The 57,671-nt window shown below is 39.0% G+C and carries 50 protein-coding genes and 1 tRNA gene (1 of these 51 cut by a window edge); 14 read left to right on the plus strand and 37 right to left on the minus strand.

All coding sequences use genetic code 11. The annotated features are described in order from the left end of the window. Window position 1 precedes the first annotated feature (1 nt). Window positions 2–706, plus strand: a complete 705-nt coding sequence (locus tag AOR04_RS13115; protein ID WP_096793589.1) for a hypothetical protein — start codon at window positions 2–4, stop codon at window positions 704–706. A 122-nt stretch (window positions 707–828) separates the two neighbouring features. Here the strand turns inward: AOR04_RS13115 and AOR04_RS13120 are convergent, their stop codons facing one another. From AOR04_RS13120 to tkt, 12 genes are all read right to left on the minus strand, one after another. Further along, a complete protein-coding gene (locus AOR04_RS13120) occupies window positions 829–1,143 on the minus strand; it encodes a helix-turn-helix domain-containing protein (protein ID WP_096793590.1) in 315 nt (104 codons plus the stop codon). Window positions 1,144–1,202: 59 nt separating this feature from the next. Next, window positions 1,203–1,619, minus strand: a complete 417-nt coding sequence (locus AOR04_RS13125; protein WP_096793591.1) for a GNAT family N-acetyltransferase — start codon at window positions 1,617–1,619, stop codon at window positions 1,203–1,205. A gap of 18 nt (window positions 1,620–1,637) precedes the next feature. After that, on the minus strand, window positions 1,638–2,093 hold the full coding sequence (locus tag AOR04_RS13130) for a GNAT family N-acetyltransferase (protein WP_096793592.1): 456 nt from the start codon (window positions 2,091–2,093) through the stop codon (window positions 1,638–1,640). 70 nt (window positions 2,094–2,163) lie between these two features. Then, entirely contained in the window at window positions 2,164–3,339 is a 1,176-nt protein-coding gene (locus tag AOR04_RS13135; protein ID WP_096794133.1) for an NRAMP family divalent metal transporter, read from the minus strand. A gap of 202 nt (window positions 3,340–3,541) precedes the next feature. After that, entirely contained in the window at window positions 3,542–3,898 is a 357-nt protein-coding gene (gene hpf, locus AOR04_RS13140) for a ribosome hibernation-promoting factor, HPF/YfiA family (protein WP_007376058.1), read from the minus strand. A 188-nt stretch (window positions 3,899–4,086) separates the two neighbouring features. Continuing rightward, window positions 4,087–4,401 carry a pyrimidine/purine nucleoside phosphorylase gene (gene ppnP / locus AOR04_RS13145; protein ID WP_002958974.1) on the minus strand — a complete coding sequence of 105 codons (315 nt, stop codon included), beginning with the start codon at window positions 4,399–4,401 and terminating at the stop codon, window positions 4,087–4,089. A gap of 378 nt (window positions 4,402–4,779) precedes the next feature. Then, window positions 4,780–5,604 carry a hypothetical protein gene (locus AOR04_RS13150; RefSeq protein WP_157770548.1) on the minus strand — a complete coding sequence of 275 codons (825 nt, stop codon included), beginning with the start codon at window positions 5,602–5,604 and terminating at the stop codon, window positions 4,780–4,782. Further along, entirely contained in the window at window positions 5,579–6,403 is an 825-nt protein-coding gene (locus AOR04_RS13155; protein WP_232525474.1) for a hypothetical protein, read from the minus strand. The genes AOR04_RS13150 and AOR04_RS13155 overlap by 26 nt, the downstream gene beginning before the upstream one ends. Then, window positions 6,378–7,184, minus strand: a complete 807-nt coding sequence (locus AOR04_RS13160; RefSeq protein WP_096793595.1) for a hypothetical protein — start codon at window positions 7,182–7,184, stop codon at window positions 6,378–6,380. Before AOR04_RS13160 ends, AOR04_RS13155 begins: the two co-directional genes overlap by 26 nt. After that, window positions 7,177–7,983 carry a hypothetical protein gene (locus tag AOR04_RS13165; protein WP_096793596.1) on the minus strand — a complete coding sequence of 269 codons (807 nt, stop codon included), beginning with the start codon at window positions 7,981–7,983 and terminating at the stop codon, window positions 7,177–7,179. The genes AOR04_RS13160 and AOR04_RS13165 overlap by 8 nt, the downstream gene beginning before the upstream one ends. Continuing rightward, the gene (locus tag AOR04_RS13170; RefSeq protein ID WP_096793597.1) at window positions 7,980–9,170 is read right to left on the minus strand and encodes a hypothetical protein; all 1,191 of its coding nucleotides are present in this window, start codon (window positions 9,168–9,170) and stop codon (window positions 7,980–7,982) included. The genes AOR04_RS13165 and AOR04_RS13170 overlap by 4 nt, the downstream gene beginning before the upstream one ends. 247 nt (window positions 9,171–9,417) lie before the next feature. After that, window positions 9,418–11,409, minus strand: coding sequence for a transketolase (gene tkt, locus AOR04_RS13175; RefSeq protein ID WP_096793598.1), 1,992 nt, complete (start codon window positions 11,407–11,409; stop codon window positions 9,418–9,420). Window positions 11,410–11,713: 304 nt separating this feature from the next. Here tkt and metK point away from each other — a divergent pair, with 304 nt between their 5' ends. The 5 genes from metK to serA all read left to right on the plus strand — a co-directional run bounded on the left by metK (window position 11,714) and on the right by serA (window position 16,397). Further along, window positions 11,714–12,865, plus strand: coding sequence for a methionine adenosyltransferase (gene metK / locus AOR04_RS13180; protein ID WP_007377800.1), 1,152 nt, complete (start codon window positions 11,714–11,716; stop codon window positions 12,863–12,865). Window positions 12,866–13,282: 417 nt separating this feature from the next. Continuing rightward, window positions 13,283–13,834: a hypothetical protein gene (locus AOR04_RS13185; protein ID WP_096793599.1), complete on the plus strand. Its 552-nt coding sequence runs from the start codon at window positions 13,283–13,285 to the stop codon at window positions 13,832–13,834. 20 nt (window positions 13,835–13,854) lie between these two features. After that, entirely contained in the window at window positions 13,855–14,451 is a 597-nt protein-coding gene (locus tag AOR04_RS13190; protein ID WP_096793600.1) for a 5-formyltetrahydrofolate cyclo-ligase, read from the plus strand. A 53-nt stretch (window positions 14,452–14,504) separates the two neighbouring features. Then, window positions 14,505–15,158, plus strand: a complete 654-nt coding sequence (rpiA, locus tag AOR04_RS13195; RefSeq protein ID WP_002958979.1) for a ribose-5-phosphate isomerase RpiA — start codon at window positions 14,505–14,507, stop codon at window positions 15,156–15,158. A gap of 9 nt (window positions 15,159–15,167) precedes the next feature. Then, a complete protein-coding gene (gene serA / locus AOR04_RS13200) occupies window positions 15,168–16,397 on the plus strand; it encodes a phosphoglycerate dehydrogenase (protein WP_007377804.1) in 1,230 nt (409 codons plus the stop codon). 602 nt (window positions 16,398–16,999) lie between these two features. Here serA and AOR04_RS13205 read toward each other — a convergent pair. Together AOR04_RS13205 and radA are read right to left on the minus strand one after the other, a co-directional pair. Continuing rightward, the gene (locus tag AOR04_RS13205; protein ID WP_096793601.1) at window positions 17,000–17,932 is read right to left on the minus strand and encodes a hypothetical protein; all 933 of its coding nucleotides are present in this window, start codon (window positions 17,930–17,932) and stop codon (window positions 17,000–17,002) included. 87 nt (window positions 17,933–18,019) lie between these two features. Then, window positions 18,020–19,405, minus strand: a complete 1,386-nt coding sequence (gene radA, locus AOR04_RS13210; RefSeq protein WP_008137434.1) for a DNA repair protein RadA — start codon at window positions 19,403–19,405, stop codon at window positions 18,020–18,022. A 355-nt stretch (window positions 19,406–19,760) separates the two neighbouring features. Here radA and AOR04_RS13215 point away from each other — a divergent pair, with 355 nt between their 5' ends. After that, window positions 19,761–22,238, plus strand: coding sequence for a PilZ domain-containing protein (locus AOR04_RS13215; protein ID WP_096793602.1), 2,478 nt, complete (start codon window positions 19,761–19,763; stop codon window positions 22,236–22,238). Window positions 22,239–22,367: 129 nt separating this feature from the next. Here AOR04_RS13215 and AOR04_RS13220 read toward each other — a convergent pair whose 3' ends face one another. Both AOR04_RS13220 and serB read right to left on the minus strand, forming a co-directional pair. Beyond that, window positions 22,368–23,471, minus strand: a complete 1,104-nt coding sequence (locus AOR04_RS13220; RefSeq protein ID WP_096793603.1) for an ISAs1 family transposase — start codon at window positions 23,469–23,471, stop codon at window positions 22,368–22,370. Between the two features lie 115 nt (window positions 23,472–23,586). Beyond that, the gene (serB, locus tag AOR04_RS13225; protein ID WP_096793604.1) at window positions 23,587–24,615 is read right to left on the minus strand and encodes a phosphoserine phosphatase SerB; all 1,029 of its coding nucleotides are present in this window, start codon (window positions 24,613–24,615) and stop codon (window positions 23,587–23,589) included. Window positions 24,616–24,765: 150 nt separating this feature from the next. Between serB and AOR04_RS13230 the strand changes: the two genes are divergently transcribed. Beyond that, window positions 24,766–25,386, plus strand: a complete 621-nt coding sequence (locus AOR04_RS13230) for an AhpA/YtjB family protein (protein ID WP_096793605.1) — start codon at window positions 24,766–24,768, stop codon at window positions 25,384–25,386. Here AOR04_RS13230 and AOR04_RS13235 read toward each other — a convergent pair. From AOR04_RS13235 to prfC, 4 genes are all read right to left on the minus strand, one after another. Next, window positions 25,353–26,120 carry a TatD family hydrolase gene (locus AOR04_RS13235; protein WP_096793606.1) on the minus strand — a complete coding sequence of 256 codons (768 nt, stop codon included), beginning with the start codon at window positions 26,118–26,120 and terminating at the stop codon, window positions 25,353–25,355. The genes AOR04_RS13230 and AOR04_RS13235 overlap by 34 nt on opposite strands. Window positions 26,121–26,141: 21 nt before the next feature. Continuing rightward, window positions 26,142–26,780: a pyridoxamine 5'-phosphate oxidase gene (pdxH, locus tag AOR04_RS13240; RefSeq protein WP_096793607.1), complete on the minus strand. Its 639-nt coding sequence runs from the start codon at window positions 26,778–26,780 to the stop codon at window positions 26,142–26,144. Window positions 26,781–27,114: 334 nt separating this feature from the next. After that, entirely contained in the window at window positions 27,115–28,857 is a 1,743-nt protein-coding gene (gene argS, locus AOR04_RS13245) for an arginine--tRNA ligase (protein WP_096793608.1), read from the minus strand. A 59-nt stretch (window positions 28,858–28,916) separates the two neighbouring features. Beyond that, window positions 28,917–30,506 (minus strand): peptide chain release factor 3, encoded by a 1,590-nt coding sequence (gene prfC / locus AOR04_RS13250; protein WP_096793609.1) that lies wholly within the window; start codon window positions 30,504–30,506, stop codon window positions 28,917–28,919. A 559-nt stretch (window positions 30,507–31,065) separates the two neighbouring features. On the opposite strand from prfC, the gene AOR04_RS13255 reads away from it, so the two are divergent. Further along, a complete protein-coding gene (locus AOR04_RS13255; protein ID WP_007377814.1) occupies window positions 31,066–33,732 on the plus strand; it encodes a hybrid sensor histidine kinase/response regulator in 2,667 nt (888 codons plus the stop codon). A gap of 17 nt (window positions 33,733–33,749) precedes the next feature. Here AOR04_RS13255 and rimI read toward each other — a convergent pair whose 3' ends face one another. From rimI to guaB, 5 genes are all read right to left on the minus strand, one after another. Further along, window positions 33,750–34,217: a ribosomal protein S18-alanine N-acetyltransferase gene (gene rimI / locus AOR04_RS13260; protein WP_007377815.1), complete on the minus strand. Its 468-nt coding sequence runs from the start codon at window positions 34,215–34,217 to the stop codon at window positions 33,750–33,752. After that, entirely contained in the window at window positions 34,204–34,569 is a 366-nt protein-coding gene (locus AOR04_RS13265; protein ID WP_096793610.1) for a hypothetical protein, read from the minus strand. The genes rimI and AOR04_RS13265 overlap by 14 nt, the downstream gene beginning before the upstream one ends. Window positions 34,570–34,634: 65 nt before the next feature. After that, a tRNA-Trp gene (locus AOR04_RS13270) sits at window positions 34,635–34,711 on the minus strand. Window positions 34,712–34,865: 154 nt separating this feature from the next. Continuing rightward, window positions 34,866–36,443, minus strand: coding sequence for a glutamine-hydrolyzing GMP synthase (gene guaA, locus AOR04_RS13275; protein ID WP_033038060.1), 1,578 nt, complete (start codon window positions 36,441–36,443; stop codon window positions 34,866–34,868). Between the two features lie 270 nt (window positions 36,444–36,713). Then, complete coding sequence (gene guaB, locus AOR04_RS13280; RefSeq protein WP_007377818.1) at window positions 36,714–38,183, minus strand: IMP dehydrogenase; 1,470 nt, start codon at window positions 38,181–38,183, stop codon at window positions 36,714–36,716. Window positions 38,184–38,318: 135 nt separating this feature from the next. Between guaB and xseA the strand changes: the two genes are divergently transcribed. Then, window positions 38,319–39,653 carry an exodeoxyribonuclease VII large subunit gene (gene xseA, locus AOR04_RS13285; RefSeq protein ID WP_096793611.1) on the plus strand — a complete coding sequence of 445 codons (1,335 nt, stop codon included), beginning with the start codon at window positions 38,319–38,321 and terminating at the stop codon, window positions 39,651–39,653. Window positions 39,654–39,677: 24 nt separating this feature from the next. On the opposite strand, the gene AOR04_RS13290 is transcribed toward xseA, so the two are convergent. From AOR04_RS13290 to AOR04_RS13300, 3 genes are all read right to left on the minus strand, one after another. Continuing rightward, complete coding sequence (locus AOR04_RS13290) at window positions 39,678–40,322, minus strand: hypothetical protein (RefSeq protein ID WP_096793612.1); 645 nt, start codon at window positions 40,320–40,322, stop codon at window positions 39,678–39,680. Window positions 40,323–40,338: 16 nt separating this feature from the next. Further along, window positions 40,339–41,157: a serine O-acetyltransferase gene (gene cysE / locus AOR04_RS13295; protein WP_096793613.1), complete on the minus strand. Its 819-nt coding sequence runs from the start codon at window positions 41,155–41,157 to the stop codon at window positions 40,339–40,341. A gap of 197 nt (window positions 41,158–41,354) precedes the next feature. Next, a complete protein-coding gene (locus tag AOR04_RS13300; RefSeq protein ID WP_096793614.1) occupies window positions 41,355–44,237 on the minus strand; it encodes a M16 family metallopeptidase in 2,883 nt (960 codons plus the stop codon). 259 nt (window positions 44,238–44,496) lie between these two features. On the opposite strand from AOR04_RS13300, the gene AOR04_RS13305 reads away from it, so the two are divergent. Then, window positions 44,497–45,453 (plus strand): methylenetetrahydrofolate reductase, encoded by a 957-nt coding sequence (locus AOR04_RS13305; RefSeq protein ID WP_021032136.1) that lies wholly within the window; start codon window positions 44,497–44,499, stop codon window positions 45,451–45,453. Between the two features lie 67 nt (window positions 45,454–45,520). Here AOR04_RS13305 and AOR04_RS13310 read toward each other — a convergent pair whose 3' ends face one another. From AOR04_RS13310 to AOR04_RS13325, 4 genes are all read right to left on the minus strand, one after another. Further along, window positions 45,521–46,402 carry an SIR2 family protein gene (locus AOR04_RS13310; RefSeq protein ID WP_096793615.1) on the minus strand — a complete coding sequence of 294 codons (882 nt, stop codon included), beginning with the start codon at window positions 46,400–46,402 and terminating at the stop codon, window positions 45,521–45,523. A gap of 243 nt (window positions 46,403–46,645) precedes the next feature. Further along, a complete protein-coding gene (locus tag AOR04_RS13315; protein WP_096793616.1) occupies window positions 46,646–47,683 on the minus strand; it encodes a sensor domain-containing diguanylate cyclase in 1,038 nt (345 codons plus the stop codon). A gap of 64 nt (window positions 47,684–47,747) precedes the next feature. Next, on the minus strand, window positions 47,748–48,995 hold the full coding sequence (locus AOR04_RS13320) for a DEAD/DEAH box helicase (RefSeq protein WP_096793617.1): 1,248 nt from the start codon (window positions 48,993–48,995) through the stop codon (window positions 47,748–47,750). A gap of 176 nt (window positions 48,996–49,171) precedes the next feature. Beyond that, on the minus strand, window positions 49,172–49,873 hold the full coding sequence (locus tag AOR04_RS13325; RefSeq protein WP_033028918.1) for a DUF3581 domain-containing protein: 702 nt from the start codon (window positions 49,871–49,873) through the stop codon (window positions 49,172–49,174). A gap of 691 nt (window positions 49,874–50,564) precedes the next feature. Here AOR04_RS13325 and AOR04_RS13330 point away from each other — a divergent pair. Next, window positions 50,565–51,491 (plus strand): PQQ-dependent sugar dehydrogenase, encoded by a 927-nt coding sequence (locus tag AOR04_RS13330; RefSeq protein WP_096793618.1) that lies wholly within the window; start codon window positions 50,565–50,567, stop codon window positions 51,489–51,491. Between the two features lie 111 nt (window positions 51,492–51,602). On the opposite strand, the gene AOR04_RS13335 is transcribed toward AOR04_RS13330, so the two are convergent. The 3 genes from AOR04_RS13335 to AOR04_RS13345 form a co-directional block, all read right to left on the minus strand. Next, window positions 51,603–52,025 carry a hypothetical protein gene (locus tag AOR04_RS13335; RefSeq protein ID WP_232525475.1) on the minus strand — a complete coding sequence of 141 codons (423 nt, stop codon included), beginning with the start codon at window positions 52,023–52,025 and terminating at the stop codon, window positions 51,603–51,605. A 126-nt stretch (window positions 52,026–52,151) separates the two neighbouring features. Further along, window positions 52,152–52,601, minus strand: coding sequence for a reverse transcriptase (locus AOR04_RS13340; protein ID WP_232525476.1), 450 nt, complete (start codon window positions 52,599–52,601; stop codon window positions 52,152–52,154). Window positions 52,602–53,223: 622 nt separating this feature from the next. Next, window positions 53,224–53,670, minus strand: a complete 447-nt coding sequence (locus AOR04_RS13345; RefSeq protein WP_096793620.1) for a hypothetical protein — start codon at window positions 53,668–53,670, stop codon at window positions 53,224–53,226. A 128-nt stretch (window positions 53,671–53,798) separates the two neighbouring features. Between AOR04_RS13345 and AOR04_RS13350 the strand changes: the two genes are divergently transcribed. Continuing rightward, window positions 53,799–54,953 carry an IS110 family transposase gene (locus tag AOR04_RS13350; RefSeq protein WP_033040661.1) on the plus strand — a complete coding sequence of 385 codons (1,155 nt, stop codon included), beginning with the start codon at window positions 53,799–53,801 and terminating at the stop codon, window positions 54,951–54,953. Between the two features lie 378 nt (window positions 54,954–55,331). Here the strand turns inward: AOR04_RS13350 and AOR04_RS13355 are convergent, their stop codons facing one another. After that, entirely contained in the window at window positions 55,332–56,264 is a 933-nt protein-coding gene (locus tag AOR04_RS13355) for a hypothetical protein (protein ID WP_096793621.1), read from the minus strand. Window positions 56,265–56,386: 122 nt separating this feature from the next. Next, window positions 56,387–56,686: a hypothetical protein gene (locus tag AOR04_RS13360; RefSeq protein ID WP_054206768.1), complete on the minus strand. Its 300-nt coding sequence runs from the start codon at window positions 56,684–56,686 to the stop codon at window positions 56,387–56,389. A gap of 559 nt (window positions 56,687–57,245) precedes the next feature. On the opposite strand from AOR04_RS13360, the gene AOR04_RS13365 reads away from it, so the two are divergent. Beyond that, on the plus strand, window positions 57,246–57,671 hold the 5' portion of the coding sequence (locus AOR04_RS13365; protein WP_096793622.1) for a CPBP family intramembrane glutamic endopeptidase. 456 nt of this gene lie beyond the right edge of the window; the window shows 426 of its 882 coding nt (coding positions 1–426); it begins with the start codon at window positions 57,246–57,248; its stop codon lies off the right edge, out of view.

A 57,671-nucleotide genomic window follows, 5' to 3' on the forward strand; every position in this document is an offset into this window, starting at 1 on the left:
CATGAAAAAAAGTACTTATTTAAATGAATGGCTTGTTTGTACTCTTCTCATATTAATTGGATTCATCGTAGGTATTTCTACGAATTCAATTATGGATATACTACTAAGTAAATTTAAACAGGACAGCCTTGCTAACTGGATAACTTCCACCAGCACTTTCTTGATCATGATTGGTACAGTTGCTCTAGCTTATCTAGCCTGGAATGCCAGAAATTCTTGGCTTACACAAAAGTCTATTGAAATGAAATTAGAACTTCTAGGTAATATAGTTAATTACTTCGTTAATATAAGTGAGTATGTTAGTCAGAGTAATGAATTTGAAAAGCAGCACAAAAACTTAAAAGAACTAATCTCTAATCTCAAGCTAAGTGGTGGGTCAAATAGCGATGCATTAAAGAGAAAAATTGAGGTACAACAAAGCTTTTTAGATAAAATACATAGTGATATGGAGCAAGTAGTAATAAACATTGAAAGCTCTAAAAAAGGAATTTTCGTTAGTTTAGCTAAGCTGCCTTCAGATAAGTACCAATCAAATTTAATTGTCTCAAAGATGATATACCTTAAAGCAAGTCATGCCTACTTAGATTTCTCAAGTTTTTATTATGAAATTAATAATTACTATGAGCAACTACAAGAGTTACTTTTCCCCGATGAAAAAAGGTTAGCTCTTCCTGCGTGGGAAGAGGCTCTTTCATCTGAAGAATAGTCTTACGATTCTTCAGATACACACCAGAACAAGTTATTAAGTTGCGTCTCTCTTTTGATTTTAAAACAAATAAGCCAAGGTTGTCTAAATGCCTCATTCACTTTGATAAGGTTTATAAAATTCTATAACTCAGCTATATGATTCAATGTTTCAGGATGAAGCTGTAAAAGCTTTAGCAAAGTTATCGCTTGCCCATTCGGTGCGCTGCGACCTTGTTCCCAGTTTTCGAGCGTTCTTGCTGATGTATATAGAATGTTTGCAAATACACCACGCGACATATTAAATGTTTCTCGAATATTTACTATTTCATCCGATGAGATAGCAAGGTCGTTGATATCATTTACCTTATGAGAACGTAACGTAAGCTTTCCTTGTGAATGCGCTTTAGCGTCCACAAGTGCTGTCGTTAATTCTGAAAATAAATCACGTTTGCTCATTGCGCCATACCTTTGAAAGCTATCTAAATAATCTTTATATTATGCAGCAATATTTATTACTACTTGCTAATAAACTTACACATTCCGAGCCCTAAAACATCGCCATCACGTTTTACATAACCATACTGTGTATAAAAACTTTCTTTACCGTGAGCACTTAATAAAGCTATTGTAGCGCCATTAGAGCTGGTGCTGCTTAGATAGTTTTCAATGTGGGTCATAACTAAATGACCAATGCCCTTGCTTTGATAACTTGGCGCAACAATTACATCTTGAATATAAAAATACATTGCGCCATCACCAATCACTCTACCAGTGCCTATCAACTTATCAGTGTCGTACACGGCAACCCAAAACTGTGAGTTTTCGATGCTTGCTTTTAATGTTTTATCGTCAGGATTTTGCCACTTTACTTGTGTACGTAAATTAGCAAATTCATCCAGTGCTGGGGCTTTAAATTCAACTTTATAAACCATAATATCCCCTACTCACTTTTAAAGCACTTTACTCATAAACAAGCTGTACGGATCTAACTCATAATCACCAAATGGTTCGCATTCTTTAAAACCAAATTGAGTGTAAAGCTTTTGTGCGGGCAAAAATGCCTTTGCAGTGCCTGTTTCTAAACTTAACTTTTTATAACCTCGCAAGGTCGCTTGCTCAATAATATGCATGAGCAATTTAGCAGCGATGCCTTGTCGTAAATAGTTGCTTGATGTGCGCATTGATTTAATTTCGCCATACGTTGTATTTAGTGCTTTTAAAGCGCCAACACCCGCTAAATTATTATCAATCCATAAGCTATAAAAAGTTATATCGGGCTGAGTGAGTTTACTCACATCAAGTGCATGTACGCTCTCAACGGGTGAGTGTTTTAACATATCGTTATGATGCGCTTGTAGTAATTTTATAACGTGTGGGTTTGAAAGCTCACCTACTCGAATATCCATTTATACCTCGTTTAATTCTAGAATTTAATGCTTTAGGCTTTATTTAAAACCCTAAAGTAAATAGCTATATTTAGGCCGCTAGTTTCCATACTACAAACGCAACCGCAAAACCTACTAAATACACTAGCCCTAACCACGTTAAGCTGCGTAATAGCACGCTATGCTTTATAGCAGGCTCTGAGCGAACTAAGCTAAAGTTAAGCCATGCAAAAACAGGCGTTGTAACAAATGAAAGTGTCATAGCAAACGTAAGCATGGGGCCAAGGGCTGATTTAAAAAATAAAATAACGGCCATACCGGCAAGTGCTTGCAGTATTAACCAAATATTTAGACTGTGTTTTGATTGCTTAAATCCAAGTAGTTTATGAGATTCGTTAAGCGTACGGGCGTAGCCATCTAGCACGGTGAGTGTAGTGCCAAACATACATAAAAAGGCGATTGCTGATACAAGCGGCCTTGCCCACTCGCCTATTGTTAATGCGTACATATCAATAAGCTGCTTGGCAAACGCGACACCGCCGAGTTCTATACTACTGGTTTGCCCGTACTGCACTAATACACCTAAGCTAAAAAATACCAAGGCTAAGCCAGCTGTAAGCCAGTAACCTACGTTAAAATCGAACAAGCCTTGGCTTTTAGAAACTGTTTGCTGTGCTTGTTTTTCTTTTAGCCATAAAGAACTTAATGCAGATATTTCGATAGGGGCTGGCATCCAGCCCATTAAAGCCACCATAAAGCTAAGCATGGCAAGTTCATACGGTGAAGGCCCTATGTAATCAGCAGGTGCCATTGGGCCGTTACTAAATGCAATGGCAAGGGCAATCAAAGTAGCGAGCGTCAGCAGCCCCATAATGCCTTTGGCAACGTTATCTAGCGCTTTAAAGTGCCCAAGTAGCAATATAACTAAACATACGCCTAGCAGCATCCAACAAAGCAAGGTTACTTCAATAACCACAGGTAGAGCGTAATGTAGCAAACTTGCTGTAAGCAGCAATACACCGGCTGTATTAACTACAGCAGCTACAATGTTTAAACCGATAAAGCTATAAAAGTAAAACGGGCCTTTGCTTTTATAGCCCTCCACTAGGCTATTTTTAGTAGCGAGTGTGTATTCCATCCCAAAGCGAAAAAACGGGTACTTTAAAACATTCACAACGAGGATAAGCCAAAATAATTGCCAGCCAAATATTGCCCCAGCTTGTGTAGAGGCAACTAAGTGAGAACCGCCAATAGCGGCTGTTGCCATGAGTACTCCAGGTCCAAGCGCACCTAGTCGAGACTTCCATACTGCTTTTGTTGTGTGCATTAATTTCTCAAAATATGTGTGTTGTACGCTGCTTTTATTAATTCTTTTGATTAATAAACTGCAAGAACGCATAACTTACCTAAATTACAGGCAATAAAAAAGAGCCATACGGCTCTTTTTTATAATACTTTGGAACTAAATTTTATTTAAGATCCATCTCTTGGATGATCTCGTGTGCGATTTCAGGTGTCGTGCTAACAGGCTTTTCGTGTAGGTTTGCTTTTATCTGCCCTTTTCGATGTTTTAGTGCCGCATCGAGTTTTTTAGCTGCACTTGCAATGGCAGGGTACATAACTTCGTTTTCCCCTTTTACCGATATGCGCGTGCCTTCGTAATTAGTGCTAATTTCAGCTTGGATTTTATGATGCTCTTTAGACAAAATAATATCGAGTGCAATAAGCGATGGAAAGTGGCTCTCGATTTTAGAAAATTTTTCGTTGATGTGCTCTCTAATAGAGTCAGTAACTTCAACATGGTGACCAGAAAGATTAATTTTCATAGGGTATCCTTTTATTTGTTACCTCATAAATAGTATTGGGGGCTATTTAGATTAACACAAGGAAAAAAGAGAGATATTTGAGGTTTATTTGCGGCTTTTGGTGATTTAAATCATGCGTTGTGCAAAGTTTATGCAAAGCCCATTGTACATGGGCTTTCAGACGTCTACTTAACTTAAACTAAGATTGGTTAATCTGTGTACGAACAACAGTAGTCAGCAAAATCAGATACTTTTACTTTAAAGCTTACATTTGCATCAACATTAAACGACTCACCCGCGTTAAATGTTTTCCACTCACTTGCACCTGGTAATAAAATATCCCATTGGCCAGCTAAAAGCTCCATGCATTCTTTTTGGTTTGTATCAAAAACAAACTCACCAGGTTGCATAAAGCCTAAAGTTTTCGCTTCGCCATCACCTAAAATAACGGTACGACTTGACACTTTTCCGTCAAAATATACATTGGCTTTTTTTACTACACTTACGTTATCGAACTTTGGCATTTTTAGCTCCTGCTAATTTTTATATTTAATTGCGGTCACATTGCCTGATACATAATGAGCTTGCAAGGAAGTGGAGCGAAAAACATTAAGTCAAAATATCATAACGGCAAACAACAACTTATTTTTATTGAATATTAGCTTTAGAGGATACGTTAAATAATTAGAAGCTACGCTTCTCACGTGAGCAAGCTCTACGTCTACAAATAACGCTCCTTAACTTTTGGTGCAACTTTTTGTAAAGCTAGCTTTTCTTGTTTTAAAAGTAACTCTTTTACAAAATTTTAAACCAGCGAGATCGCGCAACAGAACTTATAATTTATTACAAGGAGGAATAAGAGACACTGCGCTTTCAAAAAAAGAGATAAGGCTCTGACAAAGTTAAACGCCCTGCGAGTTATCAGTAATTAAATTATCGTGGTCGGGGGGTAACTCAGTAAGCTTTATTGATTCCATAATCCGCTGTTGTGATTCAAGTGCATGCTTAGCCCATTTTTTATGCTTATCAGAGCGATCAATACGATGATTAAATTCAACCTCTAAAAAAGCATGTTCACTTAATGGCAAACAATAAAAATCTTGACGAGAGAGGCTATTATTTCTTTTTACTTGATAAAACACCCATTGGCAGTTATTAATCACAGCCTCTTTAGCGGCAGGCAATGGCGGCTTTCCATAAGATTCAATACGACCTAAAATTTCTTCTTCTAACTCATCAGGCTCAAAGGGGACGGCCATTTTACTAGATTCTAATGTGGTATCATTTTTAACTTCGGTATTTCTGCCATCAGGTCCCCAATGGAAGTTATCGTATGATTCAATCACAAAACGCTTTAATTGCACGGTATCCAGTACATTGATTTCATTAGTTTGTTTAATCCTTAGTTGGCAACTAAGCATGCCATACTCACTACTTGGTAAATAGCTTACTGGTGGCAAGTACATCCAGTTTTTAGTAAGCATATGTACATATACGTGGTGGAAATAATCTTCCTTGTGCTGATTAAACCAACTTGTTGAATTATAGGGAAATGAGACATCAATTGTAGAAGGTACAGCAGCAACATTACTACTAGGCATATCAAGGGTTAATAGCTTACCTTCTAAAATAAAGCGATAGTAGATGCAATTTTCAAAATTGGGCCCGCCAATAAAACCACGGTAAAAAGCCTTAGCTAAATTAAACACTTTTAGAATTATCAGCAATTAAATTATCGTGATCTGGAGGTAAATCACTGAGCTTTATTGATTCCATAATTCGCTGTTGTGATTCAAGCGCATGCTTAGCCCATTTTTTATGCTTATATGGTAGCTCAACATGATGGTTAAATTTCACTTCTAAAAAAGCATGATCACTTAAAGGGAGGCAATAAAAATCATAGCAAGAGCGTCGATTTGATTTTTTAATTTGATAAAATACCCATTGACGATTATTAATAATTGTCTCTTGAGCAGCGGGCAATGGTGGATAACCATAAATTTCTACACGCTCTAAAATCTCCTTTTTTAGTGCTTCGCCCTGCCAAGGGTTTGCTCTTTTACTGGATTCTAATGTGGTATCATTTTTAACTTCGGTATTTCTGCCATCAGGTCCCCAATGAAAGTTGTCATATGATTCAATCACAAAATGTTTTAATTGGTTGATATCAAGCACATTGACTTCATTGGTTTGTTTAATCCTTAGTTGGCAACTAAACATACCAAACTCTCTGCTAAGGAAGGTGTTAATCGGTGGTAAATACATCCAGTTTTCAGTAAGCATATGTACGTATTCATGGTGTAAATAGTTTTTTTTATGTTGGTTAAACCAAGTTTTCGAATTATAGGGAAACGACACATCAATGGTAGATGGTACAGCTGCGACATTGCTATCCGGTATATCAAGAGTAAGTAACTTATCTTCTAAAATGAGCCGGTGATGAATACAGTTGTCGAAGCTGGGCCCGCCAATAAAACCACGGTAAAAAGCCTTGGCTAAATTAAACACTTTTAGAATTATCAGCAATTAAATTATCGTGATCTGGAGGTAAATCACTGAGCTTTATTGATTCCATAATCCGCTGTTGTGATTCAAGTGCATGCTTAGTCCATTTTTTATGCTTGTCAGAGCGATCAACACGATGGTTAAACTTTATCTCTAAAAAAGCATGCTCACTTAATGGCAAACAATAAAAATCGTGACGAGAGCGCCTATTACTTTTTTTTACTTGGTAAAATACCCATTGGCGATTATTAATCATAACCTCTTTAGCGGCAGGTAATGGCGGCTTTCCATAAGATTCAATACGACCTATAATTTCTTCTTTTAAAGCTTCCCCCTGCCAAGGATTTGCTCTTTTACTCGATTCTAAGGTGGTATCATTTTTGATTTTAGTGTTTTTTCCATCTGGGGCCCAATGAAAGTCATCGTACTCATCAATTACAAAATGTTTTAATTGGCTGATATCAAGCACATTGATTTTATTGGTTTGTTTAATCCGTAACTGACAACTGAGCATGCCATACTCACTACTGGGCAAATAACTAACTGGTGGTAAATACATCCAATTTTCAGTGAGCATATGCACGTATTCATGATGTAAATAGTTTTTTTTATGTTGGTTAAACCAGCTTGTTGAATTATAGGGAAACGATATATCAATGGTAGATGATACAGCTGCGACATTGCTATCCGGTACATCGAGAGTGAGTAGTCTGTCTTCTAAAATAAGACGATGGTGAACACAATTTTCAAAATTGGGCCCACCAATAAAACCACGATAAAACGCCTTGGCTAAATTAAACACTTTTAGAATTATCAGTAATTAAATTATCGTGGTCGGGGGGTAACTCAGTAAGCTTTATTGATTCCATAATCCGCTGTTGTGACTCAAGTGCATGCTTAGCCCATTTTTTATGCTTATCAGAGCGATCAACACGATGGTTAAATTTTATCTCTAAAAAAGCATGTTCACTTAATGGTAAACAATAAAAATCGTGGCGAGAAAGAACATTACCTCTGCACTCTTTGTAAAACACCCACTGGCGATTATTAATAATTATCTCTTTAGCCGCCGGTAATGGCGGTTGACCGTAAACCTCAATCCGCCCTGATATTTCTTCTTTCAGAGCTTCACCTACCCATGGGTTTGCTCTTTTACTCGATTCTAACGTAGTATCATTTTTAATTTTAGTGTTGTCACCATCAGGTCCCCAATGGAAGTTATCGTATGATTCAATTACAAAATGCTTGAGTTGCTCAAAGTCCTGTACATTTATTTTTTGGGTTTGTTTAATCCTTAGTTGGCAACTAAGCATGCCATACTCATTACTGGGCAAATAGCTTACTGGCGGTAAGTACATCCAATTTTTAGTAAGCATATGAACGTATTCATGATATAGATAATTTTTTTTATGCTGGTTAAACCAAACCTTTGAATTATATGGAAATGAAATATCCATAGGCTTTTGAACTGCGGCAACATTACTGTTGGGTACATCAATTGTAAGTAGCTTATCTTCTAAAATGAGGCGATGGTGGACGCAATTTTCAAAGTTGGGCCCACCGACAAAGCCACGATAAAAAGCTTTAGCTAATTTGATCATAACCGTGCATCCGTATGAGGTAGAGTTTTAATAAAATTTCTTACTACATCGGCCTTGTCATTATAGCCAAGCATTTGCAGTTGGTCAGCGTAAGTGACTAGACCTAAAAATGGCAAAGTGTGTGGGCTTGCTGCAGCATCATCTCCTGTAACTAAGCCCTTAAATTTCATCGAACGTACAAGACTGCTTGACGATAAGTCATTACGGCCAGCTAGGTTAGGCACTAAGTCATAGGGATTGTTACGAACCGCAACAACTTTTAATCCGGTACTATGGGCAATGCGTTTTAAACGCTCGATATTTGAGCCTGAGCCATGCACCGCGAGTTGCTGGCCTGTAAGTGACTTACCATAATATATACGATAGTGTTCTAGGGCCGCGCAAAAAATGATTGCCCCTTGACTGTGTGCTAACCATTTAACCTGCTTACCTTGCTGGTTATTTTGTGCCAGCACAGCTGCTAAATGTTGAGCGTTATGGGATTTAGTACCTAAGCGTTTATCAAACGCACATTCGACCAAATCTAGCTTTGGTCGATCAGTTGGGTTATGAAACAGCGTATAAGCTTTTATGCCATCGCCCTCATAGGCTCTATCAAGGTGGGTGCCCATTAGCCATGTGGCTTTGGTAAGCTCATTTTGCATACCATTGACCGCCGCATGCTGCGTATTAACTTGCGTAGTCGCTGTTGGAACATTTCCCCATGCACCTTTGACTTCTTCTATCTCTTCTTCACCCATAGCCCTATCATAAGTATGGTTACTTCGTCTTTTTACCTCATAAAGCATGGTGCGCTCTGCAGCAAAGTTACTTTTTGCTCCCTGCAATTGCCTATCGAAAAGTATATCTTCTAAATTTATAAAATTATTTTTAAGCGAGTACTCTATTAAAAAGTGATAATTACGAAATGGATATTTTGTTCGCCATAAACGGCGCAGCGGGTTACGGCTATGCTTAATTGAGTTGTTAGCATTTGGATTAGCGCATATTTGAATAATATCGGCGCATACCATTTTTAAATCATAATCATTGAGCTGCGATAGCATAGCGAGAGCTTGGCAGGTAAATTTAGCTTTACTAAATGGGAAGTTAATAGGGAGTTTAACACCAAAATCTCGACAGCTAAGCGCGTCAAGAGGGATAACAGAATGAGCGTTGATAGTTTTATTGAGTTTAGACCAAGACATATTTCTTCCTTGTAAATGAGTCTGGGTTAAAATGATACCGTAAACGAATTTTTAGAGCAAAAATAATTTAACGCAGTATTATAATGTTGAATTGCACCTTTTTGGCTCCATTGTAGGTCGTCATTTATGGCGTCATATTTTTGATTTACCTTTAACGCGCTAAAGCACGACCTACAAACAAAAAAGCCCGCGCTGTTTTTTCACAGTGCGGGCTTTTCAATTACTTACTTTATTTAATCAAATACTATTAAAAAAGCTCGTTTGCTTTGCTTACAATGTTTGCCACTTTAAAACCAAAGTGCTCAAACAACTCATTAGCTGGTGCTGACTCACCAAAGGTAGTCATACCTACCACTGCGCCGTTTAGGCCTACGTACTTGTACCAGTAATCAGCAATACCCGCTTCTACTGCTACGCGGCGTGAAACAGATGCCGGTAATACGCTTTCTTTGTATGCTGCGCTTTGATCTTCAAAGGCATCAGTACATGGCATAGATACAACACGTACCTTTTTACCTTGGCTGCGTAGCTCAGTTGCTGAATCTTGTGCTAGTTGCACTTCAGAGCCCGTCGCAATAAAGATAATCTCTGGATTGCCGTCACAGCTAAGGATGTAACCACCCTTTTTAACATCTGCTAATTGCTGTGCGTCACGCGCTTGTTGCTCAAGACCTTGGCGAGTAAAGATTAACGATGTAGGACCGTCTTTACGCTCAATAGCTTGTTGCCATGCAATTGCCGACTCAACTTGGTCACATGGACGCCAGTTGTATAAGTTAGGCGTTAAACGCATGCTTGCAATTTGCTCTACTGGTTGGTGAGTTGGACCATCTTCACCTAAACCAATTGAATCGTGCGTGTATACAAAAATGCTTGGTTGCTTCATTAATGCAGCCATACGTACAGCATTTTTTGCATATTCAACAAACATTAAGAACGTAGCACCGTAAGGAATAAAGCCTTTATGAAGGGCAATACCATTCATAATTGCCGACATACCAAACTCACGTACACCGTAGTAAATGTAGTTACCGCTTGCATCATCGTGTGTTAAACCTTTAGAGCCATCCCAAATTGTTAAGTTTGAGCCTGCTAAGTCGGCTGAGCCACCCATAAATTCTGGTAATAACGGACCAAATGCGTTTAATGCATTTTGCGATGCTTTACGAGACGCTGGGTTTGCAGGGTTTGCTTGTAATTGCTCAATGTACGCTTGAGATTTTTCAGCCCAATCGCCAGGCAGTTCGTTATTAATACGACGTTTGTATTCAGCCGCAAGCTCTGGGTATGCTTTTGCGTATGCTGCAAATTTTTCGTCCCAGCTTGATTCAAGCTGCTGACCTTTTTCTTTGCTATCCCACTTTGCGTAAATATCATCAGGAATTTCGAACGCATCGCCGGTCCAACCTAAAAACTCGCGAGATGCTTTAATTTCGTCATCACCTAGTGGAGCACCGTGACAATCGTGGCTACCAGATTTATTAGGTGAACCGTAACCAATAATTGTTTTACAACAAATTAGTGAAGGTTTGTCGGTAACGCTTTTTGCTTCTGCTATTGCAGCACTTACAGCATCGCTATCGTGGCCATCAACACCACTAATTACATGCCAACCGTATGCTTTAAAGCGAGCTGGCGTGTCATCTGTAAACCAACCTTCAACTTCGCCATCGATTGAGATGCCGTTGTCATCCCAAAATGCAACAAGTTTACCCAGACCTAATGTGCCTGCAAGTGAACCTGCTTCATGAGAAATACCTTCCATAAGGCAGCCATCGCCCATAAATGCATAGGTAAAGTGATCAACAATATCGTGACCTTCACGGTTAAACTGTGCAGCTAGCGCTTTTTCAGCAATGGCCATACCTACGGCATTTGTGATCCCTTGACCTAATGGACCCGTAGTAGTTTCGATTCCTGGTGCATAGCCATATTCAGGGTGGCCTGGTGTTTTAGAATGCATTTGACGGAAGTTTTTAATTTCGTCCAATGGTAAATCGTAACCACTTAGGTGCAATAGAGAATAGATAAGCATTGAACCGTGGCCGTTTGAAAGAATAAATCTGTCACGGTCAGCCCACTCTGGATTTGTTGGGTTATGTTTTAGATAATCGCGCCATAATACTTCTGCGATATCAGCCATGCCCATAGGGGCTCCAGGGTGACCAGATTTGGCCTTTTGTACTGCGTCCATTGACAAGACGCGAATTGCATTTGCAAGTTCTTTGCGAGATGGCATGAATTCTCCTACCTTTATATGTGTATTTGCACGGGTATTTATTATTCGTTTATGTATCCAAGTTTATTGAATACTGTTATACCGACCATTCTTACTTATTGTGGGGGCGGTGTGCAATTAAAAACCCCATAAAAGGGAGCATTATGAATATTTTTTAAGACCAGAACGACATTCGTAATTTTATTTAGACGTCTAGGCGTAAAAACACTATGCAAGGTGTTTTGTTTTCGATAAAATACGCCCCTTAATTTTTTAGCGCTAATACCGACGTTTGTGAAGCGCAATATTTGTGAGCAGAAATACAATGGCAAAACATTTATTTACTTCTGAATCAGTTTCTGAAGGTCATCCGGATAAAATCGCCGATCAAATCTCTGATGCGGTACTTGATGCTATCCTAGAGCAAGACTCTCATGCTCGCGTAGCGTGTGAAACGTACGTGAAAACCGGTATGGTTATGGTTGGTGGTGAAATCACGACTAGCGCATGGGTTGATATCGAAGAAATTACACGTAAAACAATTCGTGACATTGGCTACACAAATTCAGACATGGGCTTTGATGCCGATTCATGTGCAATTTTAAACACTATTGGTAAACAGTCTCCAGACATTAACCAAGGTGTTGACCGTACTAGCCCAGAAGAGCAAGGCGCTGGCGACCAAGGCTTAATGTTTGGTTACGCATGTAACGAAACAGAAGTACTAATGCCTGCTCCAATTACTTACTCACACCGTTTAGTTCAGCGCCAAGCGCAAGTACGCAAAAGCGGCGAGCTTAACTGGTTACGTCCAGATGCAAAATCTCAAGTGACTTTTGCATACGAAAACGGTAAGCCAGTAGGTATTGATGCTGTTGTACTTTCTACTCAGCACAGCGAAGACATTTCGCAAAAAGATTTAGTAGAAGCGGTGATGGAAACAATCATCAAGCCGGTACTTCCTGCAGAACTTATTACAAGTGCAACTAAGTTTTTCATTAACCCAACAGGTCGCTTTGTAATTGGCGGACCAATGGGTGACTGTGGTTTAACTGGTCGTAAAATTATTGTAGATACATACGGTGGTATGGCTCGTCACGGTGGTGGTGCTTTCTCTGGTAAAGATCCATCAAAAGTTGACCGTTCAGCAGCATACGCTGCACGTTACGTTGCTAAAAACATTGTTGCTGCTGGTCTTGCTGACAAGTGTGAGCTACAAGTTTCTTACGCAATTGGTGTTGCAGAGCCTACTTCTATCAGCGTTGAAACGTTTGGTACAAGCAAGCTAGAAGAAAGCCGTTTAATCGAGCTTATTCGTGAACATTTTGACCTGCGCCCTTATGGTCTAATTCAAATGCTTGATTTAGAGCGCCCTATCTACCTTCCTACAGCGGCTTACGGCCACTTTGGTCGTGACGAATTCCCTTGGGAACGTACAGATAAAGCTGAAGCACTTCGCGCAGCTGCTGGCCTTTAATTGGTTAGGTAACTATCTAAATACAAAAAAAGCGCCAATTGGCGCTTTTTTTATGTATTATAAATAGCAGAATAAATTCAAACTTAATTAAAATAACGGTACATTAATAAAAATATTAAGGCAATTTACTCTTTGTTGCTCGGTTTTTACTTATTCTTACATGGATGTAAGCCAGTAGCGCAGCGCAGGAGCCGTTACCGAGCCCACTAGGTTACAAACCTCACGCCGCGATTAAACAGCCCCTAGATTGAACAAATTTCAATCCTGAAAGGCCAACAAGCCCTAATCCACAGACTTTATTTTGTGATCGCACAGAAAGTAGCTCATAAGTTAAAATAATTTAATTTTACATATGGATGCCTTTATAAAGGAGTTCGGTTTATACTCTTTTTATTAAAAAGCTTTAGGGGTACTTAAATGGCCGACAATTTTCGCGTTATATTTGCTGGACTTGCTGATGGAGTAGACAGTAACGCTGCATCTATCAACCTTGCAGATAAACTAAAAACCTCAGAAGAAAAAGTAGCTCTTTTTTTTAAAGGAAAGCCACTGTTTGCACCGAGCCATAAAGACAAAGCACTAAAACAAGCCAAACTATTGGCTAGTTTGGGCATTAAAAGTAAGTTGCAGGCAGTTTCAAATGCAGCTAATACGCCAACTGAGCAACCTCAAAACAGTCAACGTGATGAGCGTATTTTTGATGCCCTTGATTACATCACCAGTAGCTTAATTCGCCTTGAAGAAAAACTCGAAGAGCTTGAACAACGCTTACCAGAAGAGCAATCAAAAAATCCTGAAATAGATGAGGATGACGATTGGCAAGACGACGATTTATTGCTTGATGAAGAGTCAGTAAGCACACCTAAAAAACGCAGTAATGTGCTTTTATATTCTTTAATAGCAACAGCCGTGACGTTACTTATTATATTGGCTGTATATTTGGCATTTCCTAGCTTATTTTCTTTATAATTGCATAGTGAAATCATCAAATGAATAATAACCGTGCGCAGATAAGAAAATCTATCCGTGAAATACGTAATAACTTGTCAAAAAATCAACAAAATTTAGCGGCGCAATCGCTATATATGAATTTTATTCAACACTTGAAAAGCGAAAACACAACGAATTCAAAGCATATTGCCATTTATTTAAGTAACGACGGAGAACTAGACACTTCATTGTTAATTAAAGAATTATGGAACTTAAACCACGTTGTTTATCTACCTATAATACACCCATTCAATGGCGCTAATTTACTATTTCAGCGCTATGAGAAAAACTCACCCATGAGGGCAAATCGCTATGGTATCTTGGAGCCTAAGCTGAACTGCTCTCAAATATGCCCATTACCAGCGCTTGATTACCTCCTTATGCCATTAGTTGCATTTGATAAACAAGGTAATCGCCTAGGAATGGGAGGTGGGTTTTACGACCGGACATTGGCGCGTTTACATGAACAAAATTGGCAAAAACCGCAACTAATTGGCCTTGCACATGAATGCCAATTAGTTGATGCTCTACCAATCGAGTCATGGGACGTACCACTTAAAACCATTATCACCCCAGATAAAACATACTGTTGGTAACATTTAATTTTGGTTACTAGCCGCATATTTCTGACATACATGAGCACAAAGCAATGACACAAGACGAATTAAAAAAAGCAGCTGCCTGGGCAGCACTCGAGTTTGTAAAAGAAAACACCATTGTAGGTGTCGGTACAGGCTCTACTGTTAATCACTTTATTGATGCCCTTGGCTCAGTAAAGGACACTATTGTAGGCGCTGTATCAAGCTCAGAAGCGTCAACTGCACGTTTGGAAGCGTTAGGTATTGAAGTGTTTGAACTTAATAACGTTGATGCTTTAGATGTATACGTTGACGGCGCTGACGAAATAAACGCTCAAAACGAAATGATTAAAGGCGGCGGCGCTGCGCTAACACGTGAAAAAATAGTAGCAGCAGTTGCAAAACAGTTTGTGTGTATTGTTGATGACACAAAGCTGGTAGATACATTGGGCGACTTCCCGCTTCCGGTAGAAGTTATTCCAATGGCGCGCAGCTACGTTGCACGAGAATTATTAAAACTTGGTGGTGACCCTGTTTACCGTCAAGGTGTAGTTACCGATAATGGTAACGTTATATTAGATGTATTTAACTTAAAAATTACCAATGCCAAACAACTTGAAACACAAATTAACTCAATTGTTGGCGTAGTTACCAACGGCCTATTTGCGATGCGTGGTGCTGATAAAGTGATTATCGGCACTAAAAATGGGCCTCAAATTAAATAGGATGAGGTTATGAGTAAGGTATCGTTAGCAAAAGACAAAATTAAAATTCTCTTGCTTGAAGGTGTTCACCAAAGCGCTGTTGAAACGCTAAAGCGTAACGGTTACAGCAACATCGATTACGTTAAAACATCCTTACCTGAGGACGAACTAAAAGAACGCATTAAAGATGTACACTTTGTAGGCCTTCGTTCTCGCACTCATATAAGCGAAGCGGTATTAGATGCCGCTGAAAAGCTCGTTGCAGTTGGTTGTTTTTGTATTGGCACAAACCAAGTTGACCTAGACAGCGCACGCGAACGTGGTATTGCTGTATTTAACGCACCGTTTTCTAACACTCGTTCTGTTGCTGAACTTGTACTCGGCGAAATTCTGCTTTTACTACGTGGTATTCCAGAGCGTAATGCAGCGGCTCATCGTGGTGGCTGGTTAAAAACAGCAAATGGTTCGTTTGAAGCACGTGGTAAAACATTAGGTATTATTGGCTACGGTCATATTGGTACTCAGCTGGGTATTATGGCTGAAAATATCGGTATGAACGTGGAGTTTTACGATATCGAAGATAAGTTATCACTGGGTAATGCAAAACAAGTTCATAACCTAACTCAGCTATTACAACGCTCTGATATTATTAGCTTACACGTACCAGAAACGCCGCAAACTAAAAACCTAATCGGCACAGCTGAACTTGCTGTTATGAAGCAGGGATCTATTTTGATCAACGCTTCTCGCGGAACTGTTGTTGATATTGATGCACTTGCAGAAGCGCTTACCGAGAAAAAGCTAAGTGGTGCAGCAATCGATGTGTTCCCTACTGAGCCTAAATCTAACGATGAAGAATTTGTATCGCCACTGCGTCAATTCGACAATGTTATTTTAACACCACACATTGGTGGCTCGACACAAGAAGCACAAGAGAATATTGGCATTGAAGTAGCAGGTAAACTGGCTAAATACTCAGATAACGGCTCAACCATTACTGCGGTTAACTTCCCCGAGGTATCGCTACCAGAGCTTGCTAATCGTAGCCGTTTATTACACGTGCACCACAATCGTCCTGGCGTACTAACACAAATTAACCAAGCGTTTGCACAGCACGGTATTAATATTGCCGCGCAATATCTGCAAACAGATTCAGCAATTGGTTATGTTGTTATTGATGTAGATACTGATCACTCTGAAGTTGCACTTAAAGAACTAAGCGCTGTTGAGGGTACAATTAGAGCACGTATTCTTCATTAATAATGAGATTGGCTCTTTGAGCAATAACTACTGTTTTATAAAAACACCGCACTTAATTTAAGCGCGGTGTTTTTTTATAAGCTGTGTATTTCTCATAAGTTACATGTGCGCGATGTAAAATCGCACCTACCGCTTGGGTATATATAATTTTGTAGGTGAGGTTTTATACCTCGCTGTTTAAAATTCAAGCGACAATGCACAAGTGCGAAATAAATTCGCACCTACCGCTTGGGTATATATAATTTGTAGGTGAGGTTTTATACCTCGCTTTTACATATTAAAAACACGCGTTACATGTGCGCGATGTAAAATCGCACCTACCGCTTGGGTATATATAATTTTGTAGGTGAGGTTTTATACCTCGCTGTTTAAACATTTAAGCGATAATGCACAAAGCGCGAAATAAATTCGCACCTACCGCTTGGGTATATATAATTTGTAGGTGAGGTTTTATACCTCGCTTTACATATCTAAATATATTAAATAACACCGTTTAAAATAAAAACCTCAAGGCACAAAAAAGCGCGAGTAAAACTCACGCTTAAATCATTTAAATTGAACTATCAACACCTTTTCGCTTCACTGACAGCTCAACGCGATTATTAATCACCTTTTACTTCTAAATTAATAAACTTAACGAGCTCTTCAGGTTGCCCTACTAGCATCATAATGTGTTGATTAACTTCCATCATGGTTTTACCTTCAGGTAATTTTGCAGATACGCTAAATGAATTCAAACCTTTAGCAAAGCTAGTTAAAGCCTCAGCTATGTCTTGCGTTACGGGAGCTTGTTGTAACTGCTGCTGTAGCATAAGTTCCATTTTCTCTAACGTCATACCTTGCTTTTCAAGCTCACTTGATAATAAATCTTTTAGCTTACCTTGATTATTTAAGGCAAAACTAACATTGCGCGGCTCCAGTTTGCTCATTGCTTGCATAACAAGTGTTTGCTGCTGTAACTCTTGCTCGTAAGTCAGAGGTTGATTACCAGCTTCTTGTTGCGCCTTACTAATAGCCAATGACGCATCCATTAATGCTTTTGAATTAGCTAAGCCCATATCCATATTAAAACTAACAATATCTTTTGCATCTAATTTAACAACCACATCACTGTTGCCCGACTGTTCGTCGTAATCAAGCGATGAGTGTAAGTCATAGCTTGCCGATGCTAACATTTCGTTCGTACCTGCTGGTAATTTTGCGGCAAAGTCTTTATCAAACTGGAAGCTTTTTACATCAAACGATGTATGAGGCGAAATATTATCCGGATCGTAACCCGTTATTTCAATACTTTGAATCTTAGCAACATTGTCACCCTCAGGGCTTATTACTTCCATATTTGTTATTTCTACGCTTTTTGAAATAACACTTGCTGATAAACCAGCATATTTAAATATAGCGCCCGTTTGCTCACTTACTAAAGCAAGTTGCTTATCTACTTCTGCACGCACTTCTTGTGTTGCTACGTAATTTGCATAACTTACACCACCAACACCTGCTGCAACAATAGCGGCAACTATAACTAATTTTTTCATGTTATCTCCTTATTTAATTCTTAATATAAAATGGTCTTAACTCAAGAGTAACACTGATGAACATTACCGGTTAAGCGTTTTTGCTGGCTAGTTAATTAAACTAAGTAACTCATGCACTGTTTTTACTGGGGTAATTTTAGCACCCAACCCTTCCATGGATTTATGATAATTACGAAATGGAATAAATATTTCAGTAAAACCATGTTGTGCTGCTTCTTTAACGCGCGGTACACCACTATCAATTGGACGTACATCGCCGTTCAAGCTAAGTTCCCCCATAATACACGTGGTACGAGGTACAACAAATTCATTTAAACTACTAAGTAATGCGGTAACTAACGCCAAATCAATACAGGTTTCTGACTCATCAATTCTTAAACCACCTACTATATTGAAAAACGTATCGTGAAATATTTTAGTTTTAGTGTGCTTGCGCAATATACCGGTCAGCATTTTTATACGATTCATATTTAAACCAACGCAAACACGCTGCGGAAATTCCGCCTCAGTTTCGGTGGTTAAACATTGAATTTCGAGTAATAAATTACGATTTCCTTTACGAATACAAGTAATTGTAGACCCAGGGGAATCGGTGGTTGAACCCGATAAAAATATTTCGCTTGGGTTATCAACACTTAACATACCGCGTTCGCACATTTTAAAAATGCCCACAGTATCAATATCACCAAAGCGATTTTTATTGGCTCGCAAAGTACGAATTTGCCCATCGTTGGTGTCAATATGTAAAAGCGCATCCACTATATGCACCAAAGTCTGCGGGCCAGCTATTTCGTTATTCTTATTTACATGAGCAATAATGAACATGGTGACATCATTTTGCTTACAATATTGAGTCAATGCTTGTGCGGCACTCTTTACTTGCGAAGGCGAGCCTGGGCTACCATTAGCGGTATCGGTTACAACAGCTTGAATAGAGTCGATTACAGCAAACTTAATTTTATTCTTCTCAAGCTCATCAATAATTGTTTCAACGCTTGTTTCTGAAAGTAAATAAAGCTCGTCCGGGTTGTAGTTTAACTTTAAACGGTTAACCCTGTTTTTAAACTGTGATAAAGACTCCTCTGCCGTACAATAAAGTGATGGCATACGCTGTGACATCCTAGCCACTAAATCAGACAGCAATGTAGTTTTACCAGCGCCAGGGTCGCCAGAGATTATATTAACCGACCCAGTTGTGACACCACCGCTTAGCACACGATCGAGTTCGCCGATTTCAGTTAGCTGTTTTTCAGCCTCTGTTGTAGTAATGTCATTAATTTTTTTAGAGCCGCCACCAATACCACCAGCATAACCGCCTACACTTGCTCGCACTGCCGCTTTTTTACTGTGCCCTGCTGAAGGTTTAAATTCTGCTAATGTGTTCCATGCACCGCAGCGGCATTGACCTTGCCAACGTTGGTAGTTCATGCCACATTCAGTACAAACAAACTCTACTTTTGCCGCTTTTGCCATTAATAACCTTACCTACTATTCTTTAATTTTTAAAATACTTACTATTAAATGATTATCTTGCCATTCCACGCTTTTTCTCAGCAACGATTTTTACCTGTGAAAAACCTAGCATCACAATCATTAAATACAATTCTGTTTTTATTCCCTGTAATTTAGGGCATACTTTTTGCTTTGAAATAATTTAAAGTAACTTGCCAAAAAAATGGCATTTAACACATAATAACAAGAGCTAAACTGTAGTTACTCAAATAACCGTACCTATATTAATAACATAGAATGGTTTAACGTTTATTTTTTTAATAAATAGACTCAACAGTATACCTACTTTTTCAATTAGACGGTGATGGTTTTATAAATGGCTGATGACATAATGCTCAAACACGAAGACCTCGTGAATGAGCTAAAACAATATTTAGGTAACACCAAGTTTGACATGATTTTCAAATCAAAAACGGCAGAGCTTACAAAGCCTGAACAATTTTTGATGAAAATGGAGATGTCACGCTTATCTCAGCCTGTTGCCCGATTTGTTGATTTACGCGGTTTAGTTACCGGACATGTAAAGCCCTATGAGCACAATGGCAAACAGCACTTTATGGATGATACTGCCATTGAGGTTTTTGAAAAAGCTTTAGAACAACATGGTGAGTACACGTTAGCCGTTTACGAAGCAGTAATGAATACTGAGAATAATCATCGTGTGTTACAAAAAAAGGCTATAGAAAAGGCTGAATTACCAGAACTAGATGACTCGTTAGATACAGATGTCATTAAATTTGCCTCTTATGAGAGTCGCCGTGAAGAGCGGATGAACTACTCAATAAAAGTCACTATTACCTACGATGACAAGAAAAACATTGCGGCAAGTACCTCTGACATTTCTCTTAGTGGCTGTAAAGTAAAGCTCGTTACCCGCCATATTTTAAAGAAAGGTCAACTCATCGCAATGCGTTTAGTCGGGCTTGAGCAAGACTTTGAGCTAGGCTTAAAAAACGGTATTCAATACGAAGTAGTGGCTGTGGAAAATATATCTCGTGAATACAACCACATTCGTTTAAAGCGTACTTATGTAGAAAATAATGAAGCATTTGATCGCTTTTTAAAGAGCTTTATTCATGGCAATAAACGCCGTTATAAAGTCAACCTTGATAACACTCTTGATGCTGTCGTTTCAAAAGGCTATGAGCAATATTACATTCCGCGAGTAACTTCTTTATATGTATTTTTAAGCAAAAAAGATGATCACTATTACCCAAGCTTGAGCTTAACAACAGAAAATAATATTTTTATTCAGCGCTATTTTACTGACGAAAGAGCAATCCCTTGCTTGTACAATGTACTCAATCACCAGCGTATAACCCAATTGCTAACGCAAACAACGGCCGTTAAAGAAGATTATCTATATACTTTTACGCATGTATCCTCAGGTAAAATTTACTATTATTCTGCAACACGTAGTGAACTTGAAAAAACGCCTGAGTTGAGCAGTTTATTTTTAAGTTTTGGCAGTCAAAAAGAAAGTTGGCAATGTTTTAAACTTCAAATCATGCCTACTCACCCAGACGATTCGTACATTCCACTTTCTTTACCCAATAGTGCTGGTGAAAACATTGAAAAGCTTAATAAGCCGCCTTCGCCTCGCGTTGAAGGGCTAGTAAAAGATGTAAAGTACATTGTTGTTTTAACAAGTATTGGTAATGCTGTAGAACAAGAGCAGTATAAAAAATTAAATTATGATAAAGCACTTGTTAATCAGCTTAAACATTTTGGTCATGCTAAACATCAAACACCACCTTATTTAGATATTGTTGCACTTGAATATGTAAATTTACGTTCGCATAAGCGCTATCTATATAAAACAGCAGCAAAAGTAACCTTAGGTGACATTACCTTTAGTGGCTACACGCGTGACTTTTCTGTAATGGGCTTACAACTTGAGTGCGAGCAACCCATCACCTTTAAAAAAGGTGACATTATTTTATTATCATTTCCTGACTTGCAAAAAATAACTAAAAAGCACCAACTTAGTGAATTAAAATATGAAGTAATGGCAATTGGTAAATCGTTTACTACCATTAACTTAAAAGCAAGTCGGGTATCTGACTTCCCTCATGCTGGCGTTACCTTTTTCACTCAGTTAATTGAAAACAACAAAGACAAACTTAAAGTATCTGAAGAAGCACCTAAAGTAGAAGGCTTATCTACCGCGCTTAGAAACATGGTTACAAAAAGCGTATGTCAATTTCCATTATACTTACATAAAGAAGCTGCTCATTTTAAAACGGGAGCCATTGGTTTTGGTTTATACGCTAGCCCGTTACATGTGATTTTACAAAACTTTGGGCTGCTGAGTAATAAAACAGACTTATCTAGTATATTGACAGATGAGCAAATAATTAATGTAATTTCGCCGCATATTAAAGATAGAAGCCGCCAAGATCCTCCTCTGGCATTTACAATCGCTATTAATTTTGATCCCCGCAAAGGAGATATCAAAGAGGCTATTACAAGCCAATGTGTTCTAGGTGAAGACTACAGCGGCTTTGAGAAACAAATTAGCCAAGGTATTAAATCGGATCTAATTTTTGTGATGCGTTTATATTTATCACGTACGGGACGTCCTGATACCGATTACTTATCTAACGAATTAAAATATGTAAGCCAATACGCTATGCATAAAGCAAAAGATTTGGAAAAAGCATTATGGTCTGTAGCAGGCGTAGGTGACGTAGTAGATATTACTGAAGAAGCGCTTAGCCACCTAGACCTCAATCAACAACAAATTGAGCAAATGGGACGTCGTAAACTTATTTGGTTAAACCGCTTACGCTAAGCGGTTTAACCCTTTTAGCAAAACATGCTGGCCTTGTCTATTTTTCCATACCAATACTTTTCAGTGGATACAAGGCTAATTTATTTAATCTAAAATCTCGTTCAGGGCAAAATCATACTTGAGCGTTATTTATCCTAAAATAAGCTGCTCTCTTACCTCATCTGACCAAGCAGCCTGTTTCAACTTACCTTTCATACTGTCTTTTATCGCGCTTAATTTCGCTAAGTTCATCGCAAATCGTCTGAAGGTCGCCATATTCTCGGGGGCATCACCTCGACGAATACGTGAATCGTCTTCTTTAAATGTCATATCTAATACCCAGTGTGCTGAGTTTTCTATTCCCCAATGCTGGCGAATAGACTTGGCTACTTGCTCTGGGTTTATCCCTAGCGAGCTGATGTAATAACTCGTTTCCATTGTATGACTATCGCCAACATAACGCTGTCGTACTACCTCGACTATGGAGTTGAAATTGACCCAACCGTGGCGCTGCTCAAGCCAATCTGTCACCAACAGTTGAGTGTACGTGCGCTGCTCTATTCGACCATGCCCATCATTTACTGTTTCATGGCTATTTTGCTGGATGAGTGATGGCTGCTCTCGTCTGACTTTGTGATAGTAGGCTTGAATTTCTTTGTTCAATTTTCCTTGGTTATTCTTCACTTGCAGCAAATAGTCTCCGTCTTTCTTGCTGACGGCTTTCGTCACTTTCTTTAAACAATGCATCGCGTCTGCTGTGATGATATTGCCTTTAAGCTCAAGTAATTCAATAAGTGCCATCACTGTTGATACTTCATTCTTCTTACTTTTTGATTTGCATTGTGCTAGTACTAGGCCCTGTTCAACTGCATAAGCTGAAACACTGTGAATAGCTGTTTTTTTATCACCATCATAAGAATGGCGAAGTGTTTTACCGTCAAAGGCAATGACGCTTTGATTATTCGCATCTCTAAGCTCATTAACCCAAGAAACAAAACAAGCTAATAAAGCTTCAGGGGCCAGTGAGCTAATGATACGAGCAATCGTATCATCGACAGGAATACCATTTTCAAATGAACGAAACTTACGTAACCAAGTCAGTTTACTGTCACCGAATTGCTTAATATCCTTCCACCCTTCAGCACCTGAAATAATCGCAGTGACTGTAAGGAATATAACATCCAGCAATTCATGTTTTTTGTTGATGTGTGAACGAGTATCTTGAATGTCGTTGAAATGGTTGATGAATGACATGTTAATCGCCTTTGAGAAAAAGGCGATTTGATCACAGATTCGAAGTAATAATCAAGTTAAGTATGATCTTGCCCTGATCTCGTTAAGATATTTACTATTAAGGGCTGAGATTAGTCTAAATTTTTGGCTCTTCATTAAGCGGAATCGCCAACATATACAACAGTTGTAATAACGATCCTTGGCAAATAGCCGCTTGAGCTTGTTCAACTACTTTAGCCTTGCCATGCACTGCAACACCTAAACCCGCTTTAGCCATCATCACTAAATCGTTCGCGCCGTCACCAATAGCCACGGTTTGCGTTTTTATAAGCCCTAGCTTTTGCTGCAATGACTCTAAAACCACCGCTTTTTGCTGCGCATCCACAATTTTGCCAAGCACTTTACCCGTTAATTTATTATTCTTGAACTCAAGTGTATTTGCATGTACTTCATCTAAGCTAATCAACTCTTGCACTCGCTCTGCAAACGGTACAAAACCACCCGATGCAATTGCTAAATACCAGTTGTGCTGCTTTAAAATTTGGCATAATGCTTTAATACCGGGCATTAAAGGGAGTGAATATTTTAATTCTTCAATTAAGCTTTTTTCAATACCCTCAAGCTTAGCCACTCGTTGATTTAAGCTTTCGCTAAAATCAAGCTTACCCGCCATTGCAAGCGCAGTAACTGACGCAACGTCATCGTATACATTTGCTAAGCGTGCTATTTCATCAATGCACTCAATCGTAATCGCTGTTGAATCCATATCCATAACCAATAAGCCAGGCTCATATAAGTTAGGCGGTGTATTAACTTGTACAAGCTGACACTCTAAGGTTTTTGAGAGCGCTTGTAGCACTAATGGGTTTATAGCTTGATTTGCATCTTGGCTATAAAAGCACAATGCGGGTGCTAACTCTAAATCAGGCTGATATTGGCATAGTGCTGTAACACCTTGATTATGCTTAGCTAAAAATTCTGCAATCAATTGGATTTTTTCACTATTAAAATCCCCTGCGAATGCAATACTAAATAGCCCACGCTGCCTATTTGGAGTACCATTGAGTGGCAAAAAGGTGGTGTCTTGATAACTAAACCATTGATTTAATGTGAGCGTTGATAGTGATTGCTCAGCATTGGGCTGTGCCATGCTTGTTTTCGACATGGGATCTCCGTGTTTATTTTTATTATCCTGATATAAAACTAATTGATGTTAGGTATTATTAGCGCTAAATTCGCCATCAGGTAGGATTTAAGGTTATAGTAGTAGTTGTAACATCAAATTAAAATCCTGTCAGTAGCATATACGGTGACTATGAAAAATAACCATCTTAAAAATCCAATCTCGGCATCTCAAAAAAAGCGACTTGTGCGTTTATTTCTTGCGGCTGCCTGTTTTGTATTACTAAGCTGGGTGGGTGTAAACAGTAGTTTTCAAAGCCATCAGTTACTCTACGATAGCGCCGATAGCACAGCCAAAAGCCTGACTCAATTTATGGCCTTAAATGTTAAAACACCGCTTATCGAAAAAAACAAACCACAGCTTAATGCTATTTGTAACGATATAAGCAAAGACGAGTTTGTACTTTCAGCCACTATTTACGATCAGCAAGGCATTTTAATAGCCAGTAGCGATAATTGGCAATCGCACCATATTTTTGGCCAACTTCCTGATTCAACCCCTGGCATTAGTAAATTAAAAACCCCTTTTGTAGAGCCCGTAGTTAGCGATGACGACCGTCCACTTGGATTTGTGTCAGTCACTTATTTAACCCGCTCAGCCATAGCGCAAAGTCATAGCCATTTTCATGACTTAGGTCGCCAAGTACTATTAATGCTAGTGATTGCCTGTATTTTTACGTGGCAATTAGGGCGTGGATTAAAAAGTTGGCAGGTAAGTCGTTATATCCGAAAAACATCTGAGCAAGAATCATAAAGGCATTTTGCAAGCGTATCTCTCTTACTGAGTGACTTTAAATCACACAATGCATTAAACACATCGGGTATATGCAATGGCGTGTTAACTTCACCTTGATAGCCGCTTAAGGGCATTGAGGGAGAATCTGTTTCTAGCACTAAATTCTCTGGCTCGATAGCAGCAATAACAGCCCGTGTTTTAACTGCGCGCTCATAGGTAATAACACCGCCTACTCCTAGCTTAAAGCCCTGCTTAATATAATACTGCGCTTGTTGGATTGAACCTGAAAATGCATGAATCACTCCCCCATTTTTTGGCTTACAACGTTTAAACGATTGCGCAATTAAATCATGGCTTTGCCTATGGTGTATAATGATTGGCAAGTTAAGCTTGTTTGATAGCTCTATTTGCTGCTCAAACAAAAAAGTTTGTTTAGCCAAGTTTTCAATACTTCTATCAAGCCCACATTCTCCAATAGCCACCAGCTGATGCTTATTTGCAGTCGCGAACTCATATAGCGCTTCAATGTGCGATTCTTGATGTTGATCTAAAAAATAAGGATGTAATCCTGCGGCTATTTTTATACTTGGATAGGTTGCTTTGAGCTTTATGAGAGTACGCGATTGAGCAAGCGTAATACCAGGCACAATAAACTGATTAACTCCCTTTGCTACACATTCGTTTATAAGCGATTCACGATTCGAATCAAACTCGCTAAAGTCGAGGTGGCAATGAGAGTCAATAAATTGCACGGTTACTTACTCATCGATTTATTAAGGGTTTAAGCGTGTAATTTGCCAGCTATTATCTGCTTGGCGCTGATACATAAAACGGTCGTGCAAACGATGCGCCCCACCTTGCCAAAACTCAATTTTAGTGGGTACTACACAATATCCACCCCAAAAGTCAGGGAGTGGAATTTCACCCTTAGCAAATTTATTTTTCATATTGGCAAAGGTTTCCATGAGTACTTTACGTGATGACACCGGACGACTTTGCGCTGATGCCCACGCGGCTAATTGGCTTTCTTTAGGACGAGATAAAAAGTACTTTGCCACAGCAGATGTAGGTAATGGTTTAGCCTCGCCATAGACAATAACTTGGCGTTCCATGTGGTGCCACGGAAAGTGCAAGGAAATTTTATTATTACCTTTAAGCTCTTGCGCTTTACGCGAGCCGGTATTAGTAAAAAACACAAACCCGTTATCATCTAAATGTTTTAAAAGCACAATACGCTGTGAAGGTTGACCAGTTTCATCAACGGTTGCTACAACCATTGCAGTAGGATCGGGTAGTTTGCTTGCTACCGCATGCTCAAGCCACGTTTCAAACTGCTTAAACGGATCATCTTGCAAGTTATCTTCGCTTAACGCGTCTTGCAGGTATTCACGACGGATATCTTCGAGTTTCATAACAAGTCCTTTAAATAAAGCCTTAGAGAAGAGCTTAGAGTAGCGAGCTTAAAACATTAGATGTTGAGTAATAACAAACATTAAGATTCAGGTGTTACGATAGCAATAAACACAGAGACTCAGGTGCATTCGATAGCAATAAGTATAGAGTCTCAGGTGAATCGTTGGGTTTCGTTTCACTCAACCCAACCTACACAGCTCAGATATCTGCAAGTGTAGGAGTGCTAGCAAGGCGGTAAAACTATTTATGCCAAGGAGCATACGGTTTGTATGTGACTTAGGCTAAATAGTTTTACCAACGCAGCTAAAGCGAACTACACGCAGCAGAAGGTGATTACATTTGCTCCATAACTTCAATGCCAAGTAAGTCTAATCCCGTTTCTAGTGTTTTAGAAACCAAATTACACAGCACTAAGCGGCTATCACGTACATTTGGCTCTACACCCTCTTTTAGTACTGGGCAGGCTTCATAAAATGTCATGTATAAGCTTGCTAGCTCATATAAGTAACCACATAGTACGTGCGGTGTTGCTTCACTGATCATTAAATCAAGTACTTCTTCAAGCTGTAGTAGCTTAAGTGCTAGCGCTTTTTCTTGAGGCTCAACAATTGTAACGTCTGAATTTAATGTAGCTGCATCAACGCCTGACTTACGGAAAATACTGCGTATACGTGTATAAGCATATTGTAAGTAAGGAGCGGTTGCGCCTTCAAAGCTTAGCATGCTGTCCCAGTTAAAAATGTAATCGCTGGTACGGTGCTTAGAAAGGTCAGCGTATTTAACTGCGCCAATACCTACTTTACGGGCAATTTCGCTGCGCTCAGAATCACTTAAATCAGACTCACGTTCAGCTAGTTTTGTTTCGGCACGGTTAATTGATTCTTCTAATAAGTCAGCAAGTTTTACTGTGCCGCCAGTACGTGTTTTAAATGGTTTATTATCGGCGCCCATCATGGTGCCAAACGGGCAAAACTCGTAACTTGTTTCGTCTCGTAATAAACCCGCTTTACGCGCTGTTAGCTCTACTTGATTAAAGTGTAGATTTTGACGTGCATCTACAAAAATTAAGATGCGATCAGCACCTAATTTATTTGAACGATAATCACATGCTGCTAAATCGGTAGTTGCATATAAAAAACCACCGCCAGATTTTTGTACGATAAACGCTGATGGCTCGCCATCTTTGTTAGCTAGCTCTTCTAAAAATACAACTTGCGCGCCTTGTGACTCTACAGCAATGTTTTTATCTTTAAGTAGGCTAATAATATCGTTAAGTTCTGCGTTGTATGCGCTTTCAGCCATAATATCGGCTTGAGTAAGCGTTACATTTAAACGTTTGTATACTTCTTCAGAGTGCTTAACTGAGGTTGCTATAAATAGTTTCCACAGTTTTTCACAATGCGCATCGCCACCTTGTAATTTAACAACGTAGTCACGTGCTTTATCTGCAAAGCCTTCTTCGTCGTCAAAGCGTTTTTTAGCGTCGCGGTAAAACGTTTCTAAATCAGCAAGTGCTACAGAATCTAAATCAACGCCTTGGCTAATTTGATCTTCTAAATGCGCGATTAACATACCAAATTGTGTGCCCCAATCACCCATGTGATTTTGACGTACAACCGTGTCGCCTCTAAATTCAAGCGCACGTACAATTGAGTCACCAATAATGGTTGAACGTAAATGACCTACGTGCATTTCTTTAGCAAGGTTTGGAGATGAGTAATCAACAACCACTTTTTGTGGGTTAGCATGCTCATTTACAGCAAGCTTTGCATCACTGTTAGCGGCTTGTACGCTTTGCGCTAAAAACTCAGGCTTTAAATGAATATTAATAAAACCTGGGCCTGCAATTTCAGTCTTTTGAGCAATATCGCTTACATCAAGGTTATCTATAATTTTTTGCGCAAGCTCACGTGGGTTGCTTTTCATTTTTTTAGCCGCGCCCATTGCTGCATTAATTTGGTAATCACCAAATTGTGGACGCGTGCTTTGCGTTACTGCCGGGTTTGTATCTTCAGGTAAGCCTGCACCAACCATAGCTGCAACGGCTTTTTCGATTAAAATAGTACGAATATTCATATTTTTTACCTTTGTAAGCCCGCCAAAGCAGGCTTTCAGTTAACTGTAGTCAGTCGATTCTAGTTTTCGCGTGTATGGCTAAACGTTACTTCAGGGTAGCGCTCTACCGATAAGTTAAGATTTACACGGCTCGGCGCAATGTAAGTTAAGTTATCACCGCCATCGAGTGCTAAATTACTTTCGCACTTGCGCTTAAAGTCTTCAAACTTTTTCACATCGTCGCTGCTTACCCAACGCGCTGTATTTACGTTTACACCTTCGTAAATAGCATCTACGTTATATTCGGCTTTTAAGCGCGCTACAACCACATCAAACTGAAGTACACCTACCGCGCCCACAATTAAATCGTTGTTTATAAGCGGTCTAAATACTTGCACAGCACCTTCTTCAGAAAGCTGTACTAAGCCTTTTAATAATTGCTTTTGCTTAAGCGGATCGCGAAGACGAATACGACGAAACAATTCAGGCGCGAAGTTAGGAATACCACTAAACTTAAGTTTTTCGCCTTGCGTGAACGTATCACCAATTTGAATTGTACCGTGGTTATGCAAGCCAATAATATCGCCAGCGTAAGCATCTTCTGCTCGCTCACGATCGCCTGCCATAAAGGTTACCGCATCAGAAATACTCACCTGCTTACCAATACGCACGTGGTTCATTTTCATGCCCTGGCTGTACTTACCCGATACAATACGCATAAATGCAATACGGTCACGGTGTTTAGGGTCCATGTTGGCCTGAATTTTAAATACAAAACCGGTAAAATTCTCTTCTGTTGCAACAATAAGTCTGTCTTCGGTTTCGCGTGGTAATGGCGTTGGCGCCCATTTAGTTAAACCATCTAAAACATGGTCAACACCAAAGTTACCAAGTGCAGTACCGTAATACACTGGCGAAAGTTCACCGGCTAAAAACAGATCTAAATCAAATTCGTTTGATGCGCCAATAACAAGCTCAAGCTCATCGCGTAATTGCGCGGCTAAATCTTCGCCAATCGCAATATCTAGCTCTGGGTTATCAAGCCCTTTAATAGTGCGAACTTCTTGAATTTTATGACCTTGACCTGTTTTGTATAAAACAGCTTCGTCATTATGAATATGATAAACACCTTTAAACTCTTTACCACAACCAATTGGCCACGTAATTGGAGCACAGGCTATATTTAGCTCTGTTTCAACTTCGTCCAATACTTCCATTGGGTCACGAATATCACGGTCACACTTGTTCATAAACGTAACAATTGGCGTTGTACGCAGGCGCGTAACTTCCATGAGCTTACGGGTACGGTCTTCTACACCTTTTGCCGCATCAATAACCATTAAGCACGAATCTACCGCTGTTAATGTGCGGTAAGTATCTTCAGAGAAGTCTTCGTGCCCTGGAGTATCAAGTAAGTTAACAAGTGCGTTGTTATATGGAAACTGCATTACAGAGGTAGTAACAGATATACCACGCTCTTTTTCCATTTCCATCCAGTCAGACTTAGCATGCTGGTTAGAACCACGGCCTTTTACAGTACCAGCTCGTTGAATAGCTTGTCCGAATAACAATACTTTTTCGGTGATGGTTGTTTTACCAGCATCTGGGTGAGAGATGATAGCAAAGGTTCGTCGTTTATTAATTTCGCTAAGGAGATTTTGATCTGCCATTAAAAAGTTCTTTTAGTTTGTATACGGATATTATCCACTTTAAGTATGCTGAGCTTTCAAGGCTTAAATAATAACAATTGCATTAAATTGGTGATCTATTATAGCGATAAGTAAATAGTGTAATAACAAGGCGAAAATTATCACATAGAGTTGTTCTCTATGAATAATTTTTTAACCTAGTTAGTGAGTTATTCAATACGCTAGAATGATCATGTTTTTAATAAAATTGGTATAAAGCAACCTCGAAAGCTCAACACACCATCAGAAAAGCCCTAAATTGGCTCTTCACATGCGATCCGTTATGTTAATCGTAATTGAAGACTATTTTCGCTGATCTTGGCCTTATAAACAATCAATGGTTAGTTATTAACTGATCTTTTTATTAAAGGCCGTTGAGTTCTAAAATAAAATGCAAAGCTCGCCTCCCCATCCCCTTATTATTTTACGTAAGTTTCTTTGGTTGGTTACAGAAATTAGCCATCAAGACACCTACAGGCTTGTGTAATATAGCGGTTACGCATATTATTGATAAATTGCATGGAGGATAAGTAGTTTGGTCATGAAAACCAGTAAGTTAAGCATTCGATTATTATGGTATATAACGCCGCTTGTTATATTGCCTCTATTATTTTTAGGGGGCTTCACGCTCACGAATGTAACTAACTCCACTCAAAAACAAGCCGATCTAATAATGAGTCGTTTTGTTGAGCAACAACAACAAAAAGTATTTAACTATATAGACTCTTTTCACTCAACTACAAAGCTGCTCTCGACTTCTCCCGTACTGAGTGACTTTTTAGCAAATGATGTACGAGCTAATGGCAGTTATACACGCCAACTAGGTGCCTTAATGGATGTATTTGCCAGTTATAGCGAAGCCTATCCAGATATAGTTAGTATTAATTTAGTCTCTGCAAGCGGAAAAAGCGACGCTTATTATTCAAACAACCTGACTACAGCCCCTAAAAGCTATCCCTTTTTAAATAAAGTACTGCAAAGTAATTTAAGCCAGCAACAGTTCATGGATCAAAAATCAGACGGAACAACCAGTTTGTATTTTATTCAGCGAATTTATAGTGTTGACTACTATTTAAAACGCCCTCAACAGTTAGGCTTTATCGTTGTCCATGTTGAGCCTTCAATACTCAATACCAGTATTTTAGAGGCGCCTTATAACAATACACTTAATTTACTACTCACCAAAGATGGTAAAATTTTATTTAGTTCCGATTACAGTATGCGCGGCCAATACATTAGCGAATACGAACTAAACCGAATACATGATTTAGCTGATATTGGCACCTTGTCGACTATCGAACTATCAAGTATAGATAAAATAGAGCGCATGATTTTTGCGGTGCAAATGAGTGGCGGTTATTATTATGTTTCTACTATTCCTAAAGCTGTACTTTATCAATCTGGTAAGGCTATTAGTTTAATAACAGGCTTAATTGTTCTTATTTCGGTGATCACCCTGCCTATATTAATTTTTGTGGTTGTGCGTAACTTACTACTCAACCCTATCGAGTTATTAGGTGCAGCAAGCCACCGCGTTGGGGATGGTGATTTATCGGTGAATTTACCTGCGCATACAAATGATGAAGTAGGCATTTTATTTAACGATTTTAATCACATGGTTAACCAGATAAGACACTACCAACAACAGCTGGAAGATTATAAACATCACTTAGAAGATAAAGTAGAAAGCCGTACCAAAGCACTTGAAGCAATGAACAGCCAACTAGAGCTGGCGATTGCTCAAGCTGAACAAGCGAATCAACTTAAAAGTCGTTTTTTAGCAAATATGAGTCACGAAATACGTACACCGCTCACTGCTATTATGGGCTTTACAGAACAATTACTACACAACGATAAAATAGCGAACGATAAACAGCACCTCAGTACTATTTTACGAAATTCAAAACACTTGCTAGAACTAATCAATAACATTTTGGACTTATCTAAAATTGAGGCCGAAAAGCTTGCAGTAGATCAAGCGCCTATCAATGTAGTACAGCTCGTACATGATATTGAATCTATTATTGAACCCTTAGCAAAAGAGAAACAGCTTACTTTAAATATAAACTATGAATTACCACTGCCTCGTACCATATACAGTGATATTACGCGTTTAAAACAAATATTAATTAACGTTGCGAATAATGCAGTTAAATTTACAGAGCAAGGCAGCGTTTCTATTTGCGTACACTTTCATCAAAAAAGAAAAATGCTTGAATTTGTTGTCACAGACACCGGCATCGGAATGTCTGAAAATCAAATAAAGCGTGTATTTAAACCATTTGAGCAAGCTGATGCAACGACTACCCGTCGATTTGGCGGTACAGGGCTTGGTTTATGTATTTCCAAAAACTTGGCGCAACTACTCGGTGGTGATGTAGTACTAAAAAGTGAAATAGGTAAAGGAAGTAAGTTTTCTATTAGCGTGTCGTGTCATTTAACAGGCAGAAAACCCGCACTACAATTACTTACAGATAAAAGCCAATTAACGCCAGAAAGAGATCCACTACTATCGTTTGCAACCAACCACTTTGATGCCAATATTTTAGTGGCTGAAGACAACCCTGATAATCAATTACTAATAAAACTGCTTCTGCAAACGTGGGGCCTAGAACCCGATATAGCAAGTAATGGCGCACAAGCAGTAGAAATGGCGCTAGTTAACGACTATCAGTTAATTATTATGGATATGCAAATGCCGGTTATGGGCGGGTTAGAAGCAACTAAAATGCTACGCCACGCTGCGTACGACGGCCCTATCATCGCATTAACCGCAAACGTAATGAACCATGATATAGGCACTTATTTGGAGGCTGGTTGTGATAAAGCACTTGGTAAGCCGATTGATAAAGACGCATTAGAAAACGTACTAGTGAGTTATTTACACCTTGAAAAAGATAACCAAAATAAATGGGATAACTTATTAAAAAGTGAAAAATTCCAACAAATTGCAGACAACTACTTAGCTAATTTGCCGACTTACTTAGATGAAGTAAAAACATATCAACGTTCTGATGACTGGGAAGCACTACGAAATGTTGCCCACAGTATTAAAGGAAGTGCTGGGTGCTTTAACTTTGACGATATTTATCACAGCGCAGGCGCACTCGAAGACTCATTAAAAAGTGATAACAAAATAGTTCGCGATGATCTTATAGCCGACTTAATTACCGCTATTGAAAACTCTATAAATAATAAGCAAGTATAAACAACACATGCTCGCTGTTATTGGAAACCTAAACTTAATGCCATCCCCATTAAAATGGCATCTTCAAAGCCATTTTTAGCTGGGTTGTCGCTTGGGTAGTAGTTTTTACGCACTGACATTTCTATAAAGCCAGCGTACTCATACAGCGCAATTGCTCGCGTGTTAGATTCGCGTACCTCTAAAAATAAGTTTTCAGCGTTTTGTTGCTCACCGTATTCAATAAACTGAGCTAACAACTGCTTAGCAATGCCCTTGCCTTGATAACTTGGTGTTACGCAAATATCCATAAGCGTAAAATCAGGACCTGCTTTTTCACCAATATAAAAACCAACCATAGTCTCATTTTCAAACGCGGCTACATTAAAATAGCGCCCACCTAAACACGAACTCATTGTATTTAACGTCCACGGATGGCTATGGCATGCTGTTTCTATTGCCATTAATTGAGGTATTGCGGTTTCGTCTACTGGTTTAAAGTTTATCAAGGTGTTCACTCATTAAAGCCCATAAAGCGCGCTTATCGGCCGTGCTGAGCTGTGGTTTTGTAAGTACTAGCTGATCGTCATTTAATTGCATCTCAGCGCTTTGTACAACGCTGTTAATAGCAATTGGTAATGCTGCACGTTTAATATCTGCAAATAATTGTTCACAAAGCACTATAGGCTCAAGTACATTGTTTTTTGATGCAGTATCAGGTGCATGACTACTTGCCGCAACACTATCTATTAAAAGATTATTTGCAGGAAGGCTATCCGCTGGAAATTTATCGGCTGGTTTAAAGTGTTTATTTAATTCGAGGTTTTCAATACCAAAAACAGCTGCGTACCGTGAATGCATAACGACTCGATGAAATTAGTAAGTAAGGTAATATAAGAATTAATAAATACGATGTAAAGAAGAAATGGCAGGGGCGGAGAGACTCGAACTCCCAACCATCGGTTTTGGAGACCGCTGTTCTACCAATTGGAACTACGCCCCTGCAATGACGACGAATTATAGAGAAGTTTCGCCAAAGGTAAAGAGAAAAATCACACTTTTAGTTCAACTGCTTTTTAAATAAACAAAACGGCGAATAAGCATGCTAATCCGCCGTTTTTAATCACTTTATTTTATCTGACTAAAACTAAAATTAATTATTCCCATTCGATAGTTGCAGGTGGTTTACCTGAAATATCGTAAACAACACGAGAAATACCATCAATTTCGTTAATGATACGGTTTGAAACCACACCTAAGAACTCATACGGTAAATGTGACCAGCGCGCTGTCATAAAGTCGATTGTTTCCACACAACGAAGTGATACAACCCAATCGTACTTACGTGCATCGCCCATAACCCCTACCGATTTAACCGGTAAGAATACAGTAAACGCTTGGCTTACTTTATGGTAAAGCTCTGCTTTGTGTAGCTCTTCGATGAAAATCGCATCGGCGCGGCGTAATAAATCACAGTATTCTTTTTTGATTTCGCCAAGTACACGCACACCTAAACCTGGTCCAGGGAAAGGATGACGGTAAAGCATGTCGTACGGTAAACCTAGTTCTAGGCCAATTTTACGTACTTCATCTTTGAATAATTCACGTAATGGCTCAACAAGGCCCATTTTCATGTCATCTGGTAATCCGCCCACATTGTGGTGAGATTTAATAACATGCGCTTTGCCTGTAGCAGATGCCGCTGATTCAATTACATCTGGGTAAATTGTACCTTGCGCTAACCATTTTGCATTTTTAAGCTTTTTGGCTTGCTCATCAAACACATTAATAAACGTGTGACCAATGGCTTTACGTTTATCTTCTGGGTCTGATTTACCAGCTAAATCATTTAAAAACTGCTCTTCAGCTTCAACTTTAACAATGTTTAAGCCAAATTTATTACCAAACATGTCCATCACTTGCTGACCTTCGTTTAAACGAAGTAACCCATTATCAACAAATACACATGTTAACTTTGCGCCAATTGCACGGTGAATAAGCATAGCCACAACCGATGAATCAACACCACCAGAGAGGCCTAGAATAACTTCGTCATCACCAACTGTTTCTTTAATTCGTTCGATAGCATCATCGATAATTTTTGCAGCAGTCCATAATTTTTCACAGCCACAAATATCAATAGCAAAACGCTCTAATAAGCGCTGACCTTGATGTGTATGTGTTACTTCTGGGTGAAACTGTACGCCGTAGAAACGTTTTTCTTCGTTAGACATTGCAGCATGTGGGCAAGTAGATGTTTTAGCTGTTGTAGTGAAACCAGCTGGAATATCCATTACTTTGTCGCCATGGCTCATCCAAACGTCAAGTACGCCGTTGCCACCATCAGTGATGTGGTCTTCAATTGCATCAAACAATGCACAGTTGCCTGCTTTTTCAACTTGTGCGTAACCAAACTCTTTTTTATCAGAGCTATGAACACTACCACCTAGTTGAGCTGCCATTGTTTGCATACCGTAGCAAATACCTAGTACAGGCACGCCTGCATTAAATACATACTCAGGAGCGCGCGGGCTGTTTTCAAGTGTTGTTGATTCTGGGCCACCAGAAAGAATGATACCTTGTGGGTTAAACTCGCGGATTTGCTCTTCAGTCACATCCCATGCCCACAGTTCACAGTAAACACCAATTTCGCGTATACGGCGCGCGATTAGTTGAGTGTATTGTGAACCAAAGTCTAAAATGAGAATTCGTGAATCGTGAATATCTTTGCTCATGGAGTATCTCGTAAAGTAGATGCTAATGCTAAATGCCGCTTTGAATACCAATTTTATTAAACATTACTAATTCTTGCAGGCTAAATAACTCTCTAACCACGTTAAAAATTTCTTATTTAGAAGAAACTAAAAATCGAAATTTTTGCCTCGTTATTGAGCCATTTATCTGTCGCAATAATTGACCACTTTATTAATGCAATTGGTATTTATATAAACGACTAAAAAGAGGGCTTGCAAAGCAAGCCCAGTATATTAAATTAATTACGCTGCTTAACCTAAGCGGTAATTTGGTGCTTCTTTAGTGATTTGCACATCATGAACGTGCGACTCACCCATACCTGCTGAAGTAACACGTACAAATTGTGGTTTTGTATTTAGCTCTTCAATTGTTGCACAACCCGTTAAGCCCATAGCGCTTCGTAGGCCGCCCACTTGCTGATGAATAATCGTTGCAATAGGGCCTTTGTAAGCTACGCGACCTTCAATACCTTCAGGTACTAACTTGTCTGCTTCGTTTGATTTTTGGAAGTAACGATCTGATGAACCTTCTTTTTGATCCATCGCACCCAATGAGCCCATACCACGGTAAGATTTGTAATAACGGCCTTGGTACAATTCAACTTCACCTGGTGCTTCTTCAGTACCAGCAAGAAGAGAACCCACCATTACACACGATGCACCAGCAACAAGTGCTTTAACAATATCACCAGAAAAACGAATGCCGCCATCAGCAATAACAGGAATGTCGCGACCTTTTAAGCCTTCAACAGCATCTGAAATAGCGGTAATTTGTGGAACGCCACAACCGGTAACAATACGTGTAGTACAGATAGAGCCTGGGCCGATACCTACTTTAACTGCATCCGCTCCCGCATCAGCTAGTGCAATCGCACCTTCAGCTGTTGCAATGTTACCTGCAATAATTTGTAAGTCTGGGTACTCTTTACGCGTTTTAGTAACACGGTCAATAACGCCTTGAGAGTGACCATGCGATGTATCGATAAGTAAAACATCAATACCCGCTTCAACTAATGCAGCAATACGCTCATCAGTACCCGCGCCAACACTTACAGCAGCACCTACACGTAAACGACCTTGGTCGTCTTTACATGCGTCAGGTTTGTCTTGGGCTTTTTGGTAATCTTTTACTGTGATCATGCCTTTGAGTTTAAATTCATCATCAACAACAAGGATTTTTTCAATGCGGTGTTCGTGCATTAAGCCTAAAATTTCTTCGCGTGCTGCGCCTTCTTTAACGGTAACAAGCTTTTCTTTTTTAGTCATAACGGTAGAAACAGGCTGTTCAAGCTTAGTTTCAAAACGCATATCACGGCTAGTAACAATGCCTACAAGTACATTATTGCTGTCGGTAACCGGAAAGCCTGAAAAACCTTTTTCGTGCGAAAGCTCAACTGCATCAGCAATTGTTAAATCGGCAGTCACCGTTACAGGGTAAGAAACAATACCTGCTTCGTAGGTTTTAACTTTACGTACGTTTTTCGCTTGTTCTTCGATAGTCATGTTTTTATGAATAAAACCAAGACCACCCTCTTGCGCAAGGGCAATAGCTAAACGAGCTTCTGTAACAGTATCCATAGATGCTGAAATAAGCGGCAAGTTAAGTTTGATACCACGCGTTAAGCGAGTTGAAATGTTTGCCGTGTGTGGCAAAACAGTAGAATGACCAGGTACTAAAAGTACGTCATCAAAGGTAAGAGCTTCTTTAGCGATTCTAAGCATTTTGGCAACTTCTCACATGTGGAACTACGATAAGGAATTGCGGCCAAATTTTAACAGCGTTGTTGGCATGAGTAAATAATATTTCGTAAATATTTATGATAAACTTGCCTCATAAATAGTTTTAGGTTGTTTTTTATGTTTTCGAAGCCTTCGCAGACGGTTTACACCGTGTCACGCCTTAATAGAGAAATTCGCACATTACTTGAGCAAGGCTTTGCCTCATTAGTATTAACAGGCGAAATTTCTAATTTCATTACCCCTGCATCCGGTCATTGGTATTTTTCGCTAAAAGACGATAAAGCACAAATTAAAGCCGCAATGTGGCGCGGCAACAACCGCAACCAAAGCTACCGCCCTGTAAATGGCGCACAAGTCACAGTAAAAGCGCGTGTATCACTTTATGAACCTCGCGGTGACTACCAGCTTATTGTTGAGCATATGGAGCCCGCAGGCGAAGGTCAGCTAAAGCAAGAGTTTGATGCGCTTAAAATGCGTTTGGCCGCCGAAGGATTATTTAGCTCTGCTCACAAGCAGCCATTACCGCAAAATATTAATCGTATTGGTGTTATTACCTCAGCAACCGGCGCTGCTATAAAAGATATTTTAACGGTACTTAAACGCCGTGCGCCGCAATTAGAAGTCATTATTTACCCTGCTATGGTACAAGGCAAAGAAGCACACCTACATTTAATTAATCAAATTGAATTAGCTAATGTTCGTGATGAAGTTGACGTACTTATTTTAGGACGAGGCGGCGGATCACTTGAAGATTTATGGTGTTTTAATCACGAACAGCTCGCCCGCGCTATTTTTGAAAGTGAATTACCTATAGTAAGTGCAGTAGGCCATGAAATAGATACAACCATTAGCGATTACGTTGCTGATGTTCGTGCAGCCACTCCATCAGCCGCAGCTGAGCTTGTAAGCCCAAATACGCAAGAGTTACACAACAAAGTAACACAATTGGTTAATCGTTTATCTAACGCGTTTAAGCACGGTATTGCCGATAAACGCGCATTAGCAACGCAGTTACAACACCGCCTTAATTTGTGTCATCCACGTAATCAGCTTAATCAAAAAACGCAACGTTTGGATGAGCTAAGCATTGCACTGCAACAAGCTATGCGTAATCGCTTATACCAGCAAGAACGCACACTTAATAACTTAACGCCGCGTTTAATGCGCCAATCGCCTGACAAAAAACTCGCTACAGCAAACCATATACTCACGCAATTACACGCAAGACTAAACCAAGCTATACAGCATCAATTGCAGCAAGCAAATAACAACTTGGCACTACAGGCAAGTAAATTAGATTCGGTAAGTCCGCTAAATGTTTTAGCACGCGGTTACAGCATTACAAAAAATGAAAAAAATAAAGTGGTTAAATCAGTAAGTGATGTGAAAACCGGTGATGCACTTATTACCGAACTTGTTGATGGTGTTATACATTCTAAAGTAGTGAGCTAGCACGCTTAACTAAAATAGGAGCACTTACTCTTTGGTGCTCACTATAAATTCTATTCGCTCGTCGTTTGAGCTTGATGAGGTGATTTTAAACTGTTGCCACCAAGGTGTCGTTGCCAACTTATCATTAAGTTCACGCCACTGTGCATGACCTTGTTCATTATTCTTATCGGCTAGTAATTCAAATTTACAGATAGTTTGTTTACAAGTTAAATAGCTTAGCTGCGCCGTATTACTTAAATCACTGATGATTAAAAAGTCAGTAAGTGCCGTTTCTATTTCGAAGCTCCACTGCGTATTTTCACTTTCACTATCAAATTTTTCATCAAGCTGCTTAGCAAAATCAGTGCCTTCTAAGCGAGTTCGCTTTAACTGCTGCTGAGCAACTTTCAGCTGTTTTGTAGCTACTGACAATTCGTTATTTAGCGCACTTATTTTCGTAATGTACTCTTTTCCCAGCGGTTGTTGAAGTGCTTTAGTTGTAGTGTTTATAGGTGATTTTTGAACTGATTTATTACCGCTTACTTCAATAATAACATCTTGGCTAGCATGTATAAATTGAGCCGTTTTATCGTTAAACGGTTCATACAAATGCAAAAAGTAACCACTTGTTAATCCTACCCCCACAAAAAAGCTGAGTATCATTGCAAATAAGTTACTTTTATATGGCATTTATTTTCGCCTACTTTTATAGCATTGCACTTGTATGTGAAGCATTTTCAGGCTCAGGATTTGCTAAAAAGTTTTGGTTCATACTTTGCGCCGGACACTCACAATCCGGTCGACCAATAATTTTAGCGGGTACGCCAACAGCGGTTGTGTGTGCTGGAACATTGCTAAGTACAACAGAGCCTGCACCAATTCGTGCGCCCTCACCTACTTCAATATTACCCAGTACTTTAGCACCCGCGCCAATTAATACGCCCGCTCTAATTTTGGGATGACGATCGCCCTGCTCATTGCCTGTACCGCCAAGCGTTACAGATTGCAAAATTGATACGTTATCTTCAATTACCGCTGTTTCACCAATAACAATACCGGTTGCGTGGTCAAACATAATGCCTTTACCCACTTTACATGCTGGGTGAATATCGACCCCAAACACTTCAGAATTACGGCTTTGAATAAAGCGCGCTAACTCTTTGCGATTTTGTTGCCACAAACAATTAGCCAAACGGTGCGCCTGAATAGCATGAAAACCTTTTAGATTTAATATAACCGTAAGATAGGTTTCTGATGCCGGATCGCGGTCTTTTACAGCTTTAATATCCTCAGCAACAAAAGATAGCATACGGTCACATTTTACAAATGCTTGGTCAAACAGCTCTCGGATAGTGAATGCAGATACCACCGCATCAGCCAACTTATTAGCAACAATAAAGCTCAATGCCGAACCTAAACAATCATGATTTAAAACACATGAATAAACATGACTTGCTAATAATGGTTCACGTTTTACTACATCGTTAGCTTCGTCGCGAAGCTGTTGCCAAATTGCATGACGCATAATACTGCACTGCCTTAAGTTGATATAAAATAGCCTTTTCCCAAGTCTAACGGATTTAACCACTAAGGTGTTAATCCCTTAGTTATTTGTTCTGGTTATTAGGTATAACTGTTTATTAAGTTTCATTATTAAATAATAAAAATGCCTCGATGCTTATAGCACCGAGGCATTATTTTAACGCTTAAAAAACACTTAAATTATTGAAATACTTTATCGACTTTCATCACTTCAATATTTTTAGCAGGAATTGCTAATTTGTAATCAGCAATCACTTTATCTTCAGCCACTAATTCGGCAGGTTTATTCGTGTTGTAAACCATTGGCGAGGTTTGCTCCGACGCTAAACGTTTTTTCATGTCTTCGCCGTCACCGGTAATAAACACATACTGCACGTTATCTGTTTGCAGGTTATCTTTAATTACGCGATTCACATCTGCAAGCGTTAGCGTTTTAAGTTTGTAAGTTACGTAACTTACAAAGCTATCTGTGTTGTAAAATTCGCTATCAAGCGCGTAACCTAATTGGCGATTTTGACTTGCAACCATTTGCGGCACAAAGTTAATTAAAAAGTTACGCGTTGCTTCAAAGTCATCTTCGCTCATACCATTTTTAATTAGCTTATCTAGCTCAAACAAGGCGGTACGTGTTGCAAAGTGCGCATCGTTATTAGAGCGAAGTGGGCGTAACCACACTTGAAATATTTGCTCAGAGCGCCCTAGGTTTGCATCTGGCTTGGTTTGAAACATACCACGTGGAAAGTATTCAATATATGCGTAATCGCCATAGTTCATGCCGCGAGTTTCACGAATACGCTCATATAAAAAGCTGTTAGAACTACGGTGCTCACCAAAGTACGAACGCACAAGCCAAAGGGCTGTCCAGTCTTCGCTACTTCTTATTGTATCAATAGGGAAACCAAACGATACCGCCGTCGATTGCGCTGACTTTTCTACAATAGTTGCATGATGACCTTTAAGCGCTGGCGCATCAGGAATACTTAAACGGCTTTGCTCACCCTTTGGTAGCGTTGCAAAATCGCTCATCATTTTAACTTTAAGGTTTGCAGGCACAGCCCCAATTAAGCCAACCGTGAGTTTTGATTGCGTAAGCTCGCTGTTATAAAATGCTTTAACATCATCCAGCGTCAACCCTTCTAAATCCGAAATATCACCGTAGTTGTAGCTTTCGTAAGGGTGATTTTTGTAAAGCGCACTGTAGAGCACTTCTTTGCCTAGCTCTTCATCGTTAGATGCTTTTAAGCCTGACTTAATGCCGTCGATCATTTCTTTTTTAAGGCGCTTAAAATCGTCATCTCTAAAACCTGGGTTTAGTAATTGATCGCTCACAAGTGTATACCACTGCGCCGCATTATCTTTATGAATACGCCCTTGAAACGACAGCATTTCTTTATCTATTTGATAACCAAAGCTACCTGCAAGCGGATAAAGTGCTTTTTGAATATCTTTATAGCTTGTCGCCTCTGAGCCGCCTTGTGCAAGCATAGCCGCAGTTAACGCAGCAACACCTTTTTTGCCTTGAGGGTCGGCAGCCGCACCGGTATTGAATAAAAAGTTAACATCAATTAATGGCGAGCTATTGGTTTTATCAAGCACTTTAAATACAGGTGCCGCAGGTGCTTGTTCAAGCTTTGCAGTAAGCGTATTTAAATCAACTTCTTGCTCAAAACCTGGGGCTTTATCAAGTGCCGACATTGTTAATGTGGTACGTGCGTTATCAGTAAAGTATTTATTAGCAACGGCTTTAATATCTGCGCTGGTAATGTTATCTGCCGATTTATACAGCTGGTTTATAACCTCAGGATCGCGCTCAAAATGCATGTAGCTGGCAAGGGTTGATGCAATCGCTTGCGATGAGTCTAAGCCATTAATAAAGCTGTATTTAAGGTTCGATTTTAAATCACTCAACTTTTGCTCATCAACAAGCTCAGTGCGTGCTTTTGCATAAGTTCGGTTAATGGCATCGCGTGCAGTGGCTAAATCATCTGCGTTTTCTACTTTAACAAATACGTGTAATAAACCCGGATCTTTAGTCTCTGGGTTATAGGTAAACATTTGGCTGGCAATTTGTTTGTCGACCACTAGCTCTTGATATAAATCTGAATTATTTGAAAAATAAAGCTGTGAGATTAAATCAAGTGCCGCTCTGTCTTTTTTAGCAGGCTCCCACGCAGCGCCTTTGTACGATACGAGTAACCAATGCCCTGGTAGTGCTTCATCTTGCTGGTGCAAATATTTTGGTGCTTGTTGAACAGGCTCTGCTTTAATGTCAGCAACATAGTTACCCTTTTTCCAGCTTCCCCAATGCTTTTTAACCATTGCCATTGTTGCTTGCGGGTCTACATCGCCCACAATAACCAGTGACACATACTCAGGCTTATAAAATTTAGCAAAAAATTCTTTACCGTACGCCATTTGATCAGGCATGGCTTCTATGTCTTTAAAAAAGCCCATAGTGGTGTGTTTATAAGTGTGCTTGTCAAACGCTTCTTCGCGCACAGCACTTAATAATTTACGAATTGGGCTCGCGTTGTTTTTTAAGTACTCACCTTTTACCGTTTGTGCTTCTGTTCTAAATTGCTCTTCGGTGTAGGTCAAGTTTTGAAAAACATCAGCTTCAAGCTCAAGTACTTTATCTAGATGCTGTTTTGAAAAGTTTAAATGGTAATTTGTGTAATCATTTGTTGTATAAGCGCGGTTATCAACACCTGAATTTTTTAATATGTCTGAGTACACATCTTCAGGGTATTTTTTTGAGCCTTTAAACATCATGTGTTCAAAAAAGTGAGCAAAGCCTGTTTTGCCTTCTTCAACTTCGTTACGCGATCCAACCGATACCGGAATTTGCAGCGACACTACATCAGGGTAATCGGTTTTAACAACCATGACACGTAAGCCGTTTTCTAGCTCTTCAATTAAGTAATCTTGTGAAAAAACACGGTCATCAGCTTTATTTACTTGTTCTTGTTGTGCTGTTGTTTGCGCGCTTTGGTTTTGTTGCATGGCGCAACCCGTTAACGCCAGCGATACCGCTAAGCTGGTTGCTAATAATTTAAATTTCATTGTTGTCCCTTTTTAAATTGAGCAAATTTTTTGTCAGATTTAACACTAACTCACCCTCGATTATGCCCCAAAGCCAATAAATATAAGAGTCCCAAGGGAATTTATTATGTAAACAACTGTGTCAATTATAAATAATGGGAACAAACACTATGAATAAACATCATGTTAGTTGAAAAACTTTCACCAAATAAATCTATCTAGACGTCTAAATGGCTGCTATATTAAATCCATCAAAACAAACTTAGCTGGAATGAGGATTATGGCTTTATCACTAAAAGAGAAGATAGTGGACACCAATCAAGGTGTTTATCTTATTGGTACTACCCCGCCTAAAATTGGCACCGATAAAGCGCAATTAAAAACCATTGCAGAAAAGCTATTAGGTCGCTTACACGAAATTGAATACGACGGCGTAATAATTTACGACATTCAAGACGAAAGCAGTCGAACTAACCAAGACCGCCCATTTGCGTTTAAACAAACCGTTGATCCGCGTGAATACAGCCATTTACTTCGTAATTTATCTGCACAAGATGTGATTACTTATAAAAGTGTGGCGCAGCGTGGCGTAGGCGAATTTAAAGATTGGCTAAGTGAAACTAAAAACGACTACGATTTACAAAATGTTGTTTTAGTAGGTAGCCCATCATCGATAGGCGATATAAAGCTAAGCCTGCCAGATGCGTATAAAGCGATGGCTGAGCAATCAGATGATTTCTTTTTAGGTGGCGTTACGATTGCCGAGCGCCATTCAAGTAAACGAAATGAGCACGAACGATTAATAGAAAAAACAGCACAAGGTTGTCAGTTTTTTATATCGCAAGCTGTTTACGATGCACAAGCTACTATAGAGCTAATCACTAGCTACGCACGTACTTGTAAAGCACAGGGTATTACACCTCAACGTATTATATTAACGTTTACCCCGTGCGGCGGCGAAAAAACCTTAGAGTTTATGCAATGGTTGGGTATCTCAGTGCCAGAGGCAACTAAATGGCGCATGCTTGATGCAGACAATACATTAAGTGAATCAGTCCGTATTTGCCGCGAAAACCTCGACTTAATACTTAAAAGCTGTGCGCATTTAGATGTACCGCTGGGCTTAAATATTGAAAGCTTAACAAACCGTAAAGAAGAAATTGACGCGTCAATTAACCTATACCGTTTATTAAAAGCAATAATGGAATTGAACCTTGCGGAAAAGCTAATAGCTTAAAGGCTAGGTGAGAGCTAATTAACACCCTTCTTGGCAAGCCTCATGGCTTGCTTTTTCGTTACTTATTTTACACAGTTTCAGACATTAGCTTAATTTTACTTATTGCAGACATATACATACTTTTATAGTCGTCATTTATAACTTTTATGTTTACCACTTCAACATTGAATGATTTGAGTAATTCTGATTTTTCCCGCTCAATCTGATTCGTATAAAAATATATTTTGTTATCCACTAAATTATCAGCGGCAAAACGAGCTCGCTTATTAAGTAACCACCAAATATCAGTTTCGCTGTAATCAAGGGAGAGCCCAATAATATGAATATTTGAAGAAAAGAAAAGATCAATCCATGACGTAAAACAATAACTACTTTTTTTTAATTTAGTCGACATTGGCTCTACGCTTTGATTTTTACCATCAACTATATGTTTATAAGTACCTTTAACATAGGATTCAATTTTACTAACTGAGCCACAGTAATGGTCTAATCCAAGCATAATTGATTTAGGATGTTCTATTTCTCCGTGAATACTCCATAAGTATTTAACATTTTTATTTAAATTATATTCTCTCTTTCGCCTTAGGCTATAAATATCTTCGGTACTTAATTTTTGAGCATTAATTTTTAAAGCCTTTTCAAAAGCATAATCGTAATTGGTCGTTAAGTAATTATTAATATCTAGCGATACTAGTTTTTCAAAAACCTCATTAGAACCTTGTGACTTCATTGCATCCGCAATAGTATTTTTAATATCAACTTCATCAGCTTTCTGACTATGTTCTGGAATATGCTTTTCCATGAAAACTCTCTCATAAACCACCGTATTTGGAAGATTTCCATTTTCAAACTTATTAACCCCCTTAATTTTATCTAATAAATCATTCCAACTAACGGCATCATCCGAAAGTCTATTAATCCCATTTCCAAACAGCACTGTATTTTGCATAATTAGCCCTAATAAATATAACAAACCTGTAAAATGGATTGTTTAAACCCTATCGATACAAAATAACTTAACTTAGCTTAATTTCAAACACTTAGGTCTTTTATTTGGATTTCATTGAGAGAAAGTTATTTTTTTGGAGTAATTTAAATAAAAAATATCAAAGTTCCAATCAATTCTGTTTAATTCAACTTTGATAAGGAAGTTGCCCTGTAGGAAGAAAATAATTCGCACCATCTTTACAATTCACTTTTTAGCCAACTTATACGTTTGTTTATTTTTATACATTGCCTGGTCTGCATCATTTAATAGTTTTTCAAATGACTGCCTTTGCTTATCAGTAAAGCTATAACCAATACTGAGCGATAAATCGCAAACGTCTTCTTTGAGTAAGGCTTTTGAATACTCAGTCGAAATTTTATCCATAATGTAGCCAATCTTACTTTTATCGCTTACTTGCATTACCACAACAAACTCATCACCTCCGATACGCCCGACTATATCAGCATCTCTTAAATGCGTTTTTAGCGTTTTTAGCGTTTTTAGCGTTTTTAGCGTTTTTAGCGTTTTTAGCGTTTTTAGCGTTTTTAGCGTATCTGCCAATATAATTAAGGCTTTGTCACCCACTTCATGTCCGCATCCGTCGTTTAATTTTTTAAAGTCGTTTATATCAATAAAGAAACAACACACATCAAAACCTAAGCGTAGCGCTAAGTTAAGCTTTTGCTGAGCGAGCAAACTAAGTGCTCGGCGGTTATAGATATTAGTTAGCGCATCGAGCATGGCTATTTCGCGCATTTGTTCATAACTATAAATAAGCGCTAAGTCGTCTTCAATTAAATCGCGTAGCTGCTCTATGAGCTCAAAGTATTCATTGGTATAAGTTGTTTTTTTAGTGTCTTTTAAGCATAGCGTGCCAAATACTTCGCCTTCAGGCCAATGGATTGGTAAACCTAAGTAGGATTCAACACCATCTTCAACAACCTCAGGTAGAGTGTTCCATGCATCATTATTGCTTGCATTATTAACGTATAAGGTATTGTTATTCTCTGCTACGTACTTACAAAAAAGAGGTGTGTGGGGGGGAAGGATAGGATTGGTCTCAAAGTTAGAGCCACCTTCGTTATTTCTAATAACAATGCGATAGCCTTTGCTTGTCGCCTGAACTATATAACCTGACGGGGCCGAAAATAGCCCCGTGATAAGATCAATTGTTTTTTGCCATTTATGCAAAGATATTTGGCCATCAATACCAGAAAATGCCCACTTATCAATTTCAAACATTGCTTTACCTCAGCTACTTATTAGCTTCAGTATAGGCAAAAAAGCAAAGGAAAAGGAAAAGCTATTATTTACGACGCCTACTTGGCTCTCTTTTTCCTGTGATGCGTTTTTTATCGCGATCTTTTCGCGACTTGTTGGTGTTTTTACGATTATCTTTTGGCTTTTTATTAGGATCTGGCTCGTAACCTTCTAACCACTGCGGCGTTAAACGCGTATCGAGTAGTACTTCAATTTCTTCTAGCAGCCATTGCTCATCAAGACTTACCAGCGACATGGCAAGCCCTTGCTCACCAGCACGACCTGTACGGCCAATACGGTGCACGTAATCCTCCGCAATGTAAGGTAGTTCAAAGTTAATTACGTATCTAAGTGTAGAAATATCTAAACCACGCGCGGCTATATCGGTTGCAACAAGTACGCGTGTAATACCTTCTTTAAAATTTTGCAATGCACGGTCGCGTGCGCCTTGAGATTTATCGCCATGGATTGACTCTGTTTTTAAACCGTCTTTACACATTTCTTTAGCGAGCTGATCAGCCATTTGTTTTGTGCGAGTAAAGATAAGCACTTGGCGCCAGTTTTTCATGCCAATCATGTGCGATACAAGTTCGCGCTTACGATCCTCATCTACAGCGTAAATAACTTGCTCTACTTCAACAGCGGCTGAGTTACGTTTATCAACTTCAATTAGCTCTGGGTTTTTAAGTAGTTTTTTACTGAGTTCAAACACGCTGTCATCAAACGTAGCCGAAAAGAATAAAGTTTGGCGATCGCCCGGGATATGTCGCAATATACGTCTAATTTCATCAATAAAGCCCATATCAAGCATACGGTCAGCTTCGTCAAACACCAAAGAGTCTACGCTTGAAAGTACCACACTGCCTTTAACTATATGATCGAGCAAACGCCCAGGTGTTGCCACTATAACTTGCGCTGTTTTAAGTGCTTTTATTTGAGGGCCAATACTTGCGCCACCATAGGCTAAAGCGCCATTGATATGAGTGCCTTGTGCGTATTTTTCAAAGCTGGCAAATACTTGCTGAGCAAGTTCACGGGTTGGCGTTAAAATTACAACGCGGGCAAGGCCTTGCTCATCTTTTTTAGGGGTATTTAAAAGCTTATGTAATAAAGGTAAAACAAAGGCGGCGGTTTTACCTGTACCTGTTTGCGCGCTGCCCATTACATCACTTCCGGCTAAAATAGGCGGAATAGTTTTAATCTGAATTGCGGTAGGCTGAGTGTAATTATTTTGCTCAATCGCTGTTAATAATAACGGGTCGAGATTAAGTGATGAGAACGTAGTGGCAGACATAGGCTTAGCTTTAAAATAACAAAGAGCGCTATTGTACGCATATTACTGTACTGCGTAAATTAACCAGTCCAGAAAAGTATTTAATCGTGATTGCTCTCTTTAGCTTTAGCGCTAAAACAATAAAAAAGGCGCTAAATAACCGTTGTATTTAGCGCCTTTTATAATTTGCTGTAGCTTTAAGCTGGCTTTAGTGTTGCTTTACGTTCGTTGTAAAACGCTATTAAATCGTCAACCGTTGCTTGGCAGTATTCGCGAATACCCGAAACCACCATGTGCTTTTCACCACTACCCACTTTAACGCCGTTTTCTAACAGGTTAAAACGTAGTGTGATTTTTCCGCGCTTACCGGCATACTCAAAACTAGGCTCTGCAAACTCAAGTTCTGGTGCTGTTATATCAAGATTATCAAGATTGATAAGCATTGATTCGTAAATTACCATCGGACGAGCAGGGTTTATCATTACCTCTTGCTTGCCCATTAATGGAATAATTACGTGCGGAAAAGTAGTACCAGAAAACTCAACATAATTTTTTATAAGACTATTAGTTAATGCTGGGCATTGGCTGGTTTTACCGCTGCGCTTTACCTTTAAAATAACTTTTTCGCCATTGGTTACATCAAACTCATCAGCCCCCTCAGGGAAGTTAAGTTTGGTGTTTTCATCAACCATACCAGCAAAAGTAAATTCCATTTGTTCACTAATACCGTAGCGATCTAGTACCAATGAAAAAAGTAAGTCTCCTGGCGCGCAAAACTTTTTGGCATCTTTGTCGTGAAGCGGATTGTAATCATCAGCAACGCATTTAGCGAATCGACAACCTTGCTCACGAGAGATAGAAACATAATCAGCATGCTGCTGAAAAAAAGGACTTAACATAGTTTGTTCACTGCTTAAACGGCTTATAACCTGTCCATACTACCAGAAAAAAAATATTGAGAGGTCGAATCTGTTAGATTAGTTGCTAAATAAAAAAGAGCAATAAAAAACAATGACCTTTTATTTATTAGCGCTATCAATTATATGTGTTTTTCCGTACTGCAAAATATCAATAATGCGACAACCCCTTTGGCACTACTTACTAGCTTTAGGTGTTGTAAGAAAGAAATTAGCTGGACAGCCACTTTAACTGTACTAAGAGACGGTGTTTTATGGGAAGCGCCAAAAGTTATAAATTAACTATTAACGCCATAGTCTCTTGTTATGAATTTTCGTGCTTCCAGTTTAGATATTTACAAAGCCCTTCCAAGTCAGGAAATAAAGTATGGCTGTTAACACCGTGCCTATCTAATGCTTTTAGCATTGTTTTAAAATGGCAAGGATCTGACTGTCTGTAAAATGTGCTTTTTTCATAATTTTCTCCTGTGTTTACAATAAGAGAAAATTCTACGTTTGGCATCTATTATTTTTCGGGGGGATTACCGGGCTATCTATTTTTACTTTCATTTTGTCTACATAGCTCAGCTTTTTGCGTGATTCATTATTTATAATAATGCACTCTTCATGCTGTTTTTGTTGGCTTTTTTCGTAATAATTAGGATGGGTGTCATCCTAATTAGCTTACGTCGTTATAGTTAAAAACAATGTGCAATCAAGAGTAAAATTAAACCTAACAGGTTTATACATTGCAGGCCAAGGTGGCTTACTCGACATTGTATTATCACCAGATTATAACGACTCAAAAGAAGTTATTTTTACTTATGCCCAAGGTGATGCAAGCGCAAACAGGCTTGTTGTTGCCAAAGCCACGTTTAATGGCAATAGCTTTTCAAAGCCTGACGTTATTTATAAAGTAGCAACTGATAAAAATACACCACAACATTACGCTGGTCGCGCCCTCGTATTACCCGATAGCACATTATTAATTTCAACGGGCGATGGGTTTGACTTTAGAGAGCAAGCACAGGTTATAACAAGCCAACTTGGTAAAATATTACGTATAAACCTAGATGGCACCATCCCAAAAGATAATCCATTTATTAATCACAAAAACCCAAATGCACATGCTGTTTACTCACTTGGTCACCGTAACCCTCAAGGCTTAGTTTATGATTACGATACGCAGCAAATTGTTAGCAACGAACACGGCCCTGCAGGCGGTGACGAGCTAAACTACTTAAACGCTGGCACTAATTATGGCTGGCCGGTAATCACCTATGGCAAAGATTACTCGCAAGCGCGTATTTCACCCTTTACCGAATATAAAGGCATGCAAAAACCAAGCGTTAATTGGACGCCATCAATAGCGCCATCAGGTATGGCGTATTACGGTTCTAAACACGCCGCATTCCCTTCACTGCAAAAACATGTACTCATTACCACGCTTGTTGATAAAAAGCTTTACAGCGTTAATCTGGTAAGTGGTAAGTTTACGCAGTCTCACGTCTTCCCTGAGGCCGCAGGCCGGTTAAGAGATGTGTTTATAACTGATAAAGGTAACGTCGCGGTATTAACAGACGGCAAAGAGGCAAAGCTAATGTTGATGACATCAAATTAATTCACAAAGGGAGTAAGAGCCGCTGCGCTTTTAGAGTAAGGTAGCGGCTTTATTACGTACTTAATAACGTTTTTAAGTTTTCAACTGCGTACCATATACTTACTGTGCTTGTTATTTACCCGATTCTAATTTCTGTTTCAATAACTCAATAAGTTGAGTGCTAAGCCCTGTAATTTCGGCTTCTAGTACCTTCACTTTAGCCTGCGACTCTTCATCTTCTTTGCTGCGTAATAATGCAGTTTCCTGTAGTAGTTTTTCTATCTTTTCTTGTATTTCAGCAATCTGTTCATCAATAGGATCTTCTTCAGATTGTGATGCTTGATTTACATCTTCATTGCCTGATAACTTACGTAACGCCTCTCGATTTTGATCTTCCAGACTTTTTTCTTTTCCTTCTTCGGATATATCCACTTGGTCACTTTGAACCGCCGCTTTGTGCACAGTCGCTTTTTCGGTTACTTCATCAGCTACCACCTTTAAAGTTTGTTTTTGCGGGTAAATTTCTAAAGGTTTAGAGTTTATGTGAACTGACATTTTATCCATTTTAATATTCCTTGTTCAGTCAATTATTGGTGAGAAGTAGTTAACTATAAATATAATGCTTTACCAAAAGCCAATTGTAATAGCCCTCGTTTGATTCTTTATTAGATTACACTCTACTCACAAGCTTGCCCATTGTTGTTTTAAACCAACAAGGTGAACAATACCAAAAGATAAACAAATAAAGCACATTAAACTATTGCGCATAAAGTCTTGCTCCCAGATACTTTGCAGGATCTGACTAACACTTTGTTGCACAAGTTTGTCATCAACTGTTGGAAGCCCTAGCGGTCGTTCTTTACCATTGGATTTTGGGATGTAGATGCGTTTAATATCATTAACTCGATAACTTTTCTGTTTGAGTTGCTGACTTAAACGTTCGATATTTTCAATTAACGTCGACTTGTATTTTGGCATCGTAATGCCATCAATACCCGGACTGGCTAATTTATTGAGTTGACCCCAGCTTTCATACAGGCTTGCGGCATCTAGCAATCCATATAGATTCTGAAACCTGTGCTTAGGGTGAGTATGTGCTTTAAATGCAAGGGTATTAAGTGTTGTTGTCATAATATTTCCAGCCCTACTTTGTCCGGTCTATGTGTCGACTTAGTACCCGATATAACTGTCAGCTCCTTCGCCATGTACAGGGCTTTCCCCTGCCCAGACTACTATGGGCTGATCTGACTTCCAAAAGGTCATCGTTAGCTTTGCTTTTCGTTAAGCTTTCCTACCACCATCCTTGTGGAACACCTTTGGATCTCTCAAGTTCTCAAACCATCTCTTTATACATGCCACGGCTTTGAAACTCCGCTGACTCGCCACAACCTTACTAACACGGCTGTTTTGCATGGACTTCGGTGGCGTTGTAAACCTCGTCAGTCAGATCTAATATTTATCGGAGCGATATCAGCACTTCAGGATCACGATAACCCCTATGGCCTACATAATTCTCTGTGTACGCTTCGCCAATCTTGTTCGTGTGATGCTATCCTCATAACTGAAAAGCAATTGCTAATCCCACACTCCGCCAAAGGCGCAACACTCGATACAGGAGGTTAGTTAGACCTTGCCCGACAGGGACTTGCACCCTGCAAGATGGATCAAGCTTAGTTTGACGCACCAACGCCCCAATAAGGGGCTAAAATTGTTTGCTAAAATGTGTAGCGAAGCGAAACCGAGCAAACTGTTTTTAGTCCCGCTTAATTGACTTGTTATGCGTATTTTCAACCAATTCATTTAGAGACGATAGCTCACTATCAAAATGACTTTTCTCATTTTTAGGTATTACTCCGCCGCAGTAATATGTATCAAGTTTACCTTTAACATCGTAAGCATAAACTAAATAAGTTTGTGATTCATTAAACCAATACCCGTTACAACTTGCTCTATTAGCTACGGTATCTAGAGTGACCTTTTTGTTATTACCTTTCCATGATTGGATAACAGAAAAATCCACTAGAATATGATCTTCATTGAAAGGTGATTTAGTTCCTTTTATAGTGATAGATGAAACTTTTCCAATAAATACATATTTTGCATTCGCTAATTTATCATTTACTTCGCCAAGTCTACAGTCACAAGCTAATGCAATATTGGTAAAAATTAGAAGAGAAATTAATGTAGATAATTTTAACATCCGGATGATCCTATACGCATAGACATAATGACTCCCACACGGTGTTAGCCTCCGCTTTTCGTGGGTTAGCTTAATTCAAAGCCAGAGCCATAATTAGTTTGTCAATTAACTAAACAGCAGAGGCTAACATGAATAAACATAGCATACTTTTTATCGGTCTTGATACACATAAAGAATTCAATGAAGTCGCCTATATTGAAGAACATAGAGGTGCGAAACCCGTTCATCTTGGCCGAGTTTCGTCTTCCAAAGTGGCTGTTCAAAAGCTTGTTCGTCAGTTTGAATCCAAATACCCTGGCGCAACACTTCATTTTGTTTATGAAGCTGGCCCATGTGGTTATTGGATTTACAGATTAATTACCAGTCTCGGCCATTGCTGTTATGTGGTTGCACCCTCTCTTATTCCCAAAAAGCCAGGTGAGAAGATTAAAACCGATAAACGTGATGCCCTTAAGCTCGCTAAATTACTTAAATCTGAAGATTTAACACCTATTTATGTTCCCGAGCCTGAAGATGAAGCCGTACGTGATTTATCTCGCGCACGCGAAGTGGCAATGAAGGATTTAAAAGATGCTAAATATCAATTAAAGGCACTGCTGCTTCGCAATAATATTAATTACAGAGGCACTGCAAATTGGTCACAAAAACATTTACGTTGGCTCACTGAGCTTGTGTTGCCACATCCCGCGCAGCACATCGTCTTACAAGAGTTTTTACACACAATTAATGAACGAATAAGCCGACTTGAACGGCTAGACAATGAACTAACACACCATGTTCACCAGTGGCGTTATTATCCTGTAGTAAAAGCAATACAAGCTATGCGTGGCGTTCGTTTGTTGGTCGCCACCGGCGTTGTTGCTGAGCTTGGCGATTTATCGCGCTTCGACCACCCCCGCAAATTAATGAGTTATCTTGGTCTTGTACCTAGTGAGCACTCGAGTGGTGGCAAACGCCATATTGGCGCCATCACAAAATGCGGAAACGGCCGAGCGAGGCGCCTTCTCGTTGAAGGCGCACACACTTATCGGTATGCGGCAAATATATCGACAGATATGCAAAAACGACAAGAGGGTTTACCAAAGGACATTATTGATATTGCGTGGAAAGCACAACTTAGGCTCTGCAAGCGCTATAAAAAAATGATAGCCAAAGGGAAACATTACAACCTGGTTGTCACCGCCATTGCTCGAGAAATGATTGCATACATATGGGCAATTGCAAAAGAAGTGGTGCTAACGCCAGTAAATACAAAACTTAGATTGGCAAGAGTACCTGCATGATAAACGAATTAGAGTTAATGCATAGGATCAAGCATCGGGAGTGGCACAACCACCGACGGCGTTAGGATGGCAATGTAGCTAACGCTTCATTGAACCACGAACATAGACTGAAGACAGGTGCCACGACGAAATAAGTAAGGTCTGCTCTGTTACTAGAAATAGTAATAACCAACGAATATCAGCAAGATAACCGACGACATTACTTGCTTCATCCTATGTATTAACTCGCTCTAATTCGAGCTAAAGTAATTATGGCTTAAAAAAGTTAGGCAGGGATCAGTGCGTTTAACTTGACAGTGGGAGTCATACCAACGCCCAAATAACAGGCTAAGTAATGGTTGGCTAAAATTGTGTAGCGAAGCGAAACGTAGCCAACTGTTACGTGTCCTTGTTGATTTTCTTGTTAGGTTTTATTTCTAAAACTTCTGCCTTAGCATAATTATTATCAATGACCTTAACCCCTACAACTAACTCAATTACTTCTTCACTTGTTAATGAATTAGCTAATAAAGCTAAGTCGCCTTCTTTAGTACGACTTTTAAAAAGCTTAGCCATAAGTTTTCGATTTTGTTTTAGATCAGTTATTCCTACAGAGTAATGATTGTCGTATCCCCTTAATGAGGTAACTTGAAATTCACTTTCTAGAACATCCTTTTCGTATTTATTTTTATCTTTTTCTGCAATTTTATTGATTTCATGCTTACCCAACTTTATGTCACCAAGTTGAATTGAATCCGCATCAGAAGCGGCTGATATTATTTTTCTAAAAGTTCCGTGCAATTGACTAGATGTATCTTTTAATTGCGGCAGTGCATCAATAGCTCTCTGCAGAGTCTTTTGTTTTTCAATTTCAATTTCTTTAATGTTATCCATATGTGTACCAAGAACAAACGCACCTGAAATAGCTAACGAAATAAAACAAAGAGTAATCGCTGTGATTTTTTGCGTACTAGGTTTGGCCATTGATTCACCAAGTTTATTCAACAAGCCGGTAGCATCTGCTTTTATGTCAGTACTACCTTTTACAATTGTATAAACAAGCTCGATTTCATGTTTGTCAGATTTTTTTAAAAATCTAGCATCTCCGCCATAAACGGTTTCACCATAAAAACTATTTAAGTTTCTCTGAATAAATGAAAGTTTTTCCAATAAGCCTGCTGGTAAGGTAGAAGAGTACCTTTCACCTTTTATGTTAATAGATATATTCGGCCAATTTTGGAACTCCAAATAATCATCATATTCCTTAGAATCTAGGATTTTTTCTAGTAGCTTCCAAGCATCGTCTTCGTTTTTAATTACAATTGATTGCATCAAATATCCTATGTGGGTAACTCTAAAAACCTAACGCCTTGCTAAGCGGAAAATAATGGTTGGCTACAATCGCGAAGCGACGGCCAACTGTTATTTTTCCGTTTAAGCAATTTGTTAGCTGATTATTTGTTAAGTAAACTTATCCATTCACTTGGATTCGATACGATAAATTGATATGTACGACCGTCTTGCAACGAAATTTCTATGGCATCCGATGTTAAAGGAATAACACCTGCTCCTTTGCCCAAACATTTGTCTACTTTTGAAATTGACTTTCGCTCAATTTTGTATGACCCAAGTCCGGCGTCCTTGTTGAACGATTCAAAGTTGACTTCGCTTTCAGTTACCCAGAGTTTACCATCCCCTTTAGCCACGCCATTCTGAATGGTTGCTATAGTCGATTTAACAGTGTCTTCTTGCATATTTCGAACTCCTTTAGAAAATATTTAACTGCTGAGCTGTTCTTATTATTTGCGCCAATCAGCTAACAATTTTGTATACGACATTTGTCGTTTTATAAACCGACAAATGTCCATATATTACGTTGCATCTATTTTAGTCACGAAATAACTCCATGTAAACAAATGGTTAATATCAACCCGGTTTTTATAATTGTAGAAATACACCAAAATGGTGGAGATCAGTAATATTGGACAAAACAACAATCACTGTCTGTATTCACAGCATTTATTAACCTAGGCAACCAACTAAATTGATAACAAAAGACGGTGTTACTAATAACAAGTACTGCTTTGGCAGTTGCTTTTTATAGGCTGACCAAGATCAAATTTTAATTTCATACACGTAAGTACTGCCTAGCTACTTATCGCTCATTACTGTCTGTTTAATAAGATAAGCCTGTTCATTAAATCTATAAACACACACCAACGATGACAGTACCGATTAGTGAAAATATAATGGTTTATTAATACAAAATTGCACGTTATTGTTTAGTACTTAACACTAGAAAATGATAAATAAATGGCTTTTTATATTCTGGCATTGTCAATATTATGCGTTTTTTCTCGCTGCAATATTCTTATAATACGACAACCCCTTTGGCACTACTTAGTAGCTTTAAGTGTTATAAGTGCTTATGCTGAAGGTTATATAAATTTATATGCTCTGCTGAGCACTGGGCTTTACGTTGTTTTATACTACTGTGCGCTAAATACAAAGCGGGCAATAATACGCACTATATTAAGTACAGTCTTTGTTATTACCTCATTAGCATTAGCACTTCATTGGGTGCCTGGTTTTAGTAACCTCCCTATTGTTATAAACGAGCGTATTACCAGCGATGCGATTACTTTTACCCTTTATGCTAATTTTGATAAAGCTATGGCTGGGTTATTTCTTTGTGCTTACTTTTTTTCAAACTTAGATTCAAATAAAAGGCCTTTAAAA

Origin of the sequence: Pseudoalteromonas sp. 1_2015MBL_MicDiv (assembly GCF_002407505.1) — a bacterium.
In the GTDB taxonomy this organism is placed as follows: domain Bacteria; phylum Pseudomonadota; class Gammaproteobacteria; order Enterobacterales; family Alteromonadaceae; genus Pseudoalteromonas; species Pseudoalteromonas fuliginea.

Coding starts and splice junctions, on each gene's coding strand:
- AOR04_RS13115 (WP_096793589.1), top strand. CDS start 2: ATGAAAAAAAGTACTTATTTAAATGAATGGCTTGTTTGTACTCTTCTC.
- AOR04_RS13120 (WP_096793590.1), bottom strand. CDS start 1,143: ATGAGCAAACGTGATTTATTTTCAGAATTAACGACAGCACTTGTGGAC.
- AOR04_RS13125 (WP_096793591.1), bottom strand. CDS start 1,619: ATGGTTTATAAAGTTGAATTTAAAGCCCCAGCACTGGATGAATTTGCT.
- AOR04_RS13130 (WP_096793592.1), bottom strand. CDS start 2,093: ATGGATATTCGAGTAGGTGAGCTTTCAAACCCACACGTTATAAAATTA.
- AOR04_RS13135 (WP_096794133.1), bottom strand. CDS start 3,339: ATGGCAACAGCCGCTATTGGCGGTTCTCACTTAGTTGCCTCTACACAA.
- hpf (WP_007376058.1), bottom strand. CDS start 3,898: ATGAAAATTAATCTTTCTGGTCACCATGTTGAAGTTACTGACTCTATT.
- ppnP (WP_002958974.1), bottom strand. CDS start 4,401: ATGCCAAAGTTCGATAACGTAAGTGTAGTAAAAAAAGCCAATGTATAT.
- AOR04_RS13165 (WP_096793596.1), bottom strand. CDS start 7,983: ATGATCAAATTAGCTAAAGCTTTTTATCGTGGCTTTGTCGGTGGGCCC.
- AOR04_RS13170 (WP_096793597.1), bottom strand. CDS start 9,170: ATGTCTTGGTCTAAACTCAATAAAACTATCAACGCTCATTCTGTTATC.
- tkt (WP_096793598.1), bottom strand. CDS start 11,409: ATGCCATCTCGCAAAGAACTTGCAAATGCAATTCGCGTCTTGTCAATG.
- metK (WP_007377800.1), top strand. CDS start 11,714: ATGGCAAAACATTTATTTACTTCTGAATCAGTTTCTGAAGGTCATCCG.
- AOR04_RS13185 (WP_096793599.1), top strand. CDS start 13,283: ATGGCCGACAATTTTCGCGTTATATTTGCTGGACTTGCTGATGGAGTA.
- AOR04_RS13190 (WP_096793600.1), top strand. CDS start 13,855: ATGAATAATAACCGTGCGCAGATAAGAAAATCTATCCGTGAAATACGT.
- rpiA (WP_002958979.1), top strand. CDS start 14,505: ATGACACAAGACGAATTAAAAAAAGCAGCTGCCTGGGCAGCACTCGAG.
- serA (WP_007377804.1), top strand. CDS start 15,168: ATGAGTAAGGTATCGTTAGCAAAAGACAAAATTAAAATTCTCTTGCTT.
- AOR04_RS13205 (WP_096793601.1), bottom strand. CDS start 17,932: ATGAAAAAATTAGTTATAGTTGCCGCTATTGTTGCAGCAGGTGTTGGT.
- radA (WP_008137434.1), bottom strand. CDS start 19,405: ATGGCAAAAGCGGCAAAAGTAGAGTTTGTTTGTACTGAATGTGGCATG.
- AOR04_RS13215 (WP_096793602.1), top strand. CDS start 19,761: ATGGCTGATGACATAATGCTCAAACACGAAGACCTCGTGAATGAGCTA.
- AOR04_RS13220 (WP_096793603.1), bottom strand. CDS start 23,471: ATGTCATTCATCAACCATTTCAACGACATTCAAGATACTCGTTCACAC.
- serB (WP_096793604.1), bottom strand. CDS start 24,615: ATGTCGAAAACAAGCATGGCACAGCCCAATGCTGAGCAATCACTATCA.
- AOR04_RS13230 (WP_096793605.1), top strand. CDS start 24,766: ATGAAAAATAACCATCTTAAAAATCCAATCTCGGCATCTCAAAAAAAG.
- pdxH (WP_096793607.1), bottom strand. CDS start 26,780: ATGAAACTCGAAGATATCCGTCGTGAATACCTGCAAGACGCGTTAAGC.
- argS (WP_096793608.1), bottom strand. CDS start 28,857: ATGAATATTCGTACTATTTTAATCGAAAAAGCCGTTGCAGCTATGGTT.
- prfC (WP_096793609.1), bottom strand. CDS start 30,506: ATGGCAGATCAAAATCTCCTTAGCGAAATTAATAAACGACGAACCTTT.
- AOR04_RS13255 (WP_007377814.1), top strand. CDS start 31,066: ATGAAAACCAGTAAGTTAAGCATTCGATTATTATGGTATATAACGCCG.
- AOR04_RS13265 (WP_096793610.1), bottom strand. CDS start 34,569: ATGCATTCACGGTACGCAGCTGTTTTTGGTATTGAAAACCTCGAATTA.
- guaA (WP_033038060.1), bottom strand. CDS start 36,443: ATGAGCAAAGATATTCACGATTCACGAATTCTCATTTTAGACTTTGGT.
- guaB (WP_007377818.1), bottom strand. CDS start 38,183: ATGCTTAGAATCGCTAAAGAAGCTCTTACCTTTGATGACGTACTTTTA.
- xseA (WP_096793611.1), top strand. CDS start 38,319: ATGTTTTCGAAGCCTTCGCAGACGGTTTACACCGTGTCACGCCTTAAT.
- AOR04_RS13290 (WP_096793612.1), bottom strand. CDS start 40,322: ATGCCATATAAAAGTAACTTATTTGCAATGATACTCAGCTTTTTTGTG.
- cysE (WP_096793613.1), bottom strand. CDS start 41,157: ATGCGTCATGCAATTTGGCAACAGCTTCGCGACGAAGCTAACGATGTA.
- AOR04_RS13300 (WP_096793614.1), bottom strand. CDS start 44,237: ATGAAATTTAAATTATTAGCAACCAGCTTAGCGGTATCGCTGGCGTTA.
- AOR04_RS13305 (WP_021032136.1), top strand. CDS start 44,497: ATGGCTTTATCACTAAAAGAGAAGATAGTGGACACCAATCAAGGTGTT.
- AOR04_RS13310 (WP_096793615.1), bottom strand. CDS start 46,402: ATGCAAAATACAGTGCTGTTTGGAAATGGGATTAATAGACTTTCGGAT.
- AOR04_RS13315 (WP_096793616.1), bottom strand. CDS start 47,683: ATGTTTGAAATTGATAAGTGGGCATTTTCTGGTATTGATGGCCAAATA.
- AOR04_RS13320 (WP_096793617.1), bottom strand. CDS start 48,995: ATGTCTGCCACTACGTTCTCATCACTTAATCTCGACCCGTTATTATTA.
- AOR04_RS13325 (WP_033028918.1), bottom strand. CDS start 49,873: ATGTTAAGTCCTTTTTTTCAGCAGCATGCTGATTATGTTTCTATCTCT.
- AOR04_RS13335 (WP_232525475.1), bottom strand. CDS start 52,025: ATGTCAGTTCACATAAACTCTAAACCTTTAGAAATTTACCCGCAAAAA.
- AOR04_RS13340 (WP_232525476.1), bottom strand. CDS start 52,601: ATGACAACAACACTTAATACCCTTGCATTTAAAGCACATACTCACCCT.
- AOR04_RS13345 (WP_096793620.1), bottom strand. CDS start 53,670: ATGTTAAAATTATCTACATTAATTTCTCTTCTAATTTTTACCAATATT.
- AOR04_RS13350 (WP_033040661.1), top strand. CDS start 53,799: ATGAATAAACATAGCATACTTTTTATCGGTCTTGATACACATAAAGAA.
- AOR04_RS13355 (WP_096793621.1), bottom strand. CDS start 56,264: ATGCAATCAATTGTAATTAAAAACGAAGACGATGCTTGGAAGCTACTA.
- AOR04_RS13360 (WP_054206768.1), bottom strand. CDS start 56,686: ATGCAAGAAGACACTGTTAAATCGACTATAGCAACCATTCAGAATGGC.